Annotated in this window: 52 protein-coding genes (2 of these 52 cut by a window edge); 37 read left to right on the top strand and 15 right to left on the bottom strand. The window is 72.1% G+C overall.

Translation table 11 applies throughout. The features are described from left to right. Together leuS and KBY90_RS03930 are read right to left on the bottom strand one after the other, a co-directional pair. Positions 1-539 carry the 5' portion of a leucine--tRNA ligase gene (gene leuS, locus KBY90_RS03935; protein ID WP_254967154.1) on the bottom strand. It extends 2,104 nt beyond the left edge of the window, so 539 of the gene's 2,643 nt are visible here — the first part of the coding sequence; its start codon is at positions 537-539; its stop codon lies off the left edge, out of view. Positions 540-582: 43 nt separating this feature from the next. After that, entirely contained in the window at positions 583-834 is a 252-nt protein-coding gene (locus KBY90_RS03930) for an Hfq-related RNA-binding protein (RefSeq protein ID WP_254967153.1), read from the bottom strand. Positions 835-866: 32 nt separating this feature from the next. On the opposite strand from KBY90_RS03930, the gene dapF reads away from it, so the two are divergent. From dapF to KBY90_RS03905, 5 genes are all read left to right on the top strand, one after another. Beyond that, a complete protein-coding gene (gene dapF, locus KBY90_RS03925) occupies positions 867-2,012 on the top strand; it encodes a diaminopimelate epimerase (protein ID WP_254967152.1) in 1,146 nt (381 codons plus the stop codon). Next, the gene (locus KBY90_RS03920; protein ID WP_254967151.1) at positions 2,009-3,205 is read left to right on the top strand and encodes a cysteine desulfurase family protein; all 1,197 of its coding nucleotides are present in this window, start codon (positions 2,009-2,011) and stop codon (positions 3,203-3,205) included. The genes dapF and KBY90_RS03920 overlap by 4 nt, the downstream gene beginning before the upstream one ends. A gap of 25 nt (positions 3,206-3,230) precedes the next feature. Beyond that, the gene (locus KBY90_RS03915; protein WP_254967150.1) at positions 3,231-3,944 is read left to right on the top strand and encodes a DUF1995 family protein; all 714 of its coding nucleotides are present in this window, start codon (positions 3,231-3,233) and stop codon (positions 3,942-3,944) included. Between the two features lie 78 nt (positions 3,945-4,022). Next, complete coding sequence (locus KBY90_RS03910; protein ID WP_254967149.1) at positions 4,023-4,562, top strand: DUF4330 domain-containing protein; 540 nt, start codon at positions 4,023-4,025, stop codon at positions 4,560-4,562. Position 4,563: 1 nt separating this feature from the next. Next, the gene (locus KBY90_RS03905; protein ID WP_254967148.1) at positions 4,564-5,862 is read left to right on the top strand and encodes a D-alanyl-D-alanine carboxypeptidase/D-alanyl-D-alanine-endopeptidase; all 1,299 of its coding nucleotides are present in this window, start codon (positions 4,564-4,566) and stop codon (positions 5,860-5,862) included. 7 nt (positions 5,863-5,869) lie between these two features. Here the strand turns inward: KBY90_RS03905 and KBY90_RS03900 are convergent, their stop codons facing one another. Then, the gene (locus KBY90_RS03900) at positions 5,870-6,838 is read right to left on the bottom strand and encodes a hypothetical protein (RefSeq protein ID WP_254967147.1); all 969 of its coding nucleotides are present in this window, start codon (positions 6,836-6,838) and stop codon (positions 5,870-5,872) included. Positions 6,839-6,851: 13 nt separating this feature from the next. Next, a complete protein-coding gene (gene coaD, locus KBY90_RS03895) occupies positions 6,852-7,334 on the bottom strand; it encodes a pantetheine-phosphate adenylyltransferase (protein ID WP_254967146.1) in 483 nt (160 codons plus the stop codon). Between the two features lie 60 nt (positions 7,335-7,394). Between coaD and KBY90_RS03890 the strand changes: the two genes are divergently transcribed. From KBY90_RS03890 to KBY90_RS03870, 5 genes are all read left to right on the top strand, one after another. After that, a complete protein-coding gene (locus KBY90_RS03890; protein ID WP_254967145.1) occupies positions 7,395-7,877 on the top strand; it encodes a flavin reductase family protein in 483 nt (160 codons plus the stop codon). Positions 7,878-7,966: 89 nt separating this feature from the next. Further along, positions 7,967-9,847 (top strand): excinuclease ABC subunit UvrC, encoded by a 1,881-nt coding sequence (gene uvrC / locus KBY90_RS03885; protein ID WP_254967144.1) that lies wholly within the window; start codon positions 7,967-7,969, stop codon positions 9,845-9,847. Further along, entirely contained in the window at positions 9,844-10,200 is a 357-nt protein-coding gene (locus KBY90_RS03880) for a hypothetical protein (protein ID WP_254967143.1), read from the top strand. The genes uvrC and KBY90_RS03880 overlap by 4 nt, the downstream gene beginning before the upstream one ends. Positions 10,201-10,326: 126 nt before the next feature. Then, the gene (locus KBY90_RS03875) at positions 10,327-10,797 is read left to right on the top strand and encodes a hypothetical protein (RefSeq protein ID WP_254967142.1); all 471 of its coding nucleotides are present in this window, start codon (positions 10,327-10,329) and stop codon (positions 10,795-10,797) included. After that, positions 10,794-11,879 carry a hypothetical protein gene (locus KBY90_RS03870; protein ID WP_254967141.1) on the top strand — a complete coding sequence of 362 codons (1,086 nt, stop codon included), beginning with the start codon at positions 10,794-10,796 and terminating at the stop codon, positions 11,877-11,879. Before KBY90_RS03875 ends, KBY90_RS03870 begins: the two co-directional genes overlap by 4 nt. Before the next feature lie 21 nt (positions 11,880-11,900). On the opposite strand, the gene KBY90_RS03865 is transcribed toward KBY90_RS03870, so the two are convergent. Together KBY90_RS03865 and KBY90_RS15060 are read right to left on the bottom strand one after the other, a co-directional pair. Further along, a complete protein-coding gene (locus tag KBY90_RS03865; RefSeq protein WP_254967140.1) occupies positions 11,901-13,151 on the bottom strand; it encodes an SHOCT domain-containing protein in 1,251 nt (416 codons plus the stop codon). A 121-nt stretch (positions 13,152-13,272) separates the two neighbouring features. Continuing rightward, the gene (locus KBY90_RS15060) at positions 13,273-14,613 is read right to left on the bottom strand and encodes a WbuC family cupin fold metalloprotein (protein ID WP_315858705.1); all 1,341 of its coding nucleotides are present in this window, start codon (positions 14,611-14,613) and stop codon (positions 13,273-13,275) included. A gap of 143 nt (positions 14,614-14,756) precedes the next feature. Here KBY90_RS15060 and KBY90_RS14960 point away from each other — a divergent pair, with 143 nt between their 5' ends. Together KBY90_RS14960 and KBY90_RS03845 are read left to right on the top strand one after the other, a co-directional pair. Continuing rightward, positions 14,757-15,002: a glypican gene (locus tag KBY90_RS14960; protein ID WP_261353023.1), complete on the top strand. Its 246-nt coding sequence runs from the start codon at positions 14,757-14,759 to the stop codon at positions 15,000-15,002. Positions 15,003-15,050: 48 nt separating this feature from the next. Continuing rightward, positions 15,051-16,586, top strand: coding sequence for a cryptochrome/photolyase family protein (locus KBY90_RS03845; protein ID WP_254967139.1), 1,536 nt, complete (start codon positions 15,051-15,053; stop codon positions 16,584-16,586). A gap of 41 nt (positions 16,587-16,627) precedes the next feature. Here KBY90_RS03845 and KBY90_RS03840 read toward each other — a convergent pair whose 3' ends face one another. From KBY90_RS03840 to KBY90_RS03830, 3 genes are all read right to left on the bottom strand, one after another. Beyond that, entirely contained in the window at positions 16,628-18,046 is a 1,419-nt protein-coding gene (locus tag KBY90_RS03840) for an NAD(P)/FAD-dependent oxidoreductase (protein WP_254967138.1), read from the bottom strand. Positions 18,047-18,147: 101 nt separating this feature from the next. Then, positions 18,148-19,644 carry a nitrilase-related carbon-nitrogen hydrolase gene (locus KBY90_RS03835; protein WP_254967137.1) on the bottom strand — a complete coding sequence of 499 codons (1,497 nt, stop codon included), beginning with the start codon at positions 19,642-19,644 and terminating at the stop codon, positions 18,148-18,150. A gap of 50 nt (positions 19,645-19,694) precedes the next feature. Then, the gene (locus tag KBY90_RS03830) at positions 19,695-20,597 is read right to left on the bottom strand and encodes a PfkB family carbohydrate kinase (protein ID WP_254967136.1); all 903 of its coding nucleotides are present in this window, start codon (positions 20,595-20,597) and stop codon (positions 19,695-19,697) included. A 150-nt stretch (positions 20,598-20,747) separates the two neighbouring features. On the opposite strand from KBY90_RS03830, the gene KBY90_RS03825 reads away from it, so the two are divergent. The 13 genes from KBY90_RS03825 (at position 20,748) to KBY90_RS03765 (ending at position 34,024) form a co-directional block, all read left to right on the top strand. Beyond that, positions 20,748-21,164, top strand: coding sequence for a cupin domain-containing protein (locus KBY90_RS03825; protein WP_254967135.1), 417 nt, complete (start codon positions 20,748-20,750; stop codon positions 21,162-21,164). Between the two features lie 73 nt (positions 21,165-21,237). Continuing rightward, positions 21,238-21,585 carry a hypothetical protein gene (locus KBY90_RS03820; protein WP_254967134.1) on the top strand — a complete coding sequence of 116 codons (348 nt, stop codon included), beginning with the start codon at positions 21,238-21,240 and terminating at the stop codon, positions 21,583-21,585. Positions 21,586-21,629: 44 nt separating this feature from the next. Then, positions 21,630-22,796, top strand: a complete 1,167-nt coding sequence (locus KBY90_RS03815) for an exonuclease SbcCD subunit D (RefSeq protein WP_254967133.1) — start codon at positions 21,630-21,632, stop codon at positions 22,794-22,796. Beyond that, entirely contained in the window at positions 22,793-25,807 is a 3,015-nt protein-coding gene (locus KBY90_RS03810; protein ID WP_254967131.1) for an AAA family ATPase, read from the top strand. The genes KBY90_RS03815 and KBY90_RS03810 overlap by 4 nt, the downstream gene beginning before the upstream one ends. Before the next feature lie 28 nt (positions 25,808-25,835). After that, positions 25,836-28,283, top strand: a complete 2,448-nt coding sequence (locus tag KBY90_RS03805; protein ID WP_254967130.1) for a type II CAAX prenyl endopeptidase Rce1 family protein — start codon at positions 25,836-25,838, stop codon at positions 28,281-28,283. Further along, positions 28,280-29,152, top strand: a complete 873-nt coding sequence (locus KBY90_RS03800; RefSeq protein WP_254967129.1) for a gamma-glutamylcyclotransferase — start codon at positions 28,280-28,282, stop codon at positions 29,150-29,152. The genes KBY90_RS03805 and KBY90_RS03800 overlap by 4 nt, the downstream gene beginning before the upstream one ends. An 8-nt stretch (positions 29,153-29,160) precedes the next feature. Beyond that, the gene (locus KBY90_RS03795; RefSeq protein WP_254967128.1) at positions 29,161-30,114 is read left to right on the top strand and encodes an isopenicillin N synthase family oxygenase; all 954 of its coding nucleotides are present in this window, start codon (positions 29,161-29,163) and stop codon (positions 30,112-30,114) included. Positions 30,115-30,264: 150 nt separating this feature from the next. Then, positions 30,265-30,723, top strand: coding sequence for a tellurite resistance TerB family protein (locus KBY90_RS03790; protein ID WP_254967127.1), 459 nt, complete (start codon positions 30,265-30,267; stop codon positions 30,721-30,723). Between the two features lie 70 nt (positions 30,724-30,793). Continuing rightward, positions 30,794-31,366 (top strand): rhomboid family intramembrane serine protease, encoded by a 573-nt coding sequence (locus tag KBY90_RS03785; protein WP_254967126.1) that lies wholly within the window; start codon positions 30,794-30,796, stop codon positions 31,364-31,366. Next, positions 31,363-32,079 carry a triacylglycerol lipase gene (locus KBY90_RS03780; RefSeq protein WP_254967125.1) on the top strand — a complete coding sequence of 239 codons (717 nt, stop codon included), beginning with the start codon at positions 31,363-31,365 and terminating at the stop codon, positions 32,077-32,079. Before KBY90_RS03785 ends, KBY90_RS03780 begins: the two co-directional genes overlap by 4 nt. A 67-nt stretch (positions 32,080-32,146) precedes the next feature. Beyond that, a complete protein-coding gene (gene hemJ / locus KBY90_RS03775; protein ID WP_254967124.1) occupies positions 32,147-32,758 on the top strand; it encodes a protoporphyrinogen oxidase HemJ in 612 nt (203 codons plus the stop codon). After that, positions 32,751-33,455 (top strand): PHP domain-containing protein, encoded by a 705-nt coding sequence (locus KBY90_RS03770; protein ID WP_396122516.1) that lies wholly within the window; start codon positions 32,751-32,753, stop codon positions 33,453-33,455. Before hemJ ends, KBY90_RS03770 begins: the two co-directional genes overlap by 8 nt. A gap of 29 nt (positions 33,456-33,484) precedes the next feature. Further along, positions 33,485-34,024, top strand: a complete 540-nt coding sequence (locus KBY90_RS03765) for a hypothetical protein (protein WP_254967123.1) — start codon at positions 33,485-33,487, stop codon at positions 34,022-34,024. 24 nt (positions 34,025-34,048) lie between these two features. Here the strand turns inward: KBY90_RS03765 and cobN are convergent, their stop codons facing one another. After that, entirely contained in the window at positions 34,049-37,870 is a 3,822-nt protein-coding gene (gene cobN, locus KBY90_RS03760; protein ID WP_254967122.1) for a cobaltochelatase subunit CobN, read from the bottom strand. 64 nt (positions 37,871-37,934) lie between these two features. Here cobN and KBY90_RS03755 point away from each other — a divergent pair, with 64 nt between their 5' ends. From KBY90_RS03755 to KBY90_RS03745, 3 genes are read left to right on the top strand one after another with little or no spacing between them, the layout of a single operon-like run. Continuing rightward, complete coding sequence (locus KBY90_RS03755; protein ID WP_254967121.1) at positions 37,935-38,852, top strand: branched-chain amino acid transaminase; 918 nt, start codon at positions 37,935-37,937, stop codon at positions 38,850-38,852. 53 nt (positions 38,853-38,905) lie between these two features. Beyond that, a complete protein-coding gene (gene metH, locus KBY90_RS03750; protein ID WP_396122521.1) occupies positions 38,906-42,628 on the top strand; it encodes a methionine synthase in 3,723 nt (1,240 codons plus the stop codon). Between the two features lie 51 nt (positions 42,629-42,679). Further along, positions 42,680-42,952, top strand: a complete 273-nt coding sequence (locus tag KBY90_RS03745) for a DUF4090 family protein (RefSeq protein WP_254967119.1) — start codon at positions 42,680-42,682, stop codon at positions 42,950-42,952. Between the two features lie 13 nt (positions 42,953-42,965). Here KBY90_RS03745 and KBY90_RS03740 read toward each other — a convergent pair whose 3' ends face one another. Next, on the bottom strand, positions 42,966-43,193 hold the full coding sequence (locus KBY90_RS03740; protein ID WP_254967118.1) for a hypothetical protein: 228 nt from the start codon (positions 43,191-43,193) through the stop codon (positions 42,966-42,968). Between the two features lie 151 nt (positions 43,194-43,344). Between KBY90_RS03740 and KBY90_RS03735 the strand changes: the two genes are divergently transcribed. Next, the gene (locus KBY90_RS03735; protein ID WP_254967117.1) at positions 43,345-43,722 is read left to right on the top strand and encodes a DUF2237 family protein; all 378 of its coding nucleotides are present in this window, start codon (positions 43,345-43,347) and stop codon (positions 43,720-43,722) included. 9 nt (positions 43,723-43,731) lie between these two features. On the opposite strand, the gene KBY90_RS03730 is transcribed toward KBY90_RS03735, so the two are convergent. Next, the gene (locus KBY90_RS03730) at positions 43,732-44,511 is read right to left on the bottom strand and encodes an SDR family NAD(P)-dependent oxidoreductase (protein WP_254967116.1); all 780 of its coding nucleotides are present in this window, start codon (positions 44,509-44,511) and stop codon (positions 43,732-43,734) included. Positions 44,512-44,537: 26 nt separating this feature from the next. On the opposite strand from KBY90_RS03730, the gene KBY90_RS03725 reads away from it, so the two are divergent. The 5 genes from KBY90_RS03725 (at position 44,538) to KBY90_RS03705 (ending at position 49,251) form a co-directional block, all read left to right on the top strand. Further along, the gene (locus tag KBY90_RS03725) at positions 44,538-45,521 is read left to right on the top strand and encodes an NAD(P)H-dependent glycerol-3-phosphate dehydrogenase (protein ID WP_254967115.1); all 984 of its coding nucleotides are present in this window, start codon (positions 44,538-44,540) and stop codon (positions 45,519-45,521) included. Further along, a complete protein-coding gene (locus KBY90_RS03720) occupies positions 45,518-46,504 on the top strand; it encodes a PhzF family phenazine biosynthesis protein (protein ID WP_254967114.1) in 987 nt (328 codons plus the stop codon). The genes KBY90_RS03725 and KBY90_RS03720 overlap by 4 nt, the downstream gene beginning before the upstream one ends. A gap of 38 nt (positions 46,505-46,542) precedes the next feature. After that, positions 46,543-47,511: a SpoIID/LytB domain-containing protein gene (locus KBY90_RS03715; RefSeq protein WP_254967178.1), complete on the top strand. Its 969-nt coding sequence runs from the start codon at positions 46,543-46,545 to the stop codon at positions 47,509-47,511. Then, positions 47,498-48,358, top strand: coding sequence for an ATP adenylyltransferase (locus tag KBY90_RS03710; protein WP_254967113.1), 861 nt, complete (start codon positions 47,498-47,500; stop codon positions 48,356-48,358). The genes KBY90_RS03715 and KBY90_RS03710 overlap by 14 nt, the downstream gene beginning before the upstream one ends. 119 nt (positions 48,359-48,477) lie before the next feature. Next, positions 48,478-49,251, top strand: a complete 774-nt coding sequence (locus KBY90_RS03705; protein ID WP_254967112.1) for a sigma-70 family RNA polymerase sigma factor — start codon at positions 48,478-48,480, stop codon at positions 49,249-49,251. Here KBY90_RS03705 and KBY90_RS03700 read toward each other — a convergent pair. Next, positions 49,196-49,390 (bottom strand): sigma factor SigF, encoded by a 195-nt coding sequence (locus tag KBY90_RS03700; protein ID WP_254967111.1) that lies wholly within the window; start codon positions 49,388-49,390, stop codon positions 49,196-49,198. The two genes, KBY90_RS03705 and KBY90_RS03700, sit on opposite strands and share 56 nt — an antisense overlap. Positions 49,391-49,760: 370 nt before the next feature. Here KBY90_RS03700 and KBY90_RS03695 point away from each other — a divergent pair, with 370 nt between their 5' ends. Then, entirely contained in the window at positions 49,761-51,257 is a 1,497-nt protein-coding gene (locus tag KBY90_RS03695) for a DUF3370 family protein (RefSeq protein ID WP_254967177.1), read from the top strand. A gap of 21 nt (positions 51,258-51,278) precedes the next feature. After that, complete coding sequence (locus KBY90_RS15055) at positions 51,279-52,352, top strand: DnaJ domain-containing protein (protein WP_254967110.1); 1,074 nt, start codon at positions 51,279-51,281, stop codon at positions 52,350-52,352. 866 nt (positions 52,353-53,218) lie between these two features. On the opposite strand, the gene apcD is transcribed toward KBY90_RS15055, so the two are convergent. After that, positions 53,219-53,713, bottom strand: a complete 495-nt coding sequence (gene apcD, locus KBY90_RS03685) for an allophycocyanin subunit alpha-B (RefSeq protein ID WP_254967109.1) — start codon at positions 53,711-53,713, stop codon at positions 53,219-53,221. Positions 53,714-53,864: 151 nt separating this feature from the next. On the opposite strand from apcD, the gene rlmD reads away from it, so the two are divergent. Then, the gene (gene rlmD / locus KBY90_RS03680; protein ID WP_254967108.1) at positions 53,865-55,277 is read left to right on the top strand and encodes a 23S rRNA (uracil(1939)-C(5))-methyltransferase RlmD; all 1,413 of its coding nucleotides are present in this window, start codon (positions 53,865-53,867) and stop codon (positions 55,275-55,277) included. Here rlmD and pheT read toward each other — a convergent pair. Continuing rightward, positions 55,231-56,204 carry the 3' portion of a phenylalanine--tRNA ligase subunit beta gene (pheT, locus tag KBY90_RS03675; protein WP_254967107.1) on the bottom strand. 1,495 nt of this gene lie beyond the right edge of the window, so 974 of the gene's 2,469 nt are visible here — the last part of the coding sequence; its start codon lies beyond the right edge, outside the window — the gene reads right to left on this strand; the stop codon is at positions 55,231-55,233. The two genes, rlmD and pheT, sit on opposite strands and share 47 nt — an antisense overlap.

Genomic DNA, 56,204 nt, shown 5'->3' with positions numbered 1-56,204 from the left:
GAACGGCCCTCGCCGTCCACCTGCTCGTTGGCGAGCACGGTCTGGTCCACCGGATCCCAGTTCACGGTGGCGTCCTTCTGATAGGCCAGGCCGGCCTCCAGGAACTGCAAGAACAGCCACTGGGTCCAGCGGTAGTAGTCGGGGTGACAGGTGGTGATCTCCCGCTCCCAGTCGATCGAGAGCCCCAGGCACTGGAGCTGCTCCCGCATGGCGGCGATGTTCCGGTCCGTCCAGGCGCCGGGGTCGACACCGCGCTCGATCGCCGCGTTCTCCGCCGGCAGGCCGAAGGCGTCCCAGCCCATCGGGTGCAGCACCCGGCGGCCACGCATCCGCTCCACCCGGGCGATCACATCGGTGATCACGTAGTTGCGCACATGGCCCATGTGCAGGCTCCCCGAGGGATAGGGGAACATCGACAGCGCCATGCAGGTGTCGCCGCCCTCCTCGAGTGCGGGGGTGCGGTGGAGCCCCTGCTCCGCCCAGCGCCGCTGCCACTGCCGTTCGATGGCCTGGGGTTGGTAGCGGCTGCTCTCGCTCACGACAGGCCCTGGGGTGTGGTCTGCGATGGTGCCACAGGCGCCCTCAGGCCCGTTCCCGCAGCAGCAGCACGGCGTCGCGGTTCACCAGCACGAGCGGTTCGTCGGCGGCGACCTCGAGAGCGAGGGCACGGATGTCCTGCCAGCGGATCACCCCCTCGATGCTCTCGCCGCCCTGGAGGCGGAGGGTCACCGCGATCCTGCGCCGGATCAGGTTCTGGATGTGGCGGACGCTGGGCTGGTCGGTGTCGAGCGTGGAGCTGCGCGCCGCTGAGCGTGCCTCGAAAAAGCTCTGCATAGGATTCCCGCCAGGGTGCCGTGGCTGCAATCGTGCTCCAGTTCAGCAAATACCAGGGTCTGGGAAACGATTTCCTGATGGTCGACGGCCGCGCCGGCATCGACCCCGCTGCCGGCCCCGGCGACGACAGTCTCGGGCTCACTCCCGAGCGCATCCGGCGGCTGTGCGACCGCCGCTTCGGGGTGGGGGCCGACGGCGTGATCCTGGCCCTTCCCCCCCGCCAGGACGGCGAACTGCGCATGCGCATCTTCAACGCCGACGGCAGCGAGCCGGAGATGTGCGGCAACGGCATCCGTTGTCTGGCGCGCTTCCTCGCCGACAGCGACGGCGACCTGGCCGGCCGGCGCTGGGCGATCGAGACTCTGGCCGGACGCATCGTGCCCGAGCTGCAGGCCGACGGCACGGTGCGCGTGGACATGGGCGCTCCGTTCCTCGATCCGGAGACGGTGCCCACCACCCTGGCGACGGGCGATGCGGGCATCCCCCAGGGGGTCCTCGAGGTGGAGGGGCGCACGCTGGCGGTGGGCGCCGCCGGCATGGGCAATCCCCACGTGGTGGTGCCCGTCGAAGACGTGGCCGCGGTGGATCTGGAGCGCCTGGGCGCGGCCCTGGAGGTGCACCCGGCGTTCCCGGCCCGCACCAACGTGCACTTCGTGCAGGCCCTCAGCCCCAGCCATCTGGTGATGCGCGTGTGGGAGCGCGGCGCCGGCCCCACGCTGGCCTGCGGCACCGGCGCCTGCGCCACCCTGGTGGTGTGTCACCGCCTCGGGCTGGCCGAGCGCCGGGCCCGCCTCGACCTGCCCGGCGGACCGCTCCAGATCGACTGGGACGAGACAAGCGGCCACATCTTCATGACCGGACCCGCCGAGAGCGTGTTCGATGCCGTGATCACCCCGGAGCTGTGGGGCGGGGACGACACCGTCCAGGCCAGCGCGCCGTCAGCCGCCAGGCCTGCTGCGGCCACCGCTCCCGCCAGCGACCAGGCCATCGACTGCGCCACGGCCTGCGTGAACGGCTGCATCCGGCCGGAGGCGTGCTCCTCCGCCGAGGCGCGGGCGCGGGTGGAGGCCCTGCTCAGCAGCAGCTCCCTGGACGACCTGGTGGCCCTGGCCACCAATTCCCTGGAGGCCCGCACCCGGGCGCGGGCGCAGCGACCGCCCGGAGACCCGGCCCCATGAGCCCCCGGCCGGGTGCGCCGGTGCGGGGGGTGTATCTGGACGCCTGCGCCACGGCACCGCCGGCGCCGGAGGTGCTTGAGGCGATGGCGGCGGTGCAGGCCGTGGCCTGGGGCAACCCCTCAAGCCTCCACGGCCATGGCCTGGCGGCGGCCGAGGCCCTTGAACGGGCCCGCTGGCGCTGCGCCGCGCTGCTCGGCTGCCGCCCCGAGGAGCTGGTGTTCACCTCCGGGGGCAGCGAGTCCATCCACCTGGCCCTGCTGGGGGCCGCCGAGAACCTGCGGCCGGGGCGGTTGCTGATCTCGAGCGTCGAGCATCCCGCCACCGCCGCTGCTGCCGCCGCCCTCGAGCGCCGCGGCTGGCAGCTGCAGACCCTGCCGGTGGACCGGGAGGGCCTGCTGGACCTCGAGGCCCTGGAGCGCTGGGTGGAGCCGCCGACGCGGCTGGTGTCGCTGATCTGGGGCCAGAGCGAGGTGGGCAGCCTCCAGCCCCTCGACGCGGTCGGGGCGCGCTGCCGGCGCGCCGGGGTGCTGCTGCACGTGGACGCGGTGCAGGTGGTCGGGCACCTGCCGGTCGACTTCGCCGCCCTGCCGGTCGACCTGCTCAGCCTGGCCGGCCACAAGCTGCAGGGGCCGCGCGGCATCGGCGCCCTGCTGGTGCGCTCCGGCGTGCCCCTGACAGGCCAGATCGGCGGCGGCGGACAGGAGGCAGGCCGCCGCAGCGGCACCGAACCGGTGGCACTGGCCGCCGGGCTCTGCCGCGCCCTGGAGCTGGCGGACGAGCGCCTGCGGCAGGGGGCGGGCCGCGACCCCGTCGCCGCCATGCGGGATGCGCTGCTGGCGCGCCTGCTGGAACTGCCGGGCCTGCGCCTCAGCGGCCCCGACCCCCGCCACGTCCCTGAGGCCCGCCTGCCGCACCACCTCAGCCTGCTGGTGTCCTCGGCGGCCGGTGGGCCCTTCTCCGGCCGCCAGCTGGTGCGCCGCCTCTGGCAGGAGGGCTATGCGGTGAGCAGCGGTTCAGCCTGCAGCAGCGGCGGTTCCCCAGCCAGTCCGGTGCTGAGGGCCCTGGGCTACGGGGAGCAGGAAGCGGCCAGCGGCCTGCGGCTCGGCTTCGGCCCCTGGCTCAGCCCCGCCGATCTGGAGGGACTGCCGGATGCCCTGGAGCGGGCCCGCCAGCAGGTGGCCGTCGGCCCGTAGGGTCAGCCTGCACTGACTCATGGCCATGCTTCCTGCGGATCTGCGCGAGGCGGAGAGCCAGGCCCTGGCGGCCCTGCTGGAGGCTCTCCCCAGCGCCGCCAGGGGCCGCTGGAGCGTGGACTGGCGCTTCGAGGGGCTGCGCCTGCTGCCCGTGGTGCTGCGGCTGTGCCGATCCCTGCTCGACGCCGGCCTGTCACCCCGGATCGTGTTTCCCGATGCCGGCGCCTGCGCCCTGGCCCGCCGTGACGCTCCGGACCTGGCCGAACGGATCGCCGATTTCCGCTCCCAGCAACGCCGCAGTACCGAGGCCGCCGGCCCGGATGGCGGCGCGGAAGCCACGGCGCCACTGCTGCTGGCGGTGGCGCCGGCCCTGCCCGACTACGAGGACTTCGAGCAGCTCTGCGCCGCCCACCGCGGGCCGGTGGCGATGCTGAACGGCCGTCTCGAGGATGCCGCCGTGGGCATCGGCAGCGTCGCCAGGGAACGGCGCCGTGGCTTCGTGGCCGAGTGGCAGGCGGCCTACTTCCTGCAGCCGCTGGAGGGCAGCGCCCTGCGCCGGGCCTATCCCGGCGGCTGGGAGCTCTACCGCCAGGATGCCGACGGCTTCCGGCTGGCGGCCCGCTTCGACGAGAGGCCCGATGCCGAGACCCAGGCCCAGGCGCTGGCCGGCGAGGGCGGCCTTGGCGTGGGGGGCAACCTGCGCGCCCTCGATGCCTTCATCGAGGGCCTGCGCAGCTGAGCTGGGCGGCTGGGCTGATCGGGCCGAACTCCGTACACTTCGCGTCTCCCCCCAGGCCCCGCAGGCCGGAGCGCGCCCATGCCCACGGAACCCGCATCGTCCGCATCCCCCGCACGCCTGCGCTTCGGTCTGGTCGACGCGGCCGCCATCGGCGCCGTGCTGGTGGCGGCGGCCGGTGTGCTCTGGAGCCCCAAGCTCTCGGGGGTCGTGGCGGAGGCCACCGGTGCCATGGTGCCCGTGAAGGTGTCGGTGGATGTGCGCGGGATCCCCGTGGCCGATCCCGACGGCCTGATTACGGCGGCGCGCTCGGAAGGCCGTGTGGCGATCGTGATCCGCAACCAGCCCCACGGCAGCGTGGCGATCGAGTCGATCACTCCGCTGCGCCGCCAGCTGGTGGCCGTCCAGCCCGACGGCCGCGTGGTGACGGCCTCGGACCCCAACCAGGCGGCCTTCAGCAACCTGGATGCCCGTTTCGTGCTCCAGGGCCAGGGCCGCCGGGGTGAAGGGGGTGTGGTATTCGGCAACCAGAGCATCAAGGTGGGCGCCTCGGTGGAGATCGAGGGCAACACCTTCCGCGTCACCGGCACCGTGACCGCCATCCAACTCGAGAAGGCCTGACATGCATCGCTTCACCGCCGGCCTCACCGCCCTGCCGCTGCTGATCGCCCTGCAGCCCGGCGCCGTTCTGGCCCAGACCCGTCCGGCGGTGCCCGCGCCAGGCCCGGTTAGTCCACCGCTCCAGGCCAGCCTGCCGGCGCCGCCGCCGCCGACGGGTCTGCCCCGGCTGGAGACCCAGCCGAGCTGTCCGGCGTTGCAGCAGCGCATCCGCTCGCTTCTGGGCGGCGAGGCCGGAGCCTGGAGCATCAGCGTCGCCGACCCCCGCGGCCGCCTGCTGGCGGAGGTGAACGGCTTCACGCCACGGGTACCGGCCTCCAATCAGAAGCTGGTCTCCACCGCCTTCGCCCTCGATCAGCTCGGCCCCGACCACCGCCTGACCACCCGGCTGTGGCAGCTGCCCGACGGCAGCTTCCGGCTCACCGGAGAGGGTGATCCCGACCTGGCTCTGCCCCAGCTGCAGCGTTTCGCCCAGCTGGCCCTGCGCTCCGGCGGCTCCACGGGTGCGCCCGGCACGGTGGTGCGCCTGGAGCTGGCCGAGGAACCCAGCCAGGCCTGGTGGCCCAGCGGCTGGAACCCTGACGACCGCTTTTATGCCTACGGCGCCCCGATCACCCGGCTGGCGGTGACCAGCAACGCCATCCAGGACGCGGTGCAGAACCCGCCCTCACGCCTGCAGACCCTGCTGGAGCGGGCCATCGCCCAGCAGGGCGGGCAGGCCCAGCTGCGGCTGGTGTCGTCCCGCTCTCCCCTCCCCGCCGACGCGGCGCTGATCTACGAGCAGCCCTCGGCGCCGATGCACAACCTGCTCAGCCTGGCCAACAGCGAGAGCCACAATTTCACCGCCGAAGTGCTGATGCGGCAGGCGGCGGGCACCTGGGACCTGGCCCAGGCCCAGCAGCGCACCATCGCCTGGCTGCTCGGTCAGGGGCTGCCGATGCAGGGCGTGCGCATCGCCGACGGCAGCGGTCTGGACCGCTCCAACCGCCTCACCAGCCACTTCCTGGCAGCCCTGCTGCTGCGCATGGATCAGCATCCCTACGCGCGCAACTACCTGGCCTCGATGGCGGTGTCCGGTCAGCGCGGCACCCTGCGCAACATCTACACCGACCCGGCTCTGCAGGGCCGCTTCTACGCCAAGACCGGCACGCTGCGCGGTGTGCGGGCAATCAGCGGAGTGCTGCTCACGGCCGAGGGGGCCCGTTACGTGGCCGCCATCAGCAACGGGGGCGCCCAGCCCAACACCACCATCGGCCAGGTGTTGCGCCAGGTGCAGACCAGCGGGCTCTGCCCAGCCGGCTGAGGCGGGCTCAGCCCGCCAGCTGCCTGAGGCTGTCCACCACCCGGCGACGGCGGCTGCCGGGGGTGCGAGCTCCCGAGGCTGGCCGCCGCACCCGGGCGGCAGGGTCGGCGGCCACGCCGGATTCGCCAGGGGCAGCGGTGTCAGTGAGGGCAGCAGCAGCGGCGCTGCCGCCGCTCACCACCTCCGGCACCTGGAAGCGCACCAGTTCGCGGCGGCCGGCGATCACCACCTGAGCCAGCTCCTTGATGCGCCCCTCCAGCTCGCCGAGCACCTGCTCGGCATAGCGGTTGGCGCCTTCGCTCACCTCGGTGGCCTCCTGGCGGCTGCGCGCCACCAGCTGGTCGCACTGCTGCTGGGTCTGCTGGCGGAACTGCAGGGCATCGTTGTGCAGGCGCTCGGCCTCGGCCTGGCTCTCGCGCTGCAGCCGCAGTCCCTCCTGGCGGATCTGCTCCAGCTCGGCCATGGCCTGCTGGCGGTTGCGTTCGTGCTGCTCCACCAGCTGGCGGTTGCGCTCACCGGCCTCCTGCTCGAGCTGCTGGCGGCGGGCGGCGAACTGCTGCTCCATCTGGGCCATGCGGCTCTGGTGCTCCTGCTCCGCCTGGGCCGCCTTCTGGCGCCCCTGCAGCAGCATCTGCTCGCACTGCTGGCGGGTCTGCTCACGCATCTCGGCCACCTGACGCTCGGCCTCCTTGAGCACCGCTGCGTTGCTGATCAGCTGCTCGCGCTCCCGCTGGGCGTTGGCCACGATCTCCTCGGCCTGGCGCCGGGCCTGGGCGATGAAGTCGTCGCGCTGGCGCAGCAGCTCGCTGGCCTGGTTGATCTGGGCCGGCAGCGCCTCGCGCACCGCGTCCATCATCTCGATGGCGTCCTGCTCGTTCACGAGCCGCCCACCACTGAAGGGAACCCGGGTGCCCTCCAGCACGACCTCCTCCAGCTGATCGAGCTGATCGAGAACGGTGATGCTGGCCTCGGCCATGGCGCTCAGAGCTTCATTCCGCCCGATTAAAGAGCCTGGCGAGGTCCTGTGCCACTCCATCGGGCACGAGATGGCTGACATCACCCCCGAAGCGCGCCACCTCCCTGACCACCGAACTGCTCAGAAAACTGTGATGCACCGCCGTGGCCAGGAACAGGGTCTCCACCTCCGGCGCCAGGCTCTTGTTGGTGTGGGCGATCTGCAGCTCGTACTCGAAGTCGCTGAGGGCCCGCAGCCCGCGCAGGATCACCTGGGTGCGGCGCTCCTGGGCGAAGCTCACCGTCAGGCCGTCGAAGCTGCCCACCTCCACCCCGCTCAGGTGGCGCGTGGCCGCCCGGATCTGCTCCAGGCGCTGGTCCAGGGAGAACGCCGGGGTCTTGCCGGGGTTGCGCAGCACCGCCACCACCACCCCGTCGAAGAGACGGCTGGCCCGCTCGATCAGGTCGAGATGGCCCAGGGTGAGGGGATCGAAGCTGCCGGGGTAGAGGGCGCGCATGGGGCTCAGCCTATGGGCGTGCCGGCGCTTTCTAGAGTCGCGACTGCCCGTCTCCCACCCATGGCCCTCAACGCGGAAGCCAAGAAGACCCTGCTGCGCAAGATCCCCCACGGCGTGTTCATCTGCGGCGTGGCCGAGGGCGAGGAGGTGAACGGCTTCACGGCCAGCTGGGTGACCCAGGGCAGCTTCGAGCCGCCGCTGGTGGTGATGGCGGTGCGGGCCGACAGCACCAGCAACGGCATCATCCAGCGCACCGGACGGTTCGCGCTCAACGTGCTCGCCGCCGACCAGAAGGATCTGGCAGCCGTGTTCTTCAAGCCCCAGAAGGCCATCGGCGGCCGCTTCGACGCCGCCCCCTTCCGGCTCGGCGAGCTCGGTCTGCCGCTGCTGGAGGACGCCCTCGGCGCGGTGGAGTGCGAGCTGGTGGGGCAGGTCGCCCACGGTGACCACACCGTGTTCGTGGGCGAGGTGAAGAGCGCCGTGCTCAACCGCGACGGCGCCGCCCTCGAACTCTCCGCCACCGGCTGGCAGTACGGCGGTTGACGTCGCCGGTCCGGCTTCCTCTGCTTCAGCAGCCAGACCGCCTCCGCTCACGGCTGGCGGAGCTTCCCGGCGAGCCCGGCTGCTACCTGATGCGGGACGTGGAGGACCGCATCCTCTACATCGGCAAGGCCAAGGTGCTGCGCAGCCGGGTGCGCAGCTACTTCCAGAGCGGCAACGCCCACGGCCACAGCCCCCGCATCAGGCTGATGGTGCGGCAGGTGGCGGAGATCGAGTTCATCGTCACCGACAGCGAGGCGGAGGCGCTGGCACTGGAATCGAACCTGATCAAGCAGAACCAGCCGCACTTCAACGTCCTGCTCAAGGACGACAAGAAATATCCCTATCTGTGCATCACCTGGAGCGAGGCCTATCCACGCCTGTTCATCACCCGCCGGCGCCGCTTCCGCTCGCCCCTCGACCGCTTCTACGGCCCCTACGTGGACGTGGGCCTGCTGCGCCGCACCCTGGCGCTGGTGAAGCGGGTGTTTCCCCTGCGTCAGCGGCCCCAGCCGCTCTACCGCGACCGCACCTGCCTCAACTACGACATCGGGCGCTGTCCCGGGGTGTGCCAGGAGAAGATCAGCTCCGAGGACTACCACTGCACCCTGCGCCAGGTGGCGATGGTGTTCCAGGGCCGCAACGACGAGCTGGTGACGCTGCTTCGCGAGCAGATGGAGCGCTACGCCGAGCGGCTCGACTTCGAGAGCGCCGCCCGGGTGCGGGACCAGATCCAGGGGCTCGACGCCCTCACCGCCGACCAGAAGATGAGCGTGGGCGACAGCTCGGTGAGCCGCGATGTGATCGCCCTGGCGGCCGACGGACGGGTGGCGGCGGTGCAGCTGTTCCAGATGCGGGCAGGGAAGCTGGTGGGGCGCCTGGGTTACCTGGCGGACGCCGAGGGTGCCACCGACACGCCCGGCCTGATCCTGCAGCGTGTGATCGAGGAGCACTACAGCCAGGTGGAGGGGGTGGAGATTCCCCCGGAACTGCTGCTGCAGCACGCCCTGCCCCAGCAGCGCCTGATCGAGGACTGGCTGGGCGAGCAGCGGGGCCGGCGGGTGCGGCTGGCCGTGCCCCAGCGGCAGCAGAAGGCCGAGCTGATCGAGCTGGTGGTGCGCAACGCCGGCTACGAGCTGCAGCGCGCCCAGCGCGCCAGCGAGCAGAACCTGCTGGCCACCGAGGATCTGGCCCAGCTGCTCGAACTCACCACAGCGCCGCGGCGGATCGAGGGCTACGACATCAGCCACATCCAGGGCAGCGACGCAGTGGCCTCCCAGGTGGTGTTCATCGACGGCCTGCCGGCCAAGCAGCACTACCGCAAGTACCGGATCCGCAGCAGTTCGATCCGTGCCGGCCACTCCGATGACTTCATGGCCATGGCCGAGATCATGCGCCGCCGGTTCCGGCGCTGGGCCCAGGCCAAGGCGGAGGGGGCCGACCTGGCGGAGCTGCGTCGCCGCGGGGCCACCACCCTGCACACCGACGGCATGGGGGACTGGCCGGACGTGGTGATGATCGACGGCGGCAAGGGCCAGCTCTCGGCTGTGATGGAGGCGCTGCGGGAGCTTGATCTGGCCGAGGATCTGGTGGTCTGTTCCCTGGCCAAGCAGCGGGAGGAGGTGTTTCTTCCCGGTGCCGGTCAGCCACTGGAGAGTGACCCGGAGCAGCTGGGCGTGCAGCTCCTGCGCCGCCTGCGCGACGAGGCCCACCGCTTCGCGGTGAGCTTCCACAGGCAGCAGCGCGGCGAGCGCATGACCCGCTCCCGCCTCACCGACATCCCCGGTCTGGGGCCGAAGCGGGCCCGGGAGCTGCTGGCCCACTTCCGCTCCGTCGACGCCATCCAGCTGGCCAGCGTGGACAGCCTGAGTGCGGCGCCGGGCGTGGGGCCCGCCCTGGCCCGCCAGGTGTGGGAGTACTTCCACCCCGAGGCCGAGCTGCCCGCCGAGCTGCCCGCGGAGCTGGCCAGTTGAGGCGGCTCTGGCTGCCGCTGCTGCTGCTCGCCCTGCTGCTGGGGGTGCTGCTGTCGCCGCTTCCCCTGCGCGGGGCGGCGGGGGCGGCCCCCGGGCTGTGCGTGGGGCCGGTGTGCGCCGATCAGATCACCCGCAGCGCCCAGCACCACTGGCAGCTGCGGCTGCGGGTGGCCGATCAGAGCGGCCAGCGGGAGCGGCTGGTGGTGGACTGCCGCAGCCTCAGAATCAGTCCCGAAGCCGGCGCCGTGGACCGCCTCTACGCCACCGCCCTGGCCCGGCGGGTCTGCCGGCTGGTGGAGGACACCGGCGCGGAGATCGCCTCGTCTGCAAGGCCGGGGCTCTCCGCAGCCTGAGCTCGCCGGCGATGTATGGCCGAGTGCAACAAACCGTTGCCGGGGCTGAGGTTCCTGTCAACGATCAAGGGTCCAGTTCTTCAGCAGCGTTCCTGCCCTGTGTCTATGCAGTTCCGCGTCCGATCGATGGCGCTGATGGTTCTGTGCGCTGGTGTCGCCATACCCTTCTGCGCCCAGCCGTCCGCGGCCCAGGGCACGACCCTCTACCGCCTGGAGACCACCTGCACGATCCGGGGCGGCGCCCCTCAGGACTGTGTGGTCGAGGTCACCGATGAGGGCGACTCCACGGTGTACCGGCACACGATCGGCTCCCGGGTGGAGGTGATCCGGGTGAGCGATCCGCCGTTGCGGATGGGCATCCTCGATGCCCCCTCGGGCCGGTGGCGGCAGGTGAAGTCCGCCGGGGCACGCTTCTCCACGAACACGATCTGTTACGACGATCGCGATCTCTGCGTGATCAATCCCAATCACCTCAACAGCGTTCGTGAGGAGCGCGTGGATTCTCTGGAGGGCCGCGATCTGGTGGGTGTTCGCTTCGGCGCCGATGGCCGGGTGATCCTCACCTGCTATGACGAAGGCTGCGAGGGGCTGAAGTGAAGACCCTCTCCCTTCCCGCCCTCGTGCTTGCGGGGGTTCTGGTGATTCCCGCCCTGCCCAGCGCACCCACCTGGGCGGCGGCGGGCAGCCCCTCGTCCGCCGAGCAGTTGCTCAGCCAGCGCAGCGGTGGCGGTGGCAGTGGCAACCGTGGCAGTGGCAACCGTGGCGGGGGCCGTGGCAGCGGTGGTGGCAGCAACCGCCGTTCCGCTGGCGGCAACCTGACTGGTGGTGGCGGTGGCGGTGGACAGGCCCGCCGCTCGAACAAGAACACCGGCTTCCGCACCGCCTCGCCGGGCATGGGACGCGGCTCCAGGGAACCCCGGGGTGGATGGACCGGCAACAGCCGGGGACGGGGTACCCCCTCACTGGACCGCACCGGCAGCGCTGACCGCAACCGCAATGCCGAGCGAAACCGCAATGCCGAACGCAACCGCAACGCGGACCGGGCCCGGCGCGACGAGCGCAACCGTGGCAGCGACCGCAACCGCAATCGCGACAACGACCGCGCCCGGCAGGAGCGGCTCGACCGGCGGGATGACCGCTGGGATCGGGCCGGTAACCGCCGCGACGACCGCTGGGATCGGGCCGGCAACCGGCGGGACGACCGCTGGGATCGCGCAGCCGACCGCCGCGACGACCGCTGGCGCCGGGCCAGTCGTGACTGGGACCGCTGGTACCGCTATCCCGGCTGGGCCCGTCCCGGCTGGGGCCCGGCCCGCCCCTGGTCGTGGGGGTGGTACGGCGGCTGGTCCACCCCACGCTGGAACTGGTGGGGGCCGAGTGCCGCCGCCTGGGGCGTCTCCACCCTGGCCACCGCGGCGATCATCAATGCGGCCGTGGACAACGCCGTCAGCAGCCACACCACCTACATCGTGGTTCCCAACACGAACTATCAGCTGCTCTACGGATCGATCCGTCCGGTCGGCACCCAGTCGACCACGTTCTCGGTGATCGCCAACAACGACGAGGTCGAGATCACGGCCGATTGCGACCGGGGCACCCTGGACGGCCGCAATCCCCGAACCCGGGATGAGGCCGAACTGCTCAACGCCGCCTGCCAGGTGGCGTTCGGCACGGCCTGATGGCCGGCGTCAGCCGGGACGTCAGAGACGCGCCAGCAGGTCGGCCTTCTTGCGGTCGAATTCCTCCTCGGTGAGGATGCCCTTGGCCCTGAGCTCTCCCAGGCGCTCCAGGGCCGCATAGGGATCATCCGGCTCGGCAGCCGGGGTGACTTGCGGGAACTGGTCCAGGGGCCGTTCGCCGTCGGCCGTCGCGACCATCAGGGCACCGCTGTCGCTCTGCACCGCCACGCCGCGAATCTGCTCTGGCCCCACGGCGAACACCCGGCAGCGGCCGCCCTGCTCCACCGCCAGCCGGCCGATCGCCGGGAACACGGCATAGCGCAGGTCGTTCTGGGCGCCGCTGGAAGCTGGCGTGCCGAGCTCGGCGGGCCACCAGGCGTGCGGGGGCGCTATCGGTGCCATCGGCGACATCGGCGCCATGGACATCCCGGCCGGTGGCTGCATCGATCCCATGGGCGGCATGGGCGTTGTCGCTGCGGCCTGCGAAACGCTGGCGGCGCTGCTGCTCTGTTGCTGCCAGCCGCCACCGGTGCTCTGCTGCTGGGAGCCGCCGCCGCTCTGCTGCTGCTGGCTGAAGCCGCCGGCGGGCGAGAAGCTGCTGAGGCTCACATGGCCGGCAGGGGTCGTGAACACCACGCCGCCGCCGGCCTGCTGCTGGCCGAAGCCGGCGATGTGCTGCCCTCCGGTGTCGTAGACGCTCACCTGGCCGTTCACATCCACCGCCAGGCGGCCGCTGCCGGGGAAGAAGGCATAGCGCACGCTGTTCTGCTCACCGCTGGCGCTGGGGGTGCCGAGTTCCGGCGGCCACCAGGTGTCGCGGGGATCGGGAACGAACAGCGGCGCTGCCGGGGATGACGCCATCGGAGCCATGCCGGGCATCGGGGCCATCGACGCCATGGGGGCCATGCCGGGCATGGCTGCGGCAGCGGCTCCGCCGGAACTCTGCTGCTGGAACCCGCCGCCGCTCTGCTGCTGGAAGCTGTGGCTCACCGCTGGCGCCGACATCGGCTGCGAGGCCAGCACGGCGGAGACGTCCCGGCAGAGCCCGTCGACGCGGGCCTTGAGGGCGTTGTTGAACATGTCGCTGATCATCAGCATGCCGCCGGGCATCCACTGGCCGGAGCCGCCGAATTCGGGGTGGTTGAACTGGGCCATGCCGCCGCGGCTGCGCAGCATCGCCTGCATCAGGTGTGCCACGGCGCCGGCACTGAACCCGTGGCGCTGGCCGAGGTCCTGGGCGACCTGCAGGCCCTGCGGGGTGATCTGTTCCATGGTGCCCTCTGCGTGTCTCAGCCCCTTGGACCAGGGTGAGAGTGCTCTGTCTTCAACCTATGCAGACCGAAGCTGGCGGACAGTCCGTGTGGGGATGGGCAGACCAGGACGGCACGCTTCGTTACGGATCGGCGTTCTCCTCCTCCTCGAACAGCGCCCGCCAGCAGCGCTCCTGGGCCTCGGCCGCCGGTGTGCCCTCGGCGGGGAACTGGGACAGGAAGTCCTTGTCGGCGCTGGGGATGTAGGGGCCCTGCTTGAGCTCAAACAGCACGGTGTCCGGCTCCAGGGCCACCAGGGTGTGCACCTGCCCCTCGGCCAGTTCGACGCCCCGCAGGGCTCCGCCGGCCTCCAGGCGCTGGCGGCTGATCACCGCGCCGGCCGCGTCGAGCACCAGCAGCCCCACCGCCCCCTGCAGCACAAGGAAGCACTCGAAGCCCGTGCCCGGCTGCTCGCGCTGGTGGCGGTGGGGGCGCACGTAGGTGCCCGGCTGCAGCACGTTCAGAAAGCGCTGCACCAGATCGCTCTCCTGGTGCAGGTTGTGGTTGCAGCGGCCCCGGGGCGCCTCGCGGGACTGGGAGGCCAGCGCATCGAACAGGGTCTGATCGATGCGCTTGAGCAGCGGCACCTGCACCCGTGGATGGCGCAGCCGGTGGCCGAGCTGATGCAGGCGGCGGTTGCTCACACGCCGATCCGCCGGCTTGGTGCCGGTGGCGGCGGCCGGATGCCAGCGGACCGGTTCCAGAGCGCCGGCCGCGAGCACCCGGTCGAGCAGATCGGCCACCGGCAGCGGTTCGTCGTCCACCAGGTTCACCAACCCGTCCCAGCCGCCGTTGACGGCGGCGGCGATGGCGCCCACCACGTCGTCGCGGTGGATCCAGCTGCTGTGCTGACGGCCATCGCCGGGGCGGGTGCTGCCGGCCAGGGGGCGGAAGCGCTCGCCCAGCTCCCGGCCGGGGCCGTAAATCGCTCCAAGCCGCAGCACGCACACGCGGCGCCCCGGAGCGCGGCAGCGGCCCAGCAGCTCCTCGCTCTCCAGCAGCACCCGGCCGTGGTCGTCGCGGGGTGCGGCCGGGGTGCTCTCGTCCACCCAGCCACCGCCGGCATCCCCGTAGACCGAGCAGCTGCCGGTGTAGACGATCTGGCGCAGGTTCGGCAGCTCATCCACCAGAGCGGCCAGAGCGCTGAAGCTGTCGCGGTAGGTGGCGCCGTAGGCGTCGGCGCTCACCAGCCGATCGCCCGTGGGGGCCAGGCAGAACACCGCAACCTCAGCGTCCTGCAGAGCGAGCCGCAGCGCCGGCCCGTCTCCTGCCCGCAACACCTCCACCCGCTCGGCCAGGGGTGCCAGCTGCGACCGGCGCTCCTCTCGCGTACAGGTGACGGTGAGCCGCACCTGGGGATCGTGGCGCCAGTGGCGGGCCAGGGCGGTGCCCACGTAGCCGCAGCCCACGATGGTGATGCGCATCGGCAGCGGCGCTCGCTGCGCCGACCCTAGGCATCCAGGCCCTGATGCGAGTCCCGCATCCGGCGGCCGGCTCGGGCGGTTCTCCGCCCTCCTCGACAGGTCCTGCGGCCCCAGAATGAGCCAGTATCCGCGGTGCTGATCCCATGGCCCCGATCCAGTCCTGGAGAAGTGGTCCGCCATCGGCGCTGGTGGCGCCGGTGCTGGGGCTGGCGGCCATCGGCGGCCTGGTGGTGTTCCCGCTGGTGGCGCTGGCGGCGATTCCCCTGGTGATGGCGGTCGTGATGGCGGCCGGCGGACTGCTGGTGCTGGGCCTGAGCGTGTGGGCGCTGATCGAGGGGCTGGCGGCGCTGGAGCGCTGGCTGGAGACCGACCCCCGCTTTCACCGTTGACGGTCCGCTCGGGCACCGTGGCGCTGAACCGCAGGTGATCTGCCGGCCGTGAAGGGCATCTGGGTGCTGGGCGACCAGCTGTCGGCGGCCCAGGCCGCCCTGGCGGCAGCGGAGCCGGCTTCGCCGCGGGTGCTGCTGCTCGAGAGCACCTCGTCGGCTCGGGCGCGTCGCTGCCACCGCCAGAAGCTGGTGCTGGTGTGGAGCGCGATGCGCCACTTCGCCGCCGAGCTGGCGGTGGCCGGCTGGACGGTGGATCACCGCCAGGTGGAGAATTTCCGCGCCGGGCTGGCGGCCTGGATCGCCGAGCACGGCATCACCGAGCTGCACCTGATGGAGCCGGCGGAGCGGCCGTTCCGTGCGTCAATCGTGGCGGCGGTGGAGGCCATGGGCGCCGGTGCTCCGCGGCTGGTGTGGCACGCCTCCAACGCCTTCCTGTGGAGCCGGAACGACTTCGCCGCCTGGGCGCATCCGTACAAGCAGCTGCGCATGGAGCTCTTCTACCGCGAGGGCCGGCGGCGCTTCGGCGTGCTGATGGACGGCGAGGGCCAGCCCCTGGGCGGCCAGTGGAATTTCGACCAGGCCAACCGCAAGGCGCCGCCCAGGGGGCTCAAGGGGCCGGAGCCGTTGTGGTTTGAGCCCGACGCCATCACCGCGGATGTGATCGCCAAGGTTGAGCGGTTGGCGGACGACCTGGAGGCCGGTGGCGGCCCGCGGCTGCCCGGCGATGCCCGCAGCTTCCGCTGGGCCGTGACCCGGGAGCAGGCCCTGGCGGTGCTGAAGCACTTCATCGCCACCCGCCTCGACGGCTTCGGGCCCTACCAGGACGCCATGGTGAGCGGCGAGCCCACCCTCTGGCATGCGCTGCTCTCGCCCTATCTGAACCTGGGGCTGCTGCAACCGCTGGAGGTGATCCGGCGGCTGGAGCAAGCAGGGCGGGAGCGGCGCAGCCCGCTGGCGGGGCTGGAGGGGGTGATCCGCCAGATCCTCGGCTGGCGCGAATACACCCACGGCCTTTACTGGTGGTTCGGGGCCGACTACACGGCCAGCAACCACTTCGGCGCCAATGGGCCGCTGCCGGACTGGCTGGAGCGGCTGGGGGGCAGCGGCATGGCCTGCATGGACACCGTCCTCGGCGAGTTGGAGAGCAGCGGCTATGCCCACCACATCCAGCGACTGATGGTGCTGGCGAATTACGGCCTGATCGCGGGCCTCGATCCGCAGTCGTTCACGGCCTGGTTCCAGCGGATGTTCATCGACGGCTACGACTGGGTGATGCAGACCAACGTGCTGGGCATGGGTCTGTTCGCCGACGGCGGCCGCCTGGCCAGCAAGCCCTACGCCGCCAGCGGCAGCTACATCAACCGCATGAGCACCTACTGCAAGGGCTGCCGCTACGACGTGAAGCAGCGCAGCGGGCCGGACGCCTGCCCCTTCAACGCCCTCTACTGGGATTTCCTGGCCCGCCACCAGGAATCGCTGCGCCGCAATCCGCGCATGGCCCTGGTGATGAAGCAACTGGAGAAGCTGCCTGATGAGGAGCTGGCGGCGATCCGCACCACAGCCGCTGGCCTCCGCAAGCTCTAGGCCCTGTGGCGAGGCTCTCTGTTGCCCCGCTGGGATTCCATTCAGGCGGCTGCCTCGCTCTGGGCGGGAACGACCTGCGTCTCTTCTCCTGAGCCCTGCGCGTTCCATGGCGCCCGGTACAGCCCCACATCCACGCCGATGTGCTGGTCGGGCCGGCCGGTGATCAGCAGGGCGGTGCGCTGGCGGGTGGCGATCTGCCACATCCACTTGCTGAACAGGGCGATGCGGTTCTCGGTGTCGGGAATGAAGGCCAGATGCGCCAGGGCCCAGAGGATCCAGCCCGGCAGGCCGGTCACGTGCCAGCCGCGCAGGTCGGCCACGGCATACCAGGGACCGATCACCGCCATGCTGCCCAGGTCGACCCAGCGGAACGGCGCCATCGGCCGGCCCTGCAGGCGGGCCAGCACGTCGCGGGCCACCCAGCCGCCCATCTGCACCGCCGGACCGGCCATGCCCGGCAGCGGCCGGCCGTCCTCGGTGTGGGCGTAGTTGCAGAGATCCCCCACGGCGCGGATCTCCGGGTGGCCAGGGATCGAGAAATCCGGCTCCACCACCAGCCGGCCACCGCGGTCCACCGGGCAGCTGCAGCGCTCGGCCAGCAGCCGGCCCAGGCGGGAGGCGCGCACGCCGGCGGTCCAGCAGATCGTGGCCGCCGCCAGCTCCTGCTCCCCCGCCGACCCGGCCAGCCGCACCCGGCCCGGCGCGATCGCCTCCACCTTCGCCCCCAGGCGCAGCTCCACCCCCGCGGCCTCCAGGTAGCGGGCGGCGGCGGCCCCCAGCGGTTCGGCCATGGTGGGCAGCACCCGGTCCACCACGTCCACCAGCACCACCGTGCAGTCGTCCTGGCGCAGCTGCTTGAACTCGCGCCGCACGGCCCGGTGCATCAGCTCGATCAGCGATCCGGCCAGTTCGCAGCCCGCCGGCCCGGCGCCCACCACCACCACCGTCTGCAGAAAGCGGCGCCGCTGCGGGTCTGGGGTCTGCTCCGCCTCCTCCAGGGCCATCAGCAGCCGCCGGCGGATCTCATCGGCGTGCTCGAGGATCTTCATCGGCGGCGCCAGCGGCCGCCACTCCTCCCGGCCGAAGTAGGTGCTGCCCGAGCCGGTGGCCAGGATCAGCTGGTCGTAGCCGTAGCGCCGGTCGTTGAACACCACCTCCCGTGCGTCGGGGTCGATGTCCGTCACCTCCCCCAGCAGGATCTGGATGTTGGGGGCATGGCCCACCATCTGCCGAAGTGGTGAGGCCACATCCGCCTCGCTCACCAGCCCCGAGGCCACCTGATACAGCAACGGCTGGAACAGGTTGAAGTTGCGCTTGTCGATCAGCGTCACCCGCACCGGCTGACGGGCCAGGGCGTGGCAGGCCTTGAGGCCGGCGAAGCCGCCCCCTACGATCACCACGTGGGGCCAGCTGCGCATCACCTCCTCGGGTGGGTCGAGCTCCAGGAAGAACCGTTCCATGGGCCTGCGCCGGCCTGGGGACTCCCAGACCCTATGGAGGACCCGCGGCCGCTGCCTGTCGCTGTTCGCACCGGCTCACCGGTGAGGTTCCCTGCCGGGAGTCACGCCGGCTCCAGCCGATACAGATCGCCGCGGCGCTGCTCGCCGGTGGGGATCGCCCGCCGGGCCAGGGCCACCTGGGCCAGATCCAGCTCGGCGTGCAGCACCTGCTCGCCCGTGCCGGCCTCGGCGATCACCGTGCCCCAGGGATCCACCACCAGCGAGTGGCCGTAGCTGGGGTAGCCCTCGCCGTCCGGTGGCCGCGCACTGGAGCAGGCCAGCAGGAAGCACTGGCTGTCCACCGCACGGGCCCGCATCAGCAGGTGCCAGTGGCGCGGGCCGGTGGTGGTGTTGAAGGCGGCCGGGCAGGCCAGCAGGGAGCAGCCATGGCGTTGCCCCATCAGCAGGGCCAGCTCCGGGAAGCGGATGTCGTAGCAGATCAGCAGGCCCAGGTTCGGCGGCTCGGCCAGGCCGGTGGCCAGGGGGTCACCGTCGCCCGGCAGCACCGTGATGGAGCCGCCGGGGCTGAGGCTGTCGGATTCGCGGAAGCGGATGCCGCCGGGCACATCCACATCGAAGAGGTGCAGCTTGCGGTGCTTCGCCAGCAGCCGCCCCTGCCCATCGATCACGGTGGCTGTGTTGTGGAGACGCCCGTCGGCGCCGCGCTCGGGGATCGAGCCGGCGATCACCGCCACGCCATGGCGCCGGGCCAGCCGCGCCACCATCGCCAGCGACGGTGAGGGCCCGTCGAGCAGGGAGCAGCCGGGCTCGGGGATCGGTTCGGCGAAGGCGGCGAAGCGCTGCGCTGCGTAGGGGGCGTTCCAGATCTCCGGCAGCATCAGCAGCCGCGGTGCCGGACGGCCCGCCGGTGGCCGAACGGCCCGCTCCAGCCAGGCCTCGGCCTGACGGCGGTTGGCGGCGGCATCCTCCCCGGCCTGCAGTTGCACCAGGGCCACCGGCAGGCGCTCGCCCTTCAGGTCTGCGGCGGCGGCACCAGCGGCGCTGACAGCGGCTGTGGCTCGGCAGGGAGGCTGGGCGGGAACGTTGAGCTGGCGGGCGATGGCGGCGATGGCCTCCTCCACCGTGGCGCACACCACCACGCCGGCATCGAGGCCTGTGAACAGTGCGATCCAGGGTTGCGGAACAGCCAGCAGCACCAGGGGCCGGCCCGCCCCGAGCGCATGGGCCGCCTCCGACGCCGTGCCGGCGCCGCCGCCCCCGCACACCACCACCACGTCGCTGCTGAGCACGTTGATCACGTTGCGGGCCAGGCCCATGCCGGTGAACAGCGCCAGATCCAGCTCCGCCGTCGCGCCCTCTCCCCTGCCGCCGCTTCCGTCGCCGGGCAGCACGCCCACCACCAGATGGCCCTCCACCGCCATGGCGCCGCGGCTGGCCGCCGCCATCACGCCGCTGGGGCGCCCACCGCTGAGCAGGGCCCAGCCCCGGCGGGCGATGGCGGCGCCCAGCTCCTCCGCCAGCCGCAGGGCCGCCGTGCCTGCCCCATCGCCGGCACCCATCACGCCGATCACCGCCCGCCGTCCGCTGGTTGCGCTCAAGTCCTGCCCGCGTCGTCGCAGCGCCCAGCCTGGCCTGCCTCGCTCCTGCCTCAGCCCAGAGGTTCCTGGCTCCAGCCACCGGCGCCACGGCGCAGCTGGCCGGCATAGGGGCCGAGGCCGTCGAGGCAGGCGCTGCCGCAGTGGCAGCCGAGGCTGATGGCCTGGTGGGCACTCCAGCCCGCGGCCAGGCCGGCGGTCACCCCTGCCGCGAAGCAGTCGCCGGCGCCGTAGCTGTCCACCACCGGGCGGGCTCGGGGCGGCGCGGCGAACGCACCCAGGGGCTCGGCCATCCCTCCCTGGGCGCCGGCGGTGGCGATGCGCAGGACCGGGGCGGGCCGCAGGGCCCCCGGCGGCACCCGCTCGGCCGGATCCAGACCGCTGCCGATCAGAGCGTCGAGGGCCACGCCCGCCTCCTGGAGCACCGGCAGGGGCAGCCGGGGCGTGGCCGTGAGCACCCGGGCAGCGCGGGCCTGGCGCAGGGCCGCCACATCGGCGGCGGTGGCGAACACCCCGTCGCAGCGCGCCAGCTCGTGCCAGGGCAGCGGATCGTCGGCGCGGGGGCTGAGGCGCTCGCCGATCACCACGATGCTGCGCTCACCGGAGCGGTCGCCCAGACTCACGCCCCGGCGCGTGGGGGCGTCGCGCCAGGCCACCTGCAGATCGAGCCCCAGCTCGCTCAGCACCTGGGCCGCCCGTTCCCCCACCGCGTCACGCCCCAGGGCCGTGTGGAAGCGCACCGGCACGCCGGTGAGCCGGGCCAGCTGCACCGCCGCCACGGCCCCGGCGCCGCCCGGCAGGTCGAGGCAGGCGCGGGCGGTCTGCACCAGACCCGCGCGGGGCAGGCTCTCCAGGGCCAGGAAGGTGACCACCTCCACATGGCCCACCACCGCCAGCCGTAGGGCCGGCAGCGCCGGCAGCTGCTCCAGGGGCAGGGGGTCGAGCCGGGCGGCCATGGGCGCAGGGAGGACAGGGGGCAGCTTGGGAATGGGGGATGGCCAGGCCGGCGGCATGTGCGCCATTCCTCACGTGGGCGGGATTGGTGTCGGTGGCCACGCCATGACCGCCATTTCGTCGTGATTCTTCACGAACTCAGATCCGCCACCATGGCCCTCTCACGACGCATCGAGCTGGCACCGGTGTCGCACAACCGCGCCGGCGCCACCCTGTTCTCCGAACCCCTGCCCAGCGACGAAACCCTGATCGCCGAGATCGGCACCGACACCAGCGGCACCCTCTTCTGCCACCGCCGCCAGACCGACCAGCTGCGCGTGCTGCGGGGGGCCTTCGATCTGCTGGTGCTGGAAGACCGCCGGCTGCGCCGCATCACCCTGCGGGAGGACGAGCCCACCTGGGTGCGCATCCCCCCCGGGGTGCCCCATGGCGCCATCAACCGCGGCACCACCCCCGCCGTGGTGGTGAACGCCGTGATCCGCCATGGGCCCAGCGATCCCCGCGACTACCGCCCCAGGCCGCTGCCAGGGGCCCTGGCGCGCCAGTGGGAGGCGTTGCTGGCCGGCTGAGGTGCAGGGCTCGCCGCTGGCGGGGCCAGGGCTGCGCTAGGGATGGGGGGTCCGTCCGTTCCCGGCCGCCGTGATGGAGAGCAGCCCCCAGCCCGTCGCTCAGGGCTCCGGCAGCGACGGACATCCCAGCCGTGAGCAGATCCTGGCCGCCTCCAGCGGCTGGGTGGCCGTGCTGCTCAACATCGTGCCCGGCCTCGGCACGGGCTACATCTACCAGCGGCGATGGCGGGCCTACTGGCTCACCTCCGCCGCCGCGGCCCTGTGGTTCGGCATCGGGGCCGTGCAGGACTCCGGCATCGATCCGGTGCTGATGCCCGATCTGCTGCAGCGCAACCAGCTGGTGGGTCTGGCGGGTTTTCTGCTGCTGGCCCTGGGCACGGCCGTGGAGGCCGGCCTGGCGCTGCGCCGCAGCCGGGGCTGAGCCGCCTTCCCCTCCACCGTTCCGCCCACCCCCGTCCCGCCCCCTTGCGACTGCTGCACACGTCCGACTGGCATCTCGGCCGTCAGTTCCACGGGCTGCCGCTCCTGGACGAGCAGGCCCGGGCGATGGACCAGCTGGTGGACCTGGCCGGCGAGGCGGCCGTGGACCTGGTGGTGATCGCCGGGGATCTCTACGACCGGGCGATCCCGCCGGCCGACGCCGTGCGCCTCTTCACCGACACCCTGGCGCGGCTGCGGGCCACCGGCGCCGCGGTGGTGGCGATCGCCGGCAACCACGACTCCCACGTGCGCGTGTCGGTGTACGACGAACTGCTCGCCGCCCAGGGGGTGACCATCCGGGGCCGCTGGCAGCGGGCCGCCGAACCGGTGCTGGTGCAGCCCCGCGACGGCGGCGCGGCCGTAGCGGTGTACCCGCTGCCCTACCTGGAACCGCTGCTGGACGGTCCTGAGCTGCAGCCGGCTGCCCGCCCGGCGCGCCTCGATCATCAGCAGGCGATGGACTGCGCCCTGCTGCCCATCCATGCCGACCGGGCCCGCCGTCCTGGCTGCCGCTCGGTGCTGGTGGCCCATGCCTTCGTGGCCGGGGGGCGCACCAGCGAATCGGAACGGGATCTGTCGGTGGGCAATGCGGAGGCGGTGGCGGTGCCCACCTTCGCCGGCTTCGACTACGTGGCCCTGGGCCATCTGCACGGCTCCCAGGAGCTCGACGGTCCCCGCCTGGCCTACAGCGGCACGCCCCTGCCCTACTCCTTCTCCGAGCAGCACCACGTCAAGAGCGTGCGCCTGGTGGAACTCGACGCCCGGGGCAACCCCGCGGTGGAGGTGGTGCCCCTGGAGGCGGGCCGGCCCCTGCGCACGCTCGAGGGCGAGCTGGAGCAGCTGCTGGCCGATCCCCGGCTGGAGGAGGCCCGGGGGGCCTGGGTGCGGGCCCTGCTCACCGATGAGCAGCTGCCGCTGCAGGCCATGGCGCGGCTGCGGCAGCGCTTCCCCCACGCCGTGGAGCTGCGGCACCAGCCGCCCGAGCGGGCCTCCCTGGCGGCCAGCGAACGCAGCCAGCGGATCCTGCAGGCCAGCGATCCCCTGCAGCGCACCCTGGCCTTCTTCGCTGACCAGCAGGGCCGGGTGCCGGACCCGGAGGAGGAGCGTCTGCTGCGCGAGGCCCTCGCCCAGGCGGCCGCGCGGCGCCCGTGAAACCCCACCGGCTGGAGCTGGAGGCCTTCGGGCCCTACGCCGAAGCGGTGACGATCGACTTCGACCCGCTCGCCCGCGATGGGCTGTTCCTGATCCACGGCAACACCGGCGCCGGCAAGACCTACCTCCTCGATGCCCTCTGCTACGCCCTCTACGGCACGGTGTCGGGGGAGCGCAGCGTGCGCGGTCTGCGCTCGCAGCACGCCGCCCCCACGGTGGTGCCGCGGGTGGCCCTGGAGTTCTCCACCCCCTCCGGCCGCTGGCGGGTGGAGCGTGAGGCCGCCTGCGAGGTGGCGAAGCTGCGCGGCAGCGGCACCACCCAGCGCAACGCCCGCGCCGCCCTGTTCCGCGTCAGGTCCGGGGAAATGGAAGCGGTCGCCAGCGGTGCCGCCGAGGTGCTGCGGGAGGTGGTGGACCTGCTGGGCCTCGACGCCGACCAGTTCCGCCAGGTGATCCTGCTGCCCCAGGGACGCTTCGCCGAGGTGCTGCGCGCCCGGCCCGAGGAACGCGAGGCCCTGCTCAAGACCCTCTTCGACACCGGCCTCTACGAACGCGCCACGGCCTGGCTGGAGGAGCAGGCGCGCGCGGCCCTGGGCGAACTGCTCGATGGCCGCCGCCGGCTGGAGAGCTGGCGCGAGGAGGCCTGGCGCCTGGCGGAGCCCTGGCTCACTGCCGATGCCCCAGCAGCCCCCCCGGCCGACCAGGCGCAGCTGGAGGGGCTGCTGGAGGCCGTCGCTGACCAGCTGGCCCAGGCCGATCAGCGCCAGCAGGCCTGTGATGCCGCCTTCGAGCAGGCGCGCCACCAGCAGCTCTCGGTGCTGGCCGCCGCCGAGCGCTGGGACCGGCGCGCCGACGCCCGGCGGCGCCTGGCGGAGCTGGAGGCGGACGCCCCCCGCATCGCCACCCTCCAGGAGAGCCTCGGCGTGGCCCAGCGCGCCGACGCGCTGCGGCCCAGCCTGCTGGCCTGGCGCGAGGCCAGCGGCCACGGCCACGCCCTGGAGCAGCGCGGCGCCGCACTGCTCGCCACGGCCCGGCGCTGCCGCGACCAGGGCGTTGGACTGCCGGATGTGGTGGTGGCGCTGGATCTGCTGCAGCTGCCCTCGCCGCCGGTGCTCACTGGAGCCCTCGGAGCCCTGGCCGCCCACCGCGTGCAGCTGGAGGCCCTGCTGGCCCTGCAGGCCGAGCTCGCTCAGGCGCGACACCAGCAGGCCACCGCCCAGGCCGAGCTCGATGGGCTCACGGCCAGGCTGGCGAAGGGGCAGGAGCTGCTGGCCGCCTGTGAGGCCCGCCTGCCGGTGGAGCGGCAGCAGGCCCAGGAGGCCCGCTCCGCAGCCGATCGCCTGCCTGGGCTGGAGCAGGAACGCCAGCGGGCGGAAACACTGGTGAGGAGTGTGGAGGCCCTGGAGCGCCTGCTCCAGCGCGAGCAGCAGGCGCTGCAGCGGCAGCAGCAGGCCCAGCAGGAGCTGATCGCCTGCCGGGAGCGGGAGCTGGCCCTGCGCGAGCGGCAGCTGGCGGGCATGGCGGCCCAGCTGGCCAGTGGCCTGGCCCCGGGCGATCCCTGCCCGGTGTGTGGATCCCGGCAGCACCCCCGGCCGGCCGCCGCCGAACAGACGCCGGTGGCCGGTCCGGAGCTCGAGGACGCCCGCGCCCAGGTGGTGCGCGCCGAGGAGCTGCGGGCAGAGGCCCAGGCCGCCCTGGCCCGCTGCCAGGCCGAACGGGGGTCCCTGGAGGAGCAGCAGGCCGGCGTCGAGGCCCAGGCCGCCCGCACCGCCCTGGCCACCGCCACGGCGGCCCTGGATCAGGCCCGGGCCCTGGCGGCGCTGCTGCCGCAGCGGGATGGGGCGGTCCAGACCACCGGCCGGCAGCAGGAGAGCTACCAGCAGCGTCTGCAGGAGCTGCGGCAGCAGCACGGGGCCACCACCGAACGGCTGCGGGCCGAGCAGCAGCGCTGCGCCAGCCTCGCCGCCCGCCTCGAGAACGACGGCGCCGAGCCCCTCGATCCCGCCCAGGCCCTGGCGGCCCTGGAGGCGCTGGTGCCGGCGCTCGAACAGCTGGCCGCCCAGCTCGAGCCGCTCACCGCGGCCCGAAGCCGCCGGCAGGAGGCCTGGAAGCGGCTGGGCGACGATCTGGCCGCCGCCGGCTTCCACGACCTGGAGGCTCTCGAGGCCGCCCTGGTGGAGCCCACGGTGCACCAGGGCTGGGAGCAGGCGATCCAGGTCCACGGCCAGGAACGCCAGCGCTTGGAGGGCGTGCTGGCCGCGCCCGACCTGCAGCAGCTGCCGGAGCAGCGCCCCGACACCGCCGCCGCCGCCGCCGCCCTGGCCCAGGCCGACGGGCAACGCAAGGCCGCCCTGGAGCGCCGCACCCGCGCCGACACCACCCATCAGGCGCTGGCGGCCCTGGCGCAGCGCCACCGCGCCGGCAGCACGGCGCTGGCGGAGGCCCAGGGCCGGGCGGACCGTCTGGCGGCCGTGGCCGGCCGCTGCCTGGGCCGCAGCCATCCCCACATCTCCCTGCAGCGCTGGGTGCTCTCGGCCTACCTGGAGGAGATCTGCGGCCACGCCAACCGCCGGCTGACGCTGATGACCAGCGGCCGCTATCAGCTGCGGCTCAGCGACGACAGCGACCAGCGCAAGGGCAGCAAGGCGGGCCTGGGGCTGCGGGTGCTGGACGCCTACACCGGCGAGGAGCGGGAAGTGGCGAGTCTTTCGGGCGGTGAGACCTTCCAGGCCTCCCTGGCCCTGGCCCTGGGCGTGGCCGACACGGTGCAGGCCCACAGCGGCGGCGTGGGCCTCGGGGCCCTGTTCATCGACGAAGGCTTCGGCAGCCTCGATCCCGACAACCTGCAGCTGGCGATGGATGAACTCGACCGCCTGCGGGAGGGCGGGCGCCTGATCGGTCTGATCAGCCACGTGGGCGCCCTGCGCGAGCGCATCCGCAGCGGCATCCAGGTGGTGGCCGGCGATCGCGGTTCGCGCGTCAGCGTCGGTGCGGCTGGCAGTGGCCATTAGGGTCCTGGCGACGGCGCCGGGACGGCCCTTGATTCCCCTTTCCCAAGGCCGGCGGCGGCGGCTCCGGGCAGGCCTGGCGGCCCTGCTGCTGGTGCTGCTGCTGGCGCTGCCCCTGCTGGCGCCCGCGCCCCTGCCGGCGGCCCAGGGCACCCCGACCCAGCCCCTGCCCGAGAGCAGCGACGCCCTGGCCCGGCGGTCCCCCTGGAACCGTCCCGAGACCTATCCCCTCAACCTGGAGCCCCGCTCCGATCTCTACCGGCCCAGCGCCGAATGGATCGGGCGCCTGATCCTGCCGAGCGAGGACGAGCTGGCCGCCGACCGGGCCGCTGCCGGTGCCGATGGCGGCGAGGACTGGGTGTGGATCGAACTGGAACAGGCCCCCGCCGGCCAGCGCCAGCTGATCGGCCGGAGCCTGCGGCTGAGCTGGGCCGAAGGGCCGGAGCTGCAGCGGCTCGTGCGCACCGTCACCACGGACATCAACCTGGGCGACAGCGCCCGCCGAGCCGCCGAGCAGGCCAACGTGGTGCCCACCCGCCTGGACGGCCGACGCCGGGTGGGACCCCTGCAGTCGCTGGCCGGGGCCAGGCCCGTCGACGACGTCACCGTGCGGCTCGACGGTGTGACCCTCAGCGGCGATCAGCTGCGCATCGCCCGCACGCCGGTGCAGACCACCGGCCGCTGGACCGCCCTGGTGAGCCTGCTGCCCCCAGACCCCGGGGCCGGGCAGCCGGCCGGGAGCGACCTGGTGCGGGTGCGCCATTTCAATCCAGCGAGCGGCGCGTTCGACGGTGCTGAGGAGCGCATCCGCTTCCCCCTGCTGCCCCCGGACCGCTTCGGGCGGCGCCTGCTGGATCCGCGCGGCCTGGCGGCCTCACCCCTGAACGGCGAGGGCTGGACCATCCGTGGCGCCCCCGCCGTCGATGGCGTGTTCACGGTGCAGGCCCTCGAGCCCCGCAGCCTGCTCCAGCTCCGCCCCGGCCGGCGCATCGATGGCCTCGCCGCCAGCTTGGAGCACATCACCCGCGGCAACTGGAGCGTTCCGCAGCTGCAGCGGGGCACGGCGCACAGCACCCTGCTGGTGCCCGACCGGCAGCTGTTCGAGGAGCGGCGCCGCGACGGCCTGGCCCTCGGCGACCGGGCCCTGCTAGTGCACCTGTTCGGCGGCATCGGCGGCGCGGACGGCGAACCCACCCCCGGCTGGACCGTGACCGGCCACTTCGCCTTCGGGGAGGCCGAGGTGGTGCGGGACCCCATCAGCGGCGAACCCCGCCTCGAGATCGTCTACCACCAGATCTACGCCAACAATCCCAACGGCATCGTGGCCGGCAGCCAGGACTGGAGCGCCTATGCCGGCAACCTGCAGCGCGGCTGGCTGGGCACGCGGCCCATCTCCGATCTGCTCGTGCGCCTGCCCGATCCGGCCCTCGCTGCCATCGCCCTGCAGAGCGAGATCATCGCTGCCCGCTACCGCAGCGGCGATGGCCACGGCGTCGCCCTGGTGACGCCGGCCACCTCGTGCGTGCAGGACTCCAGCCAGGCCCTCTGGATCGCCCTGGCGCAGCTGCGCCGGCAGGGTGTCGGCGCCGGCTGGCCGGAGGCCGACCGGCAGCGGCTCACCCGGCTCGGCGACGCCCTCGACAGGACCCTCACCCCCCTGGGCCAGGTGCGCGGCGACTGGCGCCGCAACGCCGAGGTGACCTTCAGTGCCGGCACGGGACGGACCAATCCCGGCTCCGGCGAGCGCAGCCCCTTCCAGGCCAGCCAGCGCTGGCTGAACGTGCTCCTGAGCTGGCGCTCGATGCTGCCCCGCCGTGCCCATGACGCCATGGCCCGGGAGTTTCTGCGCGCCGGCCTGCCCGTGCTGGTGCTGCGCACCAACCAGGTCCCCGGCGCCGATTCCCGGCTCCAGCCCCTGGCTCCCACCACCGTTCTCGGTGGGCTGCCGGTGCTGGGCACCCTGCTGCAGCGGCTGCTGGACAGCCTCTTCCCACCCCTGGTGCCCGCCGCCCACGGCTTCACGCTGCTGGTGCTGACGATCTACGCCGTTCTGGCCCTGGGCCACGGCTTCCGCAGCGGCTTCCTGGCCGGCCCCTGGCGCTGGCGCCCCCTGCCGGTAGTGCTCCCCCACGCCGCCGGCCTGCTGGTCATGCCCGCCCTGGTGGAGGAACTGATCTTCCGCGTCGGCCTGCTGCCCCACCCCCTGGAGGGTGAACACGGCGCGGCGCTGCTGGCCTGGATGGCCCTCAGCGTGGGCCTGTTCGTGCTGTATCACCCGCTCGCGGGCCGGCTCTGGTACCGGGCTGGCCGGCGGCTGTTCGACGATCCCCGCTTCCTGGTGCAGTGCACCCTGCTCGGGGTGGCCTGCGCTGTGGTCTACGTGGTCACCGGCTCCCTCTGGCCGCCGGTGCTGATCCACTGGCTGGCGGTGCTGGTGTGGCTGGAGCCCCTGCAGGGCCGGCGGCTCCTGGCGTCATGAGCGGCTGGGTGCACGTCGCCGTCTACGGCACCCTCAAGCGGGGCGAGTGCAACCACCACTGGCTGCGGGGAGCACGCTTCGAGGGCCGCACCCGGGTGCCCGGCCTGCAGCTGCACAACCTCGGCGACTACCCCATGGCGGTGCCCAGCTCCGACCCCGGGGCGCGCATCCACGCCGAGCTCTACCGCGTCGATGCGGCCGGGCTTGCCCGGCTGGATGTGCTCGAGGAGTATCCGCAGCTCTATGACCGTCGGCGGCTGACCACCGCCGACGGCCGGGTGGCCTGGATCTACCTCGGGCAGCCGCACCAGGTGCAGGGCTGCCGGCGCGTGCCCTTCGATGACTGGGGGGCCACGCCGGTGTTCAGCTACGGCTCCAACCTCGACCCCCGCCAGCTGCGCCACCGCTGCGCCGGCTGGGACGGCTACGGGCTGGTGGCCCGCCTGGACGGCTGGCGCTGGCGGATCAACAAGCGCTCCCTGCCGGATCCAGGCCTCGGCCATGCCGGGATCACGCCCCAGGCCGGAGCCGCCTGCTGGGGGGTGGTGCATCACCTCAGCCACCGGGACCGGGCCGGCCTCGACCTGATGGAAGGCGTGTCCATCGCCCAGTACGAACACCGTTGCCTGGAGGTGGTGTGCGGCGACGAGCGGCTGCGGGCGCTGGCCTACGTGCCCCATCCTCAGGTGGTGGCCAGCGGCCTGCGGGCCAGTCCGGCCTACGCCGGCCGCATCCTGCGGGGTGCGCAGCACCACGGCCTGCCCCCCGCCTGGCGCGCCTGGCTGCGCCAGGAGCTGCGGCCCCTCGCTCACCCCGCAGCCGCTCCCGTCGCAGGGCCTGGAGAGCGGCAATCTGGAGGCTCGCGCTGAGGCCGCCCATGCAGCCGGGGATCCTGGACGTCGACCTGCTCGCCTTCGAACGCGGCAGCACGGCCCGGCAGCGGGCGGTGGTGGACGGGGTGATGCGCAGCCTGGCCACCGGCTTCGTGCTCACCCGCAGCGATCTGCCCGCGGAGCTGCTCGATGAGGCCTATGGCCTGCTGGAGCGGTTCTTCGCCCTGCCGGCGGAGCGCAAGGCGCAGTTCAGTCCGGCCGGTTCCTGCGGCCAGACCGGCTACACGGGCCTTCTGGTGGAAACAGCCGCCGGCGAGCGGCAGGCCGACTGGAAGGAGATGCTGAACTGGGGCGAGCCGCTGCCGCAGCGGCATCCCCTGCGACGGCGCTTTCCCCTGCTCTACCCGGAGCAGGTGCTGCCGGAGCCGCTGGTGCCCGGGATCACCGCGGTGCTGGGCCGGTTCCATCGCGCCATCGCCGATCTGCAGCGGCGCTTCCTGCGCGTCATCGCCACCGGCCTGGGCGTGCATACCCACTTCTTCGATGCCGTGGTGGCCGAGGCGCCCACCCTCACAAGGGCGGTGCACTATCCCCCCATGGTCCACGCTCCGGCCCCCGGCCACCTCTGGGCAGCGCCCCACGGCGACATCAACCTGATCACGGCCCTGCCCCGGGCCACCGCGCCGGGGCTGCAGGTGCGGGTGGGCGAGCGCTGGGTGGATGCGGTGGCTCCGGACGGCCTGGTGATCCTGAACAGCGGCCTGATGCTGGAGTGGCTGAGCAACGGCCGCATCCCCAGCGGCTGGCATCGGGTGGTGGCACCGGCGGACTGGAGCGCCGGCCGTCTGAGCGTGGTGCAGTTCTGCCACCCCAGGCCCTCGACGGTGCTGAATCCTCTGGCCAGCTGCATCGACGCCGAGCACCCCCAGCGGTTCGCGGCCGTGACGGCGGCCGATGCCCTGGAGGACGTGCTGCACCGCATCAATCTTCTGGGCTGACGGGCTTCTGGACAGACGGGCTTCTGGGCAGACGGGCGGCCTGAGTAGTTGCACTCAACCGCCGGAATCGGTGTGGATCGGCACCGACCGGGGTGCGCTGGGGTCCGTGAACTGGATTCCAACCCCTCCATCTCCATTCCCCGCAGAGCCATGGTCCTCTCCATGCCCGCCGAAGCCATGCCCGCACCACCGCAATCCGACCCGTCGATGCCGGTCGAGGAGGCCTTTGTGGCGGTGGCCCTGGCCGCCGTCTCCTGGGACGGCACCCTCACCGCCGCCGGCACCCGCGCCCTGCGGCACGCGATCGACTACCGCGCCCCCTACCGGCAGATGGGTGAGGCCCAGGTGGCGCTGCTGATCACCAGGCTGCTGGAGGCCCTGCGGCAGCGCGGCGCCCAGCACCTGATGCTCGATGCCGCCCGCTCGCTCGATGCCGACCGGCGCCGCTCCGCCTATGCGGTGGCCGCCGAGATCATGCGCTCCGACGGTCCGCTCCTGGCCGATGAGCGCAACATCCTCAGCACGCTGGCGGCCACGCTGGAGCTCGATGGGGCCGACACCAGCAGCGTGCTGGAGGTGATGGAGGTGCTGCACGCGCCGGTGGTCTGATCCGGGGCCGGCCCCCCGCTCAGCGAGGCCTGGAGCGGCGATAGGGTCGGCGCTGAGCGGGCTGCATGGCGTGAGCGATTCCCTGGCCCAGCGGCTGGACCGTAGCCTCGCCCGGCTGGGGGCCAAGGCCCTGGCACCGGTGCTGATCCTGCTGGTCGCCTGGATCCAGGAGCTGATCGACCAGCTGCTGTTCGCCGGCCGCTGGAATCTGCCGATGCTGCCGGGCGGCCCGGCCCTCGGCGTGCTCACCGCCCCCTTCAGCCACAGCGGCTTCGGCCACCTGATGGCCAATTCCGCCCTCTTCCTGCCCCTCTCCTGGCTGGTGCTGCTGCGGGGCGGGCGCGACTACCTGGCGGTGTGGATCGGCGTCTACGTCTGCGCCATTCCCGTGTGGCTGTTCTGGCCCGTGGGCAGCCATGGCCTCTCCGGTGTGGTCTACGGCCTGCTCGGCTACCTGCTGCTGATCGGCTGGCTGGAGAAGCGGCCCTTCTCGCTGCTCCTCTCGGTGTTCTGCCTGCTGAGCTACGGCGCCGTGCTGCCGAGCCTGATCCCCCTGTTCTCTCCGGCGGGGGTGAGCTGGATCGGCCACCTCAGCGGCTTTCTGGGTGGTGTGCTGGCGGCCTTCGCGGTGTACCGGGAATGAGCCTCGAGATGCCCCAGGCGGCGCCTCCCACCCTGATCCTGGGGGGATTTCTGATCACGCCCGAGGCCTACGCCCCGATGGCCGCCGCCATCGCCGCCCGCACCGGCCAGCCGGTGCAGGTGGTGCCGGCCAGCCGCGGCGACTGGCTGCTCACCAGCTGGACCCTGGGCTGGCGCCGCCTGCTGGACCGCGCCCAGGCACTGCTGGACGAGCTGGCGGCCGCTGCCCCCGGCGGCCGGGTGAACCTGGTGGGCCACAGCTCCGGCGGCGTGATGCTGCGGCTGCTGCTGGGCGATGAACCGTTCGCGGGTCGGGTGTACGCCGCCCGCGATCGCGTGGCCACCCTGCTGACCCTGGGCAGCCCGCACCGCGCCATGCGCGGCACCGCCCTGCGCCGGCTGGTGGATGCGCGCTACCCCGGCGCCTTTCACGCCCCCGCCGTGCGCTACGTGTCGGTGGCCGGGGCCATCACGCCGCAGGCCCTGCGGCCCCGCGCCCGCGGACTGGTGCGGCGCTCCTACAGCGCCATCTGCGACGACCCGGCCAGCCGCGGCGACGGCCTGGTGCCGCTGGCCTCGGCGCTGCTGGAGGGCTCCGAGCAGCGGGTGCTGGAGGGGGTGGGGCACGGCGGCTGGTTCGCCGAGCGCTGGTACGGCAGCGCTGACGTGGTGCCCCGCTGGCTGGATCTGCTCGCGCCGGAGACGGACCCCTAGCCTGAGCCGGCCTGGTGCGGCAGGGCATCACCCGTCCCGTCCGCCGGTTTCGCTCCACGCTCTGGCCATGCCCCTCGCCCTCTCCTGGCCTGCCCTCACCTGGGCGCCGGAGGCCTATCTCTGGTTCAAGACCCTGCACATCGTCGGCGTGGTGGTGTGGTTCGCCGGCCTCTTCTATCTCGTGCGGCTGTTCATCTACCACCGCGAGGCCGCCGAACTCGATCCCCCCCTGCGCCAGGCGTTCGAGGAGCAGTACGCACTGATGGAGCGCCGTCTGGCCAACATCATCACCACGCCGGGAATGGTGGTGGCGGTGGTGTGCGCCATCGGGCTGCTGAGCGTGAATCCCGCCTGGCTGAAGCAGGGCTGGATGCACGCCAAGCTCGCCTGCGTGGCCGCCCTGCTGGCCTACCACTGGTTCTGCTACCGGCTGATGGGCCTGCTGCGGCGCGGTGCCTGCAGCTGGAGCGGCCGGCAGCTGCGGGCCCTCAACGAACTGCCCACCCTGCTGCTGGTGCTGGTGGTGATGCTGGTGGTGTTCAAGAACCAGTTCCCCACCGGTGCCGCCACCTGGTTCATCGTGGCCCTGGTGGTGTTCATGGCCGCCTCGATCCAGTTCTATGCCCGCTGGCGGCGGCTGCGCGCCGAACGCCTGGCGGCCGAGGTGGCCGGTGGCTGATGCCGCAGGGCTGCCGCAGCCGGCCGCACCGGCATCCCTGCGCCGCCTGAATCGCCACCCCCTGGCCCCGGTGCTGGGCTCGATCACGCCGCAGTGCTGTCCCGGCCGGGTGAATTTCCACTGCCACACCACCTGCAGCGACGGCAGCCTGAGACCGGAGCAGCTGGCGCGCCAGGCCATCGCCCTGGGCCTGGAGCACCTGGCGGTGACCGACCACCACGCGATCGCGGCCCACACCGCCGTGGCCGAGGTGTTCGCCGCCGCCGCCGCCCGGGGTGAGGCCGTGCCCACCCTGTGGCGGGGCGTGGAGATCAGCTGCCTGCTGGAGGGCTGCCTGGTGCATGTGCTGGCCCTCGGCTTCGACTCTGACCACCCCTCCCTGCACCCCTACCTGCAGGGCTGCAGCGTGGTGGGCCCCGCTCTGCGGGCCGGTGCGGTGCTGGAGGCGATCCGGCAGGCCAACGGCCTGGCCCTGCTGGCCCATCCGGCCCGCTACCGCCTGCCCTTCCAGCGCCTGATCGCCGCGGCGGCCGAGCTGGGCTTCGACGGGGCCGAGGCCTGGTACGACTACGGCATGCAACCCACCTGGCAGCCCACCCCGGTGGTGTGCGAGGCGATCGCCCGGGATCTCCGGCGCCGGGGGCTGCTGTGCAGTTCCGGTACTGATACCCATGGCCTGGAGCTCCGCGGCCGCTAGGGTTTGCTGACACACTCCCGGCACCACCGATGGGTCTGTTTGATCGCCTGTTCTCCTTCGGTTCCGGCAGCGGCAGTGCCCAGTCCGGGACGCCCGCCGCCAAGCCGAAGAAGACCACCGAAACCGTCTATCTGGCCCCCGATGAGGCCACCAGCCTGGGCGACGTGAACTTCATGCGGCGCTCCAACACCATCCGCCACACCTTCCCCGGCAGCGCCAGCAGCCCCGGTCAGAAGGAGATGGTGGCCGAGGTGGGATCCATGGAAGCCCGCATCGAGAAGATGTCCGAGGGGCTGCCGGGCACCGAGAGCGGCGACGCGGGCGTCAGCCTCACCGGCGGCGTGCCCAAGCCGGTGAAGAAGACCTTCGCCAAGCAGATGTCCCAGGCGGAGCTGCAGCAGCGCCAGAAGGGCGCCGCCGTGGCGCCGGTGAACGCCCCCGCCACCGGCACGCCTGCCGCCAGGAAGCAGGCCTCCCAGGCAGCGGCGTCCTCCACGCCATCCCCTGCCGCCAGCAAGCCCGGAGCCATCGACGCCTTCCGCGACATGGTGAAGGACCTCAACAGCTGAGGTCGACCGGGGGAGCCTGCGCTCTCAGGCCTCCTCCACCAGCTTCTCGCTGTCGAGCACCAGTTGGCGCAGACGCGCCAGCTGGACATCTGAAGCGCCCTGCCAGAGGCCGCGGTGGTGCGCCTCCAGCAGCCGCTCGGCCATGTCGCGCAGGGCCCAGGGGTTGCAGCGCTCCAGGAAGGCCCGCACCTCCTGGGTCTCCAGCCAGCGCTCGCACACGGCGCCGTAGCTCCAGTCGGGCACGCGGCCGGTGCTGGCGTCGTAGGCGAACAGGTAGTCGAGGCTGGCGGCCATCTCGAAGCCGCCCTTGTAGCCGTGCCCCTGCATCGCCTCGATCCAGCGGGGATTGAGCAGGCGGCTGCGCAGCACCTTGTCGAACTCCTTCTCCAGCCGGTGCAGGCGCGGGCGGGCGTGGCGGGAGTGGTCGCCGAACCAGAGGGCGGGGGCCTTGCCCTGGAGGCTCTCGGCGGCGGCGCTGAGGCCCCCCTGGAACTGGTAGTAGTCGTCGGAGTCGAGCAGATCGTGCTCGCGGTTGTCCTGGTTGTGCAGCACCACCTGCACCGCCGCCAGCCGCTGCTCCAGGCCCGCCCGGTCGGCCATGGCTTCGATCGCCCCGGCGATGCCGCCACTCTCCTGCTCAGCGCCGCCCGGCCTGTCGCCGTGGCCGACCGCCGCGCCATAGCGCCAGCCGCTCCAGGTGAGGAAGGCCTCGGCCAGGTCCGCCCGCGACTCCCACTGGCCGCTGTCGATCAGCCCCTGCAGACCGGCGCCGTAGGCCCCGGGCGCCGAGCCGTAGACGCGGGCGCAGTGGCCCTCGCGGCGGGCAGCGGCCGCCAGGGGGTTGTCGGCGTCCGATTCGTCCAGGGCCGCCACCAGGGCGGTGGCCCGGTTCATCCAGCCCACCAGCTGGGGGAAGGCGTCACGGAACAGCCCGGAGATGCGCAGGGTGACGTCCACCCGCGGCCGCCCCAGCAGACCCAGGGGAATCGCCTCCAGATCCACCAACCGCCGGCTGGGGCCGTCCCACACCGGGCGCACCCCCAGCAGGGCCAGGGCTTGGGCGATGTCCTCGCCGCCGTTGCGCATCGTGCTCGTGCCCCACACCGAGAGGGCCAGGGTGCGCAGGTGCTCCCCCTCCTCCTGCAGGTGCAGCTCCAGCAGCAGCTCGGCGCTGCGCCGTCCCAGGTCCCAGGCGGCCTCGGTGGGCAGACCGCGGAGGTCCAGCGAATAGAAATTGCGGCCCGTGGGCAGCAGGTCGGGCCGACCGCGGGTGGGCGCGCCGGCGGGGCCGGCGGCGATGCGCCGTCCCTCCAGACCCGCCAGCAAGGCCTCCTTCTCCGCCGGGCCGCAGGCCAGCAGCCGCGGCACCAGCACCTGGCGGATGTGGCGCAGCACCGGCGCCGTGCAGGCTCCCTCCGGATGGACGGGGGCCGGCCCGCCGCCGGACCGACAGGACTCGCCTGAAGGCCAGCCGGGGGCGCTCACGCCGGCCTGGGCCAGCAGGCTGCGGCAGTGGGCCAGACCCTCCGCCTCCAGCAGGCCCACCGCGTCGCCCACCTTGCGCCCGCCTCCCAGGCGCCGGCGGTCCTCCGGGGACAGGACCTCCTCCTCACCCGCGGCCCAGGGATCCAGCTCCAGGCCGCGGTCGCGGGCCAGCGCCTGGGTGAGACCAGGCAGACCCGCCTGGGGCGGCCGCGCCAGACAGAGCAGCAGTTCGGCCAGGCGCTCCGGCTCCGGCAGGTGGCCGTAGGTGTGCAGCCCCAGGCGGATCTGGGCTTCCTTGAGTTCGCACAGGTAGCCGTCGGCGGCGTCCAGGCGGGCATCCAGCCCCGCCTCCGCGGTCAGCGGCAGTTCCAGCTCCGTCAGGCGGTGGGCCAGGGTGCTGCGCAACGCCGCCGCCCGCTCCGCACTGCCCAGCTGGCCGGCCTCCCAGTATTCGTCCAGCAGGGCCTCGAGCTGCAGCAGTTCGCCGTGCAGTCCCGCCCGGCCCAGGGGCGGGGTGAGGTGGTCGAGGATGACCGCCTGGCTGCGGCGCTTGGCCTGGGAGCCCTCCCCCGGGTCGTTGACGATGAAGGGATAGAGGTGCGGCAGGGGGCCCAGCGCCCACTCCGGAAAGCACTGATCGGAGAGCCCCAGGCCCTTGCCCGGCAGCCACTCGAGATTGCCGTGCTTGCCCACATGCACCACCACATCGGCCCCGAAGCTGCGCCGCAACCACAGGTAGACGGCCAGGTAGGCGTGGGTGGGGGGCAGGTCGGGGGCGTGGTAGCTGAGGCTCGGGTCGCGGTCATAGCCCCGCGCCGGCTGGATCAGCAGCACCACCTGAGCGAAGCGCAGGCCCTGGATCGGAAAGGCCGGCTGCCTCAGTCCCGTGGCCGGCGCCGGCACCAGGCCGGCGTCCGCCTCCGGTGGCCCCCACACCGCCTCCAGCCGCCGGCGTCCCTCCTCGGGCAGCTGCCCGTACCAGCTGAGGTAGACGTCCAGGGTCAGATGGTCGAGGGCCGGCCGGTGCGTGCTCTCCGGGTCGTTGCTGCGGCCCGCCAGCAGGGCCTGAATCAGGGCGTCGCCGTCCGCCGGCAGCCCGGGTGCCCCCCCGCCCTCAGCTCCGTCGAGGCGGTAGCCAGCTTCCGCAAGCCAGCGCAGCATGGCGGCGGCCGAGGCGGGGGTGTCCAGGCCCACGCCGTTGGCCAGCCGGCTGTTGCGGGTGGGGTAGTTGGCCAGCACCAGGGCAACCCGCCGCCGGGCGGCCGGGGTGCGGCGCAGGCGGATCCAGTTGGCGGTGAGGGCAGTGATCCAGTCCAGCCGCTGCCGGTCAGGTTCCAGCCGGGGCAGGGCAGACGCCAGCCGCGCGCTGGCCCCGCGGCATTCCTTGAAGGCGCCGATGCGGGTGGTGATGCGTCCGTCCAGCTCCGGCAGGGCAACCTGCAGGGTGAGGTCGGTGGGCGGCAGGCCGATGCTGCTGGCCTGCCAGCGCTCCCGGGACTGGCTGCTGCACAGCAGCTGCAGCACCGGCACCGCCAGGCCGTCCCAGAGGGGCGCCCCCAGGCCGGCCTCAGCGAACTGCACCGAGGCGAAGGAGGTGCAGCAGAGCACCGCCTCCACCTCTTCTCGCCCGAACAGATCGGCCACGCCACGCTGCACAACCGGATCGCGCAGGCCGCTCACCCAGAGGGCCCGCGGACACAGGCCCCGGGTCCGCAGCGACGCCAGCACCGCCTCCATCCAGTCCAGATCGCCGGCCTGCAGCAGGGCCCGGTAGGCCACCACCCCCACCCGCGGCCCGGGGTCCTGCCGCCAGTCGTGGGGGCAGGGATCGGCCAGGGGGCTGGGCCGCGGTGGTTGGGGCCGTTCGCCGCGCAGCAGCGCGGCCAGGCAGCCCAGCAGCCGTCGCCCGTTCTCCGGGCCACCCACCCGCAGGCAGCGGGCCAGGGCCACCGCCAGCTGCGGATCCGCGCTGCTCAGGCTGGCCAGGGCGGCCTCGTCCTCGGCCGTGCCCGCCAGCACCAGCAGCTGGCGCCCGGCTCCGACGGCCGCCCAGGCCTGCAGCCGCTCCAGCCCGTAACTCCAGTGGCCGCGTCCACCGAGCAGGCGCACCACCACCACACGGGCGGCCACCACGGTGGTGCTGAGGTAGTGGTCGATCACGGCCGGATGGGCCAGCGCCGCCAGGTTCAACCCGCGCAGCTCCGCGCCCAGCAGGGCGGGGTCGCGTTCCAGCACCGCCTCCAGCATCAGCAGGTCGGTGTCGGCGCTGGTGAGCAGCAGCACCTCGGCCGCCGGCTGTTCCACGAAGGCGCCCGCGTCGGCCTCCGCCGCGCTTCCCGGTACCGACGCCAGCCTGTGCATGGCCCCATCCTGCTGGGTGCGGTGAGAAGATCGAGGCCCCCGCCTGCAGCCTGCGCCGCACGCCATGCACCAGTTCCTCCCCTACGCCTGGTTCGATGGCCGCTGCGTGCGCTTCGAGGACGCCACCCTCTCGGTGGCCACCCATGCGCTGCACTACGGCACCGGGGCCTTCGGCGGCATGCGCGCCCTGCCCAACCCCGCCGACCCCAACGAGATCCTGCTGTTCCGCGCCGACCGCCACGCCCGCCGGCTGAGTCAGAGCGCCCGGCTGCTGCTCACCGAGCTCAGCGAGGACACGATCCATCACGCGATCCTCGAATTCCTGCGCGCGAACAGGCCCACCTGTCCGGTGTACATGCGGCCCTTCGTGTGGACCAGTGATCTCGGAATCGCGCCGCGGCTGCACAACATCGAGACCGATTTCCTGATCTACGGCATCGAACTGGGCGACTATCTCTCCCCCGATGGCGTCAGCTGCCGCATCAGTTCCTGGATCCGCCAGGAAGACCGTTCCCTGCCCTTGCGCGGCAAGATCACCGGCGCCTACATCACCAGTTCCCTGGCCAAGACCGAGGCCGTGAAGAGCGGCTTCGACGAGGCGATCCTGATGAACAGCCGTGGCAAGGTGAGTGAGGCCAGCGGCATGAACCTGTTCATCGTGCGCGACGGCGTGCTGATCACCCCGGGAGTGGATCAGGACATCCTCGAGGGCATCACCCGCGCCAGCGTGATCGAGCTGGCCCGCGCGATGGGCATCGAGGTGGTGGAGCGTCCCGTGGACAAGAGCGAGCTGTTCATCGCCGACGAGGTGTTCCTCAGCGGCACGGCCGCCAAGGTCACGCCGGTGCGCCGGATCGAAGCCACCGACCTGGCCGTGGAGCGGCCGGTGATGGCCCGCATCCGCGAGCGCCTGACGGCGATCACGGAGGGCCGTGATCCCGCCTATGACCACTGGGTGACGCGCGTTCGTCTCGACGGCTGATGGCCAGCAGCACCGCTCCGGCTTCCACCACCGGCCCGTCCGCCTCCACCCGGATGCCGTTCCTGGAGCGGCTGCACGCCCCGGATCGGCCCGTGCTGGTGTTCGACGGCGCCACCGGCACCTCCCTGCAGCAGATGGATCTCACGGCCGAGGACTTCGGCGGTGCGGCGCTGGAGGGCTGCAACGAGCACCTGGTGTTCACCCGCCCGGATGCGGTGCAGGCCGTGCACCGCCAGTTCCTTGAGGTGGGCGCCGATGTGATCGAGACCGACACCTTCGGCGCCACCTCCCTGGTGCTGGCCGAATACGACATCGCCGACCAGGCCTTCGCCATCAACAAGCGGGCCGCCGAGCTGGCCCGGGAGATGGCCGACGCCTTCTCCACCGCCGAGAAGCCCCGATTCGTGGCCGGCTCGATGGGCCCCACCACCAAGCTGCCGACCCTCGGCCACGTGGACTTCGACACCATGAAGGCCTCCTTCGCCGAGCAGGCCGAGGGTCTGCTGGCGGGCGACGTGGATCTGTTCATCGTCGAGACCTGCCAGGACGTGCTGCAGATCAAGGCGGCGCTGCAGGGGATCGAGGCCGCCTTCAGCCGCACCGGTCAGCGCCGGCCGCTGATGGTGAGCATCACCATGGAGACCACCGGCACGATGCTGGTGGGCTCGGACATCGCCGCGGCGCTGGCGATCCTGGAGCCGTTCCCGATCGACGTGCTCGGCCTCAACTGCGCCACCGGGCCGGAGCAGATGAAGGAGCACATCCGCTACCTGAGCGAGCACAGTCCGTTCGTGGTGAGCTGCATCCCCAACGCCGGCCTGCCGGAGAACATCGGCGGCGTGGCCCACTACCGGCTCACGCCCCTCGAGATGAAGATGCAGCTGCTGCACTTCGTCGAAGACCTCGGCGTGCAGGTGATCGGCGGCTGCTGCGGCACCACGCCCGCCCACATCGGCGCCCTGGCCGAGCTGGCTGCAGAGATGAAGCCGGCCGCACGGCCGGTGCGAGGCGCTGCTGCGCAAGCTGAGCCCCCTTCGGCAGATGCTTTGGCCGATCCCCGCCCCAGCCTGAACATGGAGCCGGCGGCCGCCTCGATCTACGCCACCACGCCCTACCACCAGGACAACTCCTTCCTGATCATCGGCGAGCGGCTCAATGCCAGCGGCAGCAGGAAGGTGCGCGAGCTGCTGGCGGAAGAAGACTGGGATGGCCTGGTGGCCGTGGCCCGCGGACAGGTGAAGGAGAACGCCCATGTGCTCGACGTCAACGTCGACTACGTGGGGCGCGATGGCGAGCGCGACATGCACGAACTGGTGAGCCGGCTGGTCACCAACGTGAACCTGCCGCTGATGCTCGACTCCACCGAGTGGCAGAAGATGGAGGCCGGCCTGAAGGTGGCCGGCGGCAAGTGCCTGCTCAACTCCACCAACTACGAGGACGGGCCGGAGCGCTTTTTCAAGGTGCTGGAACTGGCCCGCGATTACGGCGCCGGTGTGGTGATCGGCACCATCGACGAGGAGGGCATGGCCCGCACGGCCGAGAAGAAATTCGCCATCGCCCAGCGCGCCTACCGCGACGCCCTGGAATTCGGCATTCCCGCCCGCGAACTCTTCTACGACCCCCTGGCCCTGCCGATCTCCACCGGCATCGAGGAGGACCGGCTCAACGGTGCCGCCACCGTCGAGGCCATCCGCATGATCCGCGAGCGCCTCCCGGGGGTGCATGTGGTGCTGGGGGTGAGCAATGTGAGCTTCGGGCTCTCGCCGGCGGCCCGCATCGTGCTCAATTCGGTGTTCCTGCACGAGTGCTGCCGGGCCGGCATGGACGCGGCGATCGTGAGCCCGGCCAAGATCCTGCCCCTGGCGAAGATCAGCGAGGAGCACCAGCAGGTGTGCCTGGATCTGATCCACGACCGGCGCCGCTTCGAGAGCGAGGAACCGGGCGCGATCTGCACCTACGACCCGCTCACCGCCCTCACCAGCCTGTTTGAGGGGGTGAGCGCCAAGGAGGCCCGCGCCTCCGGTCCATCTCTGGCCGATCTGCCGATCGAGGAGCGGCTCAAGCAGCACATCATCGACGGCGAACGCATCGGCCTGGAGCCGGCCCTCGATGAGGCGCTGCAGAACTATCCGCCGCTGCAGATCATCAACACCTTCCTGCTCGATGGCATGAAGGTGGTGGGCGAGCTGTTCGGCAGCGGCCAGATGCAGCTGCCCTTCGTGCTGCAGAGCGCCGAGACGATGAAGGCCGCCGTGGCCCACCTCGAACCCCACATGGAGAAGGTGGAGGGAGAGAGCTCGGCGAAAGGCAAGTTTCTGATCGCCACGGTCAAGGGCGATGTGCACGACATCGGCAAGAATCTCGTGGACATCATCCTCACCAACAATGGCTATGAGGTGATCAATCTGGGCATCAAGCAGAGCTGCGAGGCGATCATCGAGGCCCAGCGGGAGCACCAGGCCGACTGCATCGCCATGAGTGGCCTGCTGGTGAAATCCACCGCCTTCATGAAGGACAACCTGGAGGCCTTCAATGCAGCGGGTATCGCAGTGCCGGTGATCCTCGGCGGGGCCGCCCTCACCCCCCGCTTCGTGAACGGCGACTGCCGAGCGGCCTACACGGGCCAGGTGATCTACGGGCGCGACGCCTTCGCCGATCTGCGCTTCATGGATGCCCTGATGGAAGCCAAGGCGGCCGGCAGCTGGGACGATCACCGGGGCTTCCTCGACGGAGCTCCCGATGGTCTCGGCCTGACCGATCGCGGCGAGTCCGAGGCCGGTGAGTCCAGCACCGAGGCATCCGGTGCAGCCGGCTCCGAGGCCGGGGGTGAAGCCGCCAGCGAGGCCAGCGCCGCCGATGGCAGCCCGCCCGCTGCGGCTGCCTCAGGCCCCAACGACCAGCGCTCCGAGGCCGTGCCCGAGCAACCGGCGCTCACGCCCCCCTTCTGGGGCAGCCGGGTGCTCACGGAGGCCGAGATCGACCTGCAGGAGGTGTTCGCCTACCTGGATCGCAATGCCCTGTTCGCCGGCCAGTGGCAGCTGCGCAAGAGCCAGCAGCAGTCGCGGGCCGACTACGAGGCGATGCTGGCCGAGAAGGCCGAGCCGGTGCTGCAGCAGTGGATGGAGCGCTGCCTGCGCGAGCAGTTGCTCAGGCCGCGGGTGGCCTACGGCTACTTCCCCTGCGGCCGCACGGGCAATGCCGTGGTGCTGTTCGACCCTCAGGGCATGGCCGCTGGCGCCGTGCCAGGCGACGCCGGCAGCGAGCTGGGCCGCTTCGAGCTGCCCCGCCAGCGGTCCGGCAACCGCTACTGCATCGCCGATTTCTACCGCGACCTGGAGCCGGCGTCCGATGGCGGGCTGCGGCCCACGGATGTGATCCCCATGCAGGCCGTGACCATGGGCGAGCAGGCCTCGATCTTCGCCCAGCAGCTGTTCGCCGCCGACCAGTACAGCGACTACCTCTACTTCCACGGCCTGGCGGTGCAGATGGCCGAGGCCCTGGCGGAGTGGACCCACGCCCGCATCCGCCGTGAGCTCGGCCACGCCGACCCCGCCGCCATCGCCCTGCGCGATGTGCTGGCCCAGCGCTACCGCGGCAGCCGCTACTCCTTCGGCTACCCCGCCTGCCCCAACGTGGGCGACTCCCGCCAGCAGCTCGTCTGGCTGGGGGCCGAGCGCATCGGCCTGAGCATGGACGAGAGCGAGCAGCTGCACCCGGAGCAGAGCACCACCGCCCTGGTGGCCCTGCACAGCCAGGCCCGCTACTTCAGCGCCTGAGCAGCCCGCCGGGGCCCAGCCCTAGCCTGGCCGTGCCCCACCCCGCACCCCATGGCAATCGCAGGCCCCGACGGCGTCGACGCGGCGATTCAGGCAGGCCTTGACCTCGACGGCACACCGATCCCCGCCGAAATGCTGGCCCTCTACAACGAGGTGATGGATCTGGAGCGCCAGCGTGCCCGCAGCGGCGTCAAGAAGTCGATGCGCAACCGGATCGTCAAGACGGGCTCGAAGCACTTCGACCAGGCCACCCTCGACGCCCGCCTGAAGACCGCCGGCTGGGATGGGCTCAAGGACAAGGAGATCGCCTTCTTCTACGGCTGAGACCGGGAGGCCCTCAGCTGCACATCTCCTCCATCGCGTCGATCACCTCCTGCTGGAACTCCTCGAGGTCGTCGGAATCGCTCAGGTCGATGCCCTCACCGGCGGCGTTCTGGGTCAGTTCCTGAAAGTGGAAGGCCCCTTCGCCATGGGCCAGGAACTCCATGGCGGAGGGTTCACCGCTTTCCTTGTAGGCGTCGCAGAGGGCCAGAAAGGCCGCGTCTTCGGTGAATTCCCAGCTCATGAAGGGGTGGCGCGCAGAACGATGGGTGGGACGCGACAACCGATCTTTAACGCCTCACCCCCGGAATCCGTCAACCTCTCCGGCCCGGTTTGTTCCCGGTTCCGATCCCCCGGCGGGCTCAGCAGACTGGTGCCTGCCCTCACTGCGTTCCATGGCCGAGTCCCTCACCACCCCGGCGCTCAACGTGCTCGGTGAGCCCCTGGAGCTCTGCAGCTGTGAGCCGATGACGGGCTGGTTCCGCGATGGCAGCTGCCGCACCAACGGAGCCGACCTCGGCCGCCACACCGTGTGCTGCGTGGTGAACGAGGCCTTCCTCAGCTACAGCCGGGCCCAGGGCAACGATCTCTCCACCCCGGCGCCGCAGTACGGCTTTCCTGGCCTCAGACCGGGGGATCACTGGTGTGTCTGCGCCCCCCGCTGGCTGGAGGCCTACGAGGACGGCATGGCCCCGCCGGTGCGGCTGGCGGCCACCGAAGCGAGCACCCTTGAGGTGATCCCCCTGGAGGTGCTGCGTCAGCACGCCGCCTGAATCAGGGGTTCACCAGGGGATCGGCTCGCCGTCCCAGGCCCAGAAGCCGCCGCTCTCCTGGGCGCTGCGCCGTTCCAGCACATCCAGCAGCTGGGCCGCCGCGCGCTCGGGGCTGAACAGGCGTTGCTGGGGCACATTGGCCTGGAAGGGGGCCGAGAGGCCGGTGGCGGTGGTGCCGGGGTGGAGAAGGCTCACACAGCCCAGCGGCAGCCGCCGTTGCCATTCCAGCGCCAGGGTGCGCAGCAGCTGGTTCTGGGCCGCCTTGGCGGCCCGGTAGGCGTACCAGCCGCCGAGGCGGTTGTCGCCGATGCTGCCCACCCGCGCCGAGAGGCTGGCGAAGTGGAAGGGCTCCTGCCGGGGCAGCAGGGGTTCGATTACCTTGGCCAGCAGCAGCGGCGCGAAGGCATTCACCGCGAAGCTGCGCTCCAGGTGGGCGCGCCGCACCTGGGCCAGGCGCTTCTCGGGCTTCAGGTCTCCGTCGTGCAGCAGCCCCGCGGTGTGGATCACCAGGCGCAGGGGGGGGCCTGCGCTGAGCTCCTCGGCGAGGTGCTGGAGGCTGACATCCCGCTCCAGATCCACCGACAGCATCGTCACCCCCGCCATGGCGGCCGGATGCCGGCTGGCGCCCACCCGCTCCAGGTGAGGGCAGCGCTCGGCCAGCAGCGTGAGCAGGGCCCGGCCGATGCCGCCGCAGCCCACCACCAGGGCCCGTCCCCGCCAGTCGCTCAGCCGCCAGTCGGCCAGGCGGGTTTCGGCTGTCAGCGCTGCAGCCGCGGGCAGGCCTGGCATCGCTGGAGCTGTCGGGCGCATGGCGCATGATGGCAACCTCTCGCGTCGAGCCGCTCACCGCCATGCCCGAGCGCGCCCCCCTGCGCATCGCCGTGTTCGGTCGCGGGGCCTGGGGCGGCACCCTGGCCCAGCTCTGGGAACGGCAGGGCCATCAGGTCCGTTCCTGGTCCCGCCGCGACGGCACCGCCCCTGCAGGGCTGCTGCAGGAGCTCGATCTGGCGGTCGTGGCCGTGTCCATGGCCGGCGTCGAGGCGCTGGCCGAAACCCTCGTTCCCCACTGGCCTGCCGGCCTGCCGCTGCTCAGCTGCACCAAGGGCCTGGATCCGGAGCGCCTCACCACCGCCAGCCGCATCTGGCGCCAGCAGGGGCTGCCGGCAGCCGCGCCCGCGCTCGTGCTCAGCGGGCCCAATCTGGCCGCCGAGCTGGCCCAGGGGCTGCCGGCCGCCAGCGTGCTGGCCTGCGAGGACCAGGCCGTGGCCGGCGCGCTGCAGCGGCGCCTGAGCGGCGGCAATCTGCGCCTGTACACCAACCACGATCCCCTGGGCACCGAGGTGGCCGGCGCCCTCAAGAACGTGATGGCCCTGGCGGCGGGGCTGTGCGACGGGCTCCGCCTGGGCGCGAATGCGCGCGCCTCCCTGCTCACCCGCGGCCTGGCCGAGATGGGGGTGGTGCTGGAGGGGCTGGGGGGAGAGCCCCCCACCCTCTACGGCCTGGCTGGTCTCGGTGACCTGCTGGCCACCGCCACCAGTCCCCTCAGCCGCAACTACCGCTGCGGCCTGCTGCTCGCCGAAGGCATGGGGATCGAGGCCGCCCTGACCCGCATCGACGCCACGGTGGAGGCGCCGCGCACCGCCCGCGCCGCCCTGGCCCTGGCGGTGCGCCACGGCTGGAGCCTGCCGATCTGCGAACAGGTGGTGGCGGTGATCGAGGGGCGCAGCGCCGTGGAGACGGTGGCCCGCTCGCTGATGGAGCGGCAGCTGCGGCCCGAGGCGCTGCAGGAGCGGCCATGAGCCCCTCCATCGCCGGATGCGCCTTCGGGCTCCCCGCGCTGCTGGTGGAGGCCTTCGCCGAACGCCCCTGCAGCGGCAACGGCGCCGCCGTGGTGCTGCTGGGCGAGCCCCTCGCCGACCAGGCCCTGCAGGCAGTGGCCCGCAGCCTCAACCAGTCGGAAACGGCATTCCTGCTGCGGGACGGGGAGCGCTGGCTGCTGCGCTGGTTCACGCCCGCCTGCGAGGTGAAGCTCTGCGGCCACGCCACCCTGGCGGCCACGCTGGCGCTGGGCCACTGGCAGCTGCTGGCCCCCGGCGCCGCTGCCGCCCTGCACAGCCGCAGCGGGCCGCTGTCCGTGGAACTCGATGCCACGCAGCCCGCCCTGGCCCGGATCGTGCTGCCCTCGAGCCCCCTTGAGCCCCTGAGCCCCAGCCAGCCCCTGCTGGACTGGCTGCGGCACCAGGGACTGGCCGAACCGCTGGGCTGCTGGCAGGCGCCGAGCCTCGACTACCGGGTGGTGCTGCTGACGCCGCAGGCGCCGCTGGCCGGGCTGACGGCCGCGGTCGACACCCTACCGGCGGAGGCGCGGCCCGGCCTGGTGCTGATGCAGGCGCTCCCGCCAGCGCAGGCCCCCACCGTGGTCGGGCGAGCCAGCCACTACCAGCTGCGCTTCTTCGCGCCCGGCCTGGGGATTCCCGAAGATCCCGTCACCGGTTCGGCCCATGCGCTGGTGGCTCCCTGGTGGCTGCAACAGCTGGGCCGCAGGGACGTGGTGGGCTGGCAGTGTTCCCCAAGACCCGGGGGAATGGTGTGCGAACCGGCGTCTTCAGGCATGATCCGCCTGTGCGGAACTGGTCATCTTCTGTGGGACGGAACCTTGCGGCTGGAACCCTGCGCCGGGCCGGGGCGGCCTTCGGCGCCCTCCGTGCCGCCGTCCACAGCCGATCATCAGCAGGATTGGCCTGGACTGGCCGAGGACGTCTGGCGTTCCCTGCTGGACTGAGGCTGCGGTCGCCGTTCTCCCCGCAGCTCCTGGTGGCCATGCCCATGGCGGTGGTGGCCCTGAGCGTCGGCTACCTGGCCCAGAGCCTGGCCCCCAGACCCCACGCGGTGACGCAGGGAGATCTGCTCGACACCCTGCTGGACATGCCCGCCCCGGCCAGCCCGCCCGACACCTACAGCAGCGCCGAACAGCTGCGCGCGTTCCAGGCCCAGCGGGCCGAAGCCGACGCCGGCGAGGCCCCCATCCGGAACGGCGCCGCCGGTGTTCCCACCCTGGTCGAGCCGGCCGCCGCCGCCCCTGTTGATCTGGAGATCCGTGTGGCGCTGCTGGGTGCCGGCTCCTCCCCTTCGCTTTCCGCCCGTGGGCCCTGGCAGCTGCTCAGCCGCGACGGCGCCGTGCTCCAGCAGGGCGGCCCCGGTGAGGCGGTGGAGCTCGGCGGGATCTGGGCGGCTGGACCGGAGGCCTGGCTGCAGACCAGCGGCCAAGCCCTGCTGGTGAACGGCCAGCCCTACGCCGGACGGCTGCGGCTGCTGCAGCAGGACGGCCGCCTGCGACTGGTGAACCATCTCGGCCTGGAGACCTACATCAGTTCGGTGGTGGGTGCGGAGATGCCCACCAGCTGGTCGATGGAGGCTCTCCGGGCCCAGGCCGTGGCAGCCCGCTCCTATGCCCTGGCGCACATGGCCCGTCCCGCCGATCCCCACTGGCACCTGGGAGATACCACCCGCTGGCAGGCCTACCGCGGACTTACCAGCGTCAACGAGCGCACCCGCCATGCCACCGCCAGCACCGCCGGTCTGATCCTCAGCTACCAGGGAGCCATCGTCGAGAGCCTCTACGCCGCCACCTACCAGATCACGGTGGAGGCCCACGGCCATCTGGGGGCGAGCATGAGTCAGCACGGAGCCCAGGACCTGGCCCTGCGTGGCTACACCTACAACCAGATCCTCGGGCACTATTACCAGGGCGCCTCCCTGGCCCGCCTCAAGGCCGGTGCGGCGGGCTGAACAGCTCTGGCGCGAGGCCCTGGCCCGCTCCCGCACGGCTCAGGCCTGCGCAGCACTCGTGCCGCTGAGCACCGAGCCGCTGCAACATCCGCCCCTGGCCCCCTTCACCCTGCGGCGCCTGCTCAGCCGCACCCCGGCCCATCTGCGGGCCGGCGGGCCCAGACCGAACCCCTTCCTGCCCTGGGAACCCGAGCTGGAGGTGCGGCGGCTGGGAGAGCAGCACGTGGTGCTGCTCAACAAGTACCCCGTGCAGCCCGGCCACATCCTGCTGATCACCCAGCAGTGGCACCCCCAGTCGGGCTGGCTCAGGTCGCTCGACTGGCAGGCGGTCGCCCACGTGGCGGCCGACACCGGCGGCCTGTGGTTCTTCAACAGCTGCGCCGCCGCCGGGGCCAGCCAGCCCCACCGGCACCTGCAGCTGCTCCCCCGCCACGGCCACGAGTCCAGCTGCCCCCTGGCGCCCCTGCTGCGCGCCCAGCTCGAAGGCGCGGAGACGCCTCCCTGGCCCTGGCGCTATGCCCTCAGCCCCCGTGTGCACGGCCACCCCGGGGCGAGCGAGGCGGCCAGGGCCGAGGAGCTCCAGCGGCTCTACCAGGCCCATGCCGGGGAGCTGGAGCTGGGGGATCCGCAGCACGACCCGCAGCCCCGGCATCCCTACAACCTGCTGTTCGAGGACCACTGGTTCCTCACGGTGCGGCGTGAACGGGAGCACTGCGCCGGTTTCAGCATCAATGCCCTCGGCTTTGCCGGCTACCTGCTGGTCACCGAGCGCTCCGACCTGGCCTGGCTGCTGGAACACGGGGCCTGGGAACTGCTGCGCCTGGTGAGTACGCCCCGGGCCTGCTGAGATCCGCTCACGCCGCTGGATTCCGTGTTTTCACGGTTGCGCATGCACCGGCAGCTGACGCTTCGTGGAAAGAGACACGGCCGCAGCGGTCGTCGTCCCCTTTCTTTCCAACCACTGTTATGTCCACCGTCACCGCCCGTCCGGGCCGTTGCTGCCGCCCGGCTCAGCCACGCTGCATCGCCCGCCGCAACGAGCGCATCGAGGCCTACCGCGAGCTGGTGCGGCCGATCGCGCTGCACTACCACCAGCGCTGCGCCGAACCGCTTGACGACCTCACCCAGGTGGGATTGCTGGGACTGCTGCGGGCCGCCGAGCTCTACCGCCCGGGCAGCGGCACGCCCTTTGCCGCCTTCGCCCGGCCCCATGTGCGTGGCGCCATCCTCCATTACCTGCGCGACCTGGCGGCCCCGGTGCGGTTGCCCCGCCGGCTGGAGGAACGGCGCCACCAGCTCAGGTGCCTGCGCCGAGAGTGGACCGCCAGGCACGGCACCGAGCCGACGGCGGCGCAGCTGCGCGGCGCCCTGGGCCTCAGCCCCCGGCAGTGGCAGGACCTGGAGGCCACGGCTGACCTGCAGCGGCCCCTCAGCCTCGAGGAGGGGATGGCGGATGAAGCCCAAGGCCGTGCTTCAGCATCGGCTACTGGATCTGGCGAGCCGGACGAGCGTGCCCAGCAGTTGCTGGCGTTGCTGGGCAGCCTCGAGGAGCCCCTGCGCACCGTGGTGGAGCGCGTGGTGCTCACGGGCTGGAGCTACCGGCGCACCGCCGAGGCTCTGAAGGTGAGTCCGATGACGGTGCAGCGCCGGCTGCGCCGCGGTCTGGAGCAGCTGCGGGGTCTGCTCAGCTGTCCTGCTGCCGGGGCTGGTCGCGCTGCATCTGCCGCTCCAGGGTGCTGATCGCCGCGTCGAGCGCAGCCAGCTGACGCTCGGCGCCATCCCGCCAGAAGCGCAGCATGCGCAGCTTGCGTTCCTGGTGGCGTCGCAGGCCGTTGCCGGCGGGACCGTCATCGCTGCAGCAAGCGAATGGGGGAAACATGTCAAACTGTGCCGGCTTTGCTGGTTCTAGCCAGCCCGGCGCCCTGATCGAGAGCCATCACCGGTTCCGGCCAGGACGCGACCATGGCAACGGTGGCAGCGCGCAGGAGGGGCATGGGCAAGACGGGCATGCGTGGGTGCGGGGTCATGGGTCTGAATCCCGAACCGCCTCAGCCCGGTGTTCCGGACCCCCTCGCCACCCTCCAGGCTGAGGCGCCCCGCCCCGGCTGGCCGGCCAGTCTTCCGTCCATTTCTCCCTGCAGCATTTGACCTCTCCCGTCCCGACCTCCCACCTGCATCCCCTCACAGCAGCGCTGCTGGCGGTGGCAGTGCTGGCTCCGGCGGCCCCGGCCCATGCCTTCGTGGAGCTGATGGCCGGCCAGCGGGCCAGGCCGCTGCAGGGCTCCTTCAATGCGGTGCCCGTGCTGCACTCCAACCAGCCGGAGGAGGTGGTCGGCCCCGGCATCCTGATCAGCACCGAACCGGGTGTGGCCTACGCGGCGGAGACCGGCCAGCGCCTCCAGAACGCCACCTACACCTTCAACGGTGACTTCGGGGTGCACATGCACCACAAGTACTTTCCCGAGTACAGGCGCCAGATCCGCCCGCAGGATCGTCGCACCGAACTCACCCTGGGGCTGATTCTGATCAACCCCGGCCAGCGCCCCGTGCAGGTGCGCTTCGACCGCGGCGCGGTGCGCAACAGCTTCCAGGCTCCCTACCTCGGCGAGCACAAGATGGGCGTGAGGCCGCTGGGCGTCCGGCCCTGGAACACGGGCCCCGGCGACGCCACGGCGGTGCAGATGCTGCGCGAACGCCTGGACCGTGAGCTCACCCAGGCGGTGGTGATTCCACCCCGCAGCCGCATCGTGCTGCTGCGCACCCAGCTGCCGGCCCTGGGCATCGCCAACGCCCTGCTGCGGGGCCGCAGCGACGGCCCCTTCCAGATGGCCGTGGTCGCCGCCTCCAACCCGAGCAGCGATGCCGACCTGGTGGCCGTCCTCGATCAGCGCCGTCTGGCGCCCGGCCGGGTGTACCTGGGCATGCTCAACGACATCCAGGCACGCCGGGTGTTCTCCCGCGTCGGTGGTGTGGCGATCGGTGATGCCTATCAGGCCCGCCTGCGCCACGATCTGCGGGCCCAGGGTCCACTGCATGTGCCCTTCACGAGCACGAACCGGCATCACTTCGGCACCCGCGAGGTGCAGGTGAACCCCCTGGCCGTGCGCATGGTCGATTCCGCCCTGGACAACGTGGGCACCTACGGCGTGCGCTTCGATGTCGATCTCGATCTCTACGGCCAGGGCCCCTACGAACTGGTGCTCAGCCACCCCAGCGCCGCCGCCGGCAGCCCTGCCTTCACGGCCTTCCGCGGTTCGCTTCAGGTGCGCACCCGCGACGGGCTGGAAGAGATGCATGTGGGCATGCGCTCCGGTCAGAGCGTCGGCCTCACCACGCTCAACCTTGAACCCGGTGTGACCAACCCCGTGCGCGTGAGCATGGTCTACCCGGCCGACGCCACGCCGGGTCATCTGCTCAGCGTCGTACCGTCCAGCCAGCTGGCGATGGTGCTGGAGCGGCAGCGTGTGCAGGAAGCAATGCAGCCAGCGCCGGGGGCCCAGACGGCTGCAGCACCGCCCCAGCCACAGCTTCAGCCCCAGGTTCGTCCCGCCCCGGCCCCGGCCAGGCCCGCCCCTGCGGTGATCCCTCCGGCTGCGACTGCCCCTCAGCCGGTCTACCGACCGCCACTGACTCTGCCGCAGGCGGCACCGGCCCGCATGCCCGGAGTCAACGCCGATCTGCTCCAGCGTTACCAGGACGCCCTGGAGGCCCAGCAGGAGCGGATGCGCGGGCTGATGGGTAACTGAGCCGGCCCGCCTGCACCACCCGTGAGCGAGGACGACCAGCGACCCCATCCTGACCAGCGCAGCATCCAGCTCAAGCTCAGCGCTGAACTGGTGGCCCGGCTGGACGCCCTCAAGGGTGAATACGGCCTGCGCAGCCGCGGCGCGATTGTGGAGCGCCTGCTGCGCAACATCCTGGTTGCGGACGATGCCCAGCCCGACGCGGGCGTGGTGGGTGCGGCATCCTCGGAGTCTCCGGCCGGAAGCGAGCAACAGAGCCTCTTCGATGAGCGTGGCGGCCTGGTGCTGGTGGCCCGCGAGGGCAGTGGCGAACTGGTGCTCGACCTGGACATTTCCGCAGAACCGGAAGGCGCCGGATCTCAGCGGGTCGATGGACGGGACGACCACCCCGGCGGCTCGCGCGGATCAGCCGGCCGCAGCAAGGGCATCGATCTGCCGGGTTTCGTCCGGCGCCGCTCCGAGCAGGTGCGAGACAGCCTGCGGGGACCGGCCGCAGCGACGGCATCGGGCGTCGAGCCGTTGCCCCGGATCGGGACTGAGGTGATCGAGCGAGCCCTGGACCGTGCCGGCAGCCACTGGCTGGAGGTGTATGGCACGCCCGCCAGCGCCGCCGTGCTGGAGGCTTCGATGGTGTGGCTTGCTCAGGACATCTGGCCCCAGTGCGACCAGAGCGAAGGCCGCCCCTTCAGCTGGACTCTGATCAGCGAGGTGATGGCCAGCCTCGCTCCTGCCTGGCCCGCCGGCCCACCGAGTTTCGAGCGGGTGATGGTTGCCGCCGGCATCCTCGAGGACCCCTTCAGCGGCTCCACCCTGGAGATGAGGCAGCCGACCCTGATCCGGCGCTTCGTGCATCGCTTCCGCCGCCGCCGACAGGGAACCTCCTTTCAGACGCTCGAGCACACGATGACGCTGCATGGAGCCCTCCGGCTGCTGCAGTTGCCCACGGCCCCCGGGCACCGGCTCACCCTGCCGGAGATCCGCGAGGCCTACCGCCAGCTGGCGCTGGCCCACCATCCCGATTCCGGCGGCTCGGAGGAGACGATGCGCCGGCTGAACGAGGCCTATCAGCTGCTCAAGGAGCTCTACCGCACTCCCTGACGCCGTCTCACTTGCCGCTTGCGAGACGCGAGGCCAGACCCGCATCCAGTCTCATATGAGAGCAAAGCGACCTGCCGTCCTGCCGCTCGATCCGGTGGGCCGCTGGTCAGCTTTCCACGCTGCCGCCATGGCCAGGGGTGCCTGGGCTCCGAGGCGGAACTGCCGCGACTGAAAGCGCGCCACAACTGTTCACCCCTGACCAGTCGTCTCAGTCGTGTCTCGCTGCCGGTCTCTCAGGTGGTCTCAGCAGAGCCGGTCAGGATGCCCCAGTGACTGATGCACTGCCTCGACCTGCGCCTCTCCCCGCGGCGGCCTAACACTGTCCAGTCCCTCCATCGACGCCTGTCCAGTCCAGAAACGGGGGCTCGCCGAAGCCCTTCAATACTGTGGTTTCGCTCTCTGCGTACCTGTGGTAGACACAGTTGCGCGAGTGGACAGAAGCCCTTGGCGGGACGCGGGGCGGACTCAGGCCAAGAACACGACGTGACAGATGAAATCGCAGCCGATTGGGATGTTGAACACAATGCCTTGACCGTCCCATCAGAGACTTATCCATAGTCCGATGGCGGGACCGATTCCGGACTCTTGTCGCACGAGCGCAGTGACGCCGCCTGGGTGCCGTCAGGCCCACAGGTTCTCCGGATGAACTCCATCAGCACCTCGGCGCGCCGGACTGGGCGTGGACCGATGGACAAGGGCGCGGCGCACATATCGCATCAGGGTCTTGGGATGAGTCCCGAACGTGGTCTCTCCTGAGATGCACGTGTTTCGTCATGCTGGTCCCGCGTGCCTGGTGGCCAAAGCAAAGACCCGGTCGACTTGAAGCCGACCGGGTCTGCTGGGGAGCGATGGGGGGCAGGGGGACGTCAGGTGGGCGTCTGCATGCCTTGGATCAAAAAGTCGAAGTACGGACCAGCCAGGGCGGCCTCCTCGGTGCCGAGCAGGGCGACGGCGGCATCCTTCATGGTGCGCATGGCTTCCACCATGCCGGGCATCGGCACCCCGAGACTGTTGTACATCTCTCGGGCACCTTCCAGACCGATCTTCTGGATCAGCTCGGTGCTGCCGGCGAGCACGCCGTAGGTCACCAGCCGGAGATACCAGCTGTAGTCGCGCAGGCACTGGGCACGCTGCTTCTGGCCGTAGGCGTTGCCGCCGGGGGCCACGTAGTCAGGCTTGCGGGCGAAGAGCTGCTTGGCGGCCTCGTCGACGATCTTCTTCTCGTTCTCGGTGAGCACACGCACCACCGCCAGCCGCCGGGAGCCGCCGCTGAGGAAATCCACCATGCTGCGGAGTTCTCCGCTGCTGGGATAGCGCAGTTGATCATCCGCCTGGAGAATCAGGTCCCGAACGACGCTCATCACAGCGACCAGATGCCCGCGCACTCTATCGAGCCCGGCCAGTCCCTTCGGCGGCGCTGACAAAGGTGTAACGGCCCTTTGCACGCCGTAGGGTCCCTGCTGAGGCGAGCGGCGGCTGATGGCCAGCACAGGGGCAGCTGATCAGCGGAGCGTGGACCCCCTGCTGCCCGGAGGGCAGCTCGAGAACCGCGTCTCCGGTCTGTCCCATGACGGCCAGGGCGTGGTGCGCCACGACGGCCAGGTGCTGTTCGTGCCCGGCGCCCTGCCCGGGGAACGGGTTCGGCTGCGGTTGCTGCGGCGCACGCGCAGCCACTGGACGGCCACCTGCACCGCTGTCCTGGAACCGTCACCGCAGCGGCGCCGGCCTCCCTGCATCCTCGCCGAGCGCTGCGGTGGCTGCAGCGTCCAGCACCTGGAGGAGGCCGCCCAGCGCAGCTGGAAACGCCAGAAGGTGATCGATGCCCTGCAGCGCATCGGGCGCCTGGGCAACGACTGCGAGCAACTGGTGGCCCCGACGCTCGGGGCGGGTGATGGGCTGGGCTACCGCAACCGGGCCGTGCTGCCCCTCGAACGCGGCAGCGACGGTGCGCTGAAGGCCGGCTACTACCGCCCCGGCAGCCACCGGATCGTGAACCTCAACCACTGCCCGGTGCTGGACCCCCGCCTCGATGCCCTGATCGCACCGCTCAAAGGCGACCTGGAGCGCAGCGGCTGGCCGGTGGACCGCCACCTCCAGGCCGGCGGCGGGCTGCGCCACCTGGGGCTGCGGCTGGGGGTGCGCAGCGGCGAGCTGCTCGTGACCCTGATCAGCAGCCATGCCCAGCTCCCGGGTCTGGAGGCGCTGGCCGGCCGCTGGCTGGAGCGCTGGCCGCAGCTGGTGGGGGTGTGCCTGAACATTCAGCCCGACCCCACCAACACCCTGCTGGGCCCCACCACGCTGGAGCTGGCCGGCAGAGGCTGGGTGCTGGAGCACTTCGCGGGGCTGACGTTCGAGGTGGGGGCCGACACCTTCTTCCAGGTCAACACCGCCCAGGCGGAGCAGGTGGTGCCCCTGCTGCAGACCGCCCTGAGGGATGACCCACCCGGGGTGCTGATCGACGCCTACTGCGGCATCGGCACCTATGGGCTGCCCCTCGCCGCAGCCGGCTGGCAGGTGCTGGGCATCGAGCGCGGCGCCGCCGCGGTCGCTCTGGCCCGCCGCAACGCGGATCGCAACGGCCTGGGCGATCGCTGCCGGTTCGAGGAAGGGCCGGTGGCGGAGCTCCTGGCCACAGCCATCGGCCGCTGCCGGGCCCTGTTCGTGGATCCGCCGCGCAAGGGTCTGGAGCCCACGGCCCTGGCCGCGATCCGGGCGCAGCCTCCCGCCACCCTGCTCTATCTGAGCTGTGATCCCGCCACCCTGGCCCGGGATCTGACCCAGCTCGCCGGTGCCGAGGGACCGTATCGGCTGGAGAGCGTGCAGCCCATCGACTTCTTTCCTCAGACCAGCCACGTGGAGTGCCTGGCCGTGCTGCGTCTCAGCGCAGCTGGGCACCCAGCTGCTGCTCCAGGGCCTGGCAGATGAGCCCGTGGGCCTTCTCCACCTCCTCTTCGGTGAGGGTGCGGGCGGCATCCCGGTAGCGCAGCCGGAACGCCTGGCTGCACTGGCCGCTGCCCACCTGCTCGCCCTCGTAGCGGTCCATCAGCTCAGCCTTCTCGAGCAGGGGCCGGCCCGCCTTGCGGATCACGCCCAGAAGGTCGGCGGAGCTGGTGCCGACAGGCACCACCAGGGCCAGGTCGCGCTCGGCAGCGGGCACCGTGGCAAAGGGGGCGAACGCGGGCTGCCAGCGGTTGCGGCGGGTGGCAGCCGTGAGCAGTGAGGTCAGCTCCAGCTGGAACAGGTAGGTGGACTCGAGGAGATCGAGCGACTGGGCAGCGGCGGGATGGAGCTGAGCGAACCAGCCGGCGGCGCGGCCTTCCACCACCAGTTCGGCCGCCCGCCCGGGATGGAGCAGATCGGCAGAGACCCGCCCGGAAGGGTCCAGCCGCCGGTCGTCCACCGGCAGCTTCAGGGAGCCGAGCGCCTGCTGCAGCACGCCGCGGGCGCGGTGGTAGTCCGGTGCAGACGGCTTGCCGCTGGTGGTCCAGAGCTCGGAGCGGCGCTCGCCGCAGATCACCCCCACCAGCAGGGTGCGGCCGTCACGGGACCCCTGCCGGAACACCTGGCCGATCTCGAAGGCCCAGAATCCCGGCTGGCCGCTCTGCAGGTTGCGGCGAGCCGCCGCCAGCAGCTCCTCGTGCAGGTTGTCGCGCAGGTGGCCGTAGTCGGCCAGAAGCGGATTGGCCAGGGGGATGCGGCCCTCGCCCGCCGGCACCAGGGAGAAGCTGCACGCTTCCTGCAGGCCGGCGGCGCAGAGGGCGCGGCGCAGACGTCGCTCCGCCTCCTGCGCGGGGTCGAGACCGCCGGGCTCGATCGGATCGGGCAGATGGCAGGCGAAGTGGTCATAGCCGA

The organism is Cyanobium sp. CH-040 (assembly GCF_024346135.1).
Classification (GTDB): domain Bacteria; phylum Cyanobacteriota; class Cyanobacteriia; order PCC-6307; family Cyanobiaceae; genus NIES-981.
The sequence above is the reverse complement of the archived record's forward strand: the minus strand, read 5'-3'. Positions and strand labels throughout refer to the sequence as shown.

Bases quoted from the DNA above. Each gene is read 5' to 3' on its own strand.
- KBY90_RS03720 (WP_254967114.1), top strand. From the start codon at position 45,518: ATGAGCCCCTCCATCGCCGGATGCGCCTTCGGGCTCCCCGCGCTGCTG.
- uvrC (WP_254967144.1), top strand. From the start codon at position 7,967: ATGCGGGACGTGGAGGACCGCATCCTCTACATCGGCAAGGCCAAGGTG.
- KBY90_RS03765 (WP_254967123.1), top strand. From the start codon at position 33,485: ATGGGTCTGTTTGATCGCCTGTTCTCCTTCGGTTCCGGCAGCGGCAGT.
- KBY90_RS03920 (WP_254967151.1), top strand. From the start codon at position 2,009: ATGAGCCCCCGGCCGGGTGCGCCGGTGCGGGGGGTGTATCTGGACGCC.
- KBY90_RS15060 (WP_315858705.1), bottom strand. From the start codon at position 14,613: ATGCGCATCACCATCGTGGGCTGCGGCTACGTGGGCACCGCCCTGGCC.
- KBY90_RS03825 (WP_254967135.1), top strand. From the start codon at position 20,748: ATGGCCCTCTCACGACGCATCGAGCTGGCACCGGTGTCGCACAACCGC.
- KBY90_RS03830 (WP_254967136.1), bottom strand. From the start codon at position 20,597: ATGGCCGCCCGGCTCGACCCCCTGCCCCTGGAGCAGCTGCCGGCGCTG.
- KBY90_RS03930 (WP_254967153.1), bottom strand. From the start codon at position 834: ATGCAGAGCTTTTTCGAGGCACGCTCAGCGGCGCGCAGCTCCACGCTC.
- KBY90_RS03865 (WP_254967140.1), bottom strand. From the start codon at position 13,151: ATGGAACAGATCACCCCGCAGGGCCTGCAGGTCGCCCAGGACCTCGGC.
- KBY90_RS03790 (WP_254967127.1), top strand. From the start codon at position 30,265: ATGGTCCTCTCCATGCCCGCCGAAGCCATGCCCGCACCACCGCAATCC.
- KBY90_RS03705 (WP_254967112.1), top strand. From the start codon at position 48,478: ATGTCCACCGTCACCGCCCGTCCGGGCCGTTGCTGCCGCCCGGCTCAG.
- KBY90_RS03890 (WP_254967145.1), top strand. From the start codon at position 7,395: ATGGCCCTCAACGCGGAAGCCAAGAAGACCCTGCTGCGCAAGATCCCC.
- KBY90_RS14960 (WP_261353023.1), top strand. From the start codon at position 14,757: ATGGCCCCGATCCAGTCCTGGAGAAGTGGTCCGCCATCGGCGCTGGTG.
- KBY90_RS03900 (WP_254967147.1), bottom strand. From the start codon at position 6,838: ATGGCCGAGGCCAGCATCACCGTTCTCGATCAGCTCGATCAGCTGGAG.
- KBY90_RS03700 (WP_254967111.1), bottom strand. From the start codon at position 49,390: ATGTTTCCCCCATTCGCTTGCTGCAGCGATGACGGTCCCGCCGGCAAC.
- KBY90_RS03910 (WP_254967149.1), top strand. From the start codon at position 4,023: ATGCCCACGGAACCCGCATCGTCCGCATCCCCCGCACGCCTGCGCTTC.
- KBY90_RS03840 (WP_254967138.1), bottom strand. From the start codon at position 18,046: ATGGAACGGTTCTTCCTGGAGCTCGACCCACCCGAGGAGGTGATGCGC.
- KBY90_RS03730 (WP_254967116.1), bottom strand. From the start codon at position 44,511: ATGCCAGGCCTGCCCGCGGCTGCAGCGCTGACAGCCGAAACCCGCCTG.
- KBY90_RS03735 (WP_254967117.1), top strand. From the start codon at position 43,345: ATGGCCGAGTCCCTCACCACCCCGGCGCTCAACGTGCTCGGTGAGCCC.
- KBY90_RS03740 (WP_254967118.1), bottom strand. From the start codon at position 43,193: ATGAGCTGGGAATTCACCGAAGACGCGGCCTTTCTGGCCCTCTGCGAC.
- KBY90_RS03755 (WP_254967121.1), top strand. From the start codon at position 37,935: ATGCACCAGTTCCTCCCCTACGCCTGGTTCGATGGCCGCTGCGTGCGC.
- KBY90_RS03800 (WP_254967129.1), top strand. From the start codon at position 28,280: ATGAGCGGCTGGGTGCACGTCGCCGTCTACGGCACCCTCAAGCGGGGC.
- KBY90_RS03875 (WP_254967142.1), top strand. From the start codon at position 10,327: ATGGCGCTGATGGTTCTGTGCGCTGGTGTCGCCATACCCTTCTGCGCC.
- KBY90_RS03715 (WP_254967178.1), top strand. From the start codon at position 46,543: ATGCCCATGGCGGTGGTGGCCCTGAGCGTCGGCTACCTGGCCCAGAGC.
- KBY90_RS03795 (WP_254967128.1), top strand. From the start codon at position 29,161: ATGCAGCCGGGGATCCTGGACGTCGACCTGCTCGCCTTCGAACGCGGC.
- cobN (WP_254967122.1), bottom strand. From the start codon at position 37,870: ATGCACAGGCTGGCGTCGGTACCGGGAAGCGCGGCGGAGGCCGACGCG.
- KBY90_RS03905 (WP_254967148.1), top strand. From the start codon at position 4,564: ATGCATCGCTTCACCGCCGGCCTCACCGCCCTGCCGCTGCTGATCGCC.
- KBY90_RS03780 (WP_254967125.1), top strand. From the start codon at position 31,363: ATGAGCCTCGAGATGCCCCAGGCGGCGCCTCCCACCCTGATCCTGGGG.
- coaD (WP_254967146.1), bottom strand. From the start codon at position 7,334: ATGCGCGCCCTCTACCCCGGCAGCTTCGATCCCCTCACCCTGGGCCAT.
- metH (WP_396122521.1), top strand. From the start codon at position 38,906: ATGCCGTTCCTGGAGCGGCTGCACGCCCCGGATCGGCCCGTGCTGGTG.
- KBY90_RS03745 (WP_254967119.1), top strand. From the start codon at position 42,680: ATGGCAATCGCAGGCCCCGACGGCGTCGACGCGGCGATTCAGGCAGGC.
- KBY90_RS03725 (WP_254967115.1), top strand. From the start codon at position 44,538: ATGATGGCAACCTCTCGCGTCGAGCCGCTCACCGCCATGCCCGAGCGC.
- hemJ (WP_254967124.1), top strand. From the start codon at position 32,147: ATGCCCCTCGCCCTCTCCTGGCCTGCCCTCACCTGGGCGCCGGAGGCC.
- apcD (WP_254967109.1), bottom strand. From the start codon at position 53,713: ATGAGCGTCGTTCGGGACCTGATTCTCCAGGCGGATGATCAACTGCGC.
- KBY90_RS03915 (WP_254967150.1), top strand. From the start codon at position 3,231: ATGCTTCCTGCGGATCTGCGCGAGGCGGAGAGCCAGGCCCTGGCGGCC.
- KBY90_RS03695 (WP_254967177.1), top strand. From the start codon at position 49,761: ATGGCCGGCCAGCGGGCCAGGCCGCTGCAGGGCTCCTTCAATGCGGTG.
- KBY90_RS03820 (WP_254967134.1), top strand. From the start codon at position 21,238: ATGGAGAGCAGCCCCCAGCCCGTCGCTCAGGGCTCCGGCAGCGACGGA.